Raw genomic sequence first — 56,625 nt, forward strand, 5'->3', positions numbered from 1 at the left:
AAACCATCGGCCGCTCCCGGGGCGGACCAGATGGTAAGGGCCGGAAAGCCAGGATGGACCTTACAATCGCAAGGACGGGAATCCCGGGCAGGTTCTGCAGGTCGCGCCCTCGTCAACACCGTAGGCAATGCGCGGATGGGAAAGTGTTAGCGGTCGTCCTACGCGGACCTGGACCCAGGCCAGGTCCTGGAAGGTCAAGGAACAGCTGCGGATACTGCTCCGCACGAACTCCCTTGCGTTGACGCCGCCACCACCGGCAAGGTGGATGGTAGTGGAGCCCGGCACCTCAAGAATCCGTTATCAGGCAGGGCTTAGTTCTTTGAGTTGCAGCACGAGCCATGGACTGAAAGCCCAAGGTGCCGACTCTGCTGCCGTAACCAGGCTTGACATGGACACCCACCGATGCTCGCACACCTCTGACTGCCTGGGAACCACGCTGTCCATGGTTGCAGCTGTAAAAACAGGGCATAACTCATTTTCGACAAAGCCATTCGGATCAACAGCCCTATACCTGAACTCCGGCAGTCGCTGCTCCACATCGGAGAGCTCGATTCCGAGTTCCCACTGACCTCTTCGTCGAATAGCGTCCACCATGTCTTCGCCCGGAGCAGGGTGCCCGCAGAAGGAATTCGTCCACACTCCAGGCCAAGTAACCTTGCTGAGGGCGCGCCGGGTTACGAGCACCCGCCCCATTCGATCAAATACGTAGCAGGAAAAGGCCAAGTGCAAGGGAGTGTCAAAATCATGGATTTCCTGCTTAGACGCTGTTCCACAGGGCTGGCCGTTTGCGTCTAGGAGTACTACTAACTCTTTATCTGTCATGAAACGTACTCAACCTGGCTCCGACGATGGTGTCCAACAAAAGATGTGACTATTACGCATTTGGCATTACCGGATCAAGCGCCACAGACCATCTCCTCAGATGCCCACAGCGGCATCAAAGGCCACTAGCTCTGTTTCTCATGCTGTCAGCGGCGCCCAAGTGCATGCCGCAACGACGGCATCGGTAATGCCCGGATCGCCGCTCCCGCACCCTGAACGGTACGAGAGCGGCTCCCCGGCCAGGTGCTACCGCTGAACCACGAAGCTCCAGCTGAGGGTGGAGGAGTTCCCGGTCCTGTCGGTCGCGAGGACCCGGACCGTGTGCTCACCGAAGCTCAGTCGCTTGGACGGGACGTGGCTCAGCCGACCGGTGGACGGGTCGTAGGTGAACTCGCCGGTCTGCACGCCGTCGATGTACAGCACGAGGTCGCCTGTACCAAGCTGCGAACGGTCGTCGCGGGCGGTCGCACTGATCGTCGGCTGACGGTTGGTGGTGGTGGACCCGTCCGCCGGGGTGGGATCGGTGACCTTGGGTGCGGTGGTGTCGGCGGCCTGCTCCACGACGACCTGGACTGTGGCTGTCGCGATCCCGCCGTGGCCGTCGGACACTGTCACGGTGGCGTTGTAAGTCCCCGGGGCGGTGTAGGTGTAGCCGGGGTCCTTCGCCGTCGAAGTGTCGCTGGTCGTCCCCTGGACCCCGAAGTCCCAGGCGTAGGCCAGCGTGTCGCCGTCGGCGTCGGCACCCGCGGCGGTGAACCGGGTGGCGAGTGGGGCGCTGCCGGACGCAGGGTCGGCGGCGGCGGTCATGGTCGGTGCCGAGTTGACCCCGCGGCCGACGAACTGCAGGAAGTTGACGCTCATGATGTTCCCCGGCAACAGCGGGTTCTGCGGCACAAGCGTGTTGTCGAAGACCAGGAACAGCTCGTGCGAGCCGCCCGGGTCGGACACGGGCATCCGGACGGTAGACCAGGGCTGGTTCGTGCCGGTCCCGGTGACGCTGGCCGAGCCCACCACCGGGCCAGTCGCCGAGTCCAGGCGGGCCTGGACCGTCCCGCCGAACGGGCCGGCGGCCACGCGCAGGTCCAGCGCGGTGATGCCCGCAAGGTTAAGCGGCCCGTAAGAGGCGTAGTCGCCGTGTTCGGTCTGGGCGATGGCGCGGCCGCCACCGCCAGCCGAGTCGGTGACGTCCCCTACCGTGACGCCGCTGCTGTTGGTGAAGTGCTCGGCCTGCCGGACGCGGGTCTGCAGGACCGCCTCGGCGCTGGCGGTCAGCGGCGAGGAGGCGCCCACACCCCCGCCGTCGGTGTAGGAGACGTTGAGCACGTAGAAGATCAGCTGGTTCTCGGCCTCCCAGGCCTGCGGCGCCACGACCGTACCCTCGCACCCGGTGGTGCTCTGGTCGCCGTGCGCGTGCTCGTTGTGCCCCAGTGCGGTTTGCACCACGACCCGGGCGCAGTCGACGGGTCCATCCTCGGGGTCGGTCACGGTGACTTTGTACTGGATCCGGTCACCGCCGTCGTAGACCAGGCCTGTGGCGGGGTACTCCAGCGTAACGGTCGGCCGGGTGTTGCCGACCGTTACCGTGCGGGTGGCGGTCGCGGTCTTGCCGCTGAGGTCGGTGACGGTCAGGCGCGCCTGCTGGTCGCCGTTCTCCTGGTAGACGTGCGTCGGATTCGCCTCCGTGGAGTCGGTCGTGCCGTTCCCGTCGAAATCCCATGCGTAGCTCAGGGGCTCACCGTCGGGGTCCATCGAGCCCGCACTGGATAGGGACACCGTCAGCGGCGCCGGGCCGTTGTCCGGTGTGGCGCTGACCGTGGCGACCGGGGCGCGGGAGCCCGAGACGGAGTTGATCTTGTACAGCGCGGAGTCCGGCGCTGCGCCGGTGTAGGAGCCACTGCCGTAGTCCAGGACGTACAGGGAGCCGTCCGGCCCGAACTGCATGTCCATCGGCGCGGCGATTGTCGCGGTGTCGAAGAACGGGCTGATCGCAGTGGGCTCGCCCTCCGAGCCGACGTCGACGGTCTTGATCCAGCCGCGCGCCCAGTCCCCGACGAACACGTCTCCGTCGAGGCTCTCGGGGAACTTCACATCCGAGTCCAGCTCGGGGTTGTAGTCGTAGACGGGGCCGCCCATGGGCGCCTCGCCGCCGGTGCCGAACTCGTCTGTGGCGTTGCCGTTGTAGTGCACGGTCCCGCCGTCGTACCAGATCCACGGCTCCTGCGCCGGCGGCAGCTCGCGCAGGCCGGTGTTGCGCGGGGATTCGTTAACCGGGGCCTGGCAGTCGAACGTCGCGCCTGACTCGCCCGTCGCGAAATTGTAGTCCACGTACGGCTTGTTCGGCCCCGAGCAGTACGGCCAACCGTAATTGCCGGCCGTACGGATCTGGTTGAACTCCACGATCCCTTCGGGCCCGCGGTTCCCGTCCGCCGCTGCGGCGTCGGGACCGTACTCACCCAGGTACAGCCAGCCCGTCCGCGGGTCCACGCCCATGCGGAACGGGTTGCGGAAGCCCATCGCGTAGATCTCCGGACGCGCCTTGGCGGAGTCCACGCCGGTGTACGTCCCGCCGGGTCCGAACAGGTTGCCCTCGGGGATCGTGTAGGAGCCGTCGGCCTGCGCGTGGATGCGCAGGACCTTCCCGCGCAGGTCGTTGGTGTTGCTGGCCGTGCGCTGTGCGTCGTAGGACGGGTTGCGGGTTGGCCGCTCGTCGATCGGCGTGTAGTTGTCCGAGGAGAACGGGTTGGTGTCATCACCCGTCGACAGGAAGAGGTTGTTGTCGGCGTCAAAGGCGATGTCCCCGCCGACGTGGCAGCACAAGCCACGGTCGGACGGCACCTGGAGGATGACTTGCTCGCTGGCCAGGTCGATCGTCGTGCCCTCGAGCTTGAACCGGGACAGGTACTGCCAGCTCTGGTACGGCTCGAAGTCCGCCTCGGTGCCGTCCGTGGGCGCGTCGCCCTCGTTTATACCAGGCGTCGCCGGGTCGTCCGCGGGGGTGTCCAAGCGCGGTGCGTAGTACAGGTAGACCCAGCGGTTGGTCTCAAAGTTCGGGTCGACGGCCACGGCCTGCATGCCGTCCTCGTCGTGGGTGTACACCGGGACCCGTGCGGCCACCGAGGTGTCACCGGTCTTCGTGGTGTAGAACACCCGGCCGTCGCGCGAGGTGTGCAGCGCATCGCCGTTGGGCAGGACGGCCAGGCCGATCGGCTCGCCCGCGTCCTCGCTGCCCATGGCCAGCGTCACCTGCTCGAACTGCCCAAGCGGCAGGGGCGGCACCGTCGCCTCCGCCGTTGACGGCGCCGCCCACAGCGGGCTAGACACCACCGCGAGCAGCGCGGCAAGCGTACCGCCCAGTCGTAGAGATCTTTTCATAGTGCAGTTCCTCCTGAAATTGTTACCGACCAGTCCCGCGTGCCGCGGGTTGGTGACGTGCCGTGGCACAAGGTCTTTCGGTGGTGGCGCTGGGCGTGGGGGTCAGCCCACCCGCACCTGCGTGGTGACAGACGGGGCGAACCGGTCGTAGGCCACGTAGAGGCCGGGACGGGTGAAGGTGAGGCGCAGCTCCGTGCGGCCGACGCCGGTTGACAAGATTCCGGACTGGACCCGGCCCTCACCGTCCCACCGCCCGTCGGCAGGCACGATCGGGACTGTGTCGGCCGGGGCCGTGTGGGTCAGGTGCGGGGCCTCGTTGATCCCGAGCTCCACGGTGTGTGGCGCTCGGCTCGGGTTGCGCCACACTACCGTTCCGCCGACGGCGACATGGACCTCGGCGGGTACGGCCTGCAGCACCTCTGCCGGGGGGTTCTCCGGCTGGGGTGCGAGCAGCACAACGGTCTCGTCGACGGCTCGGTGCTCCGCGTGCGCTGCTGCTAGTCCCCTAGCCTGGCCCTTGGCCTCCGCCGCCTCCAGGGGCGGTCGGGGCGACGCGGGAGCGGGGTCCTCGACGACCTCAACGTCGACGTGCAGATGGGGGTGCACCGCACAGGTGAAGCGGTACGTCCCCGGCTCGAGGTCCTCGGAGAGCGGCAACTCGCGCTGTTCGCCCGGCAGCAGAGCGCCGAGCGAGAAGTAGCTGCGACCGTCGTAGTGCCTCGGGCCCTCGATGGGCGGCACCGGGCACCCGCTCGTGGCGTTGGCCGCTTCGCCGCCCCGGCACACGCCCCACACCCCGGGGTTCGGCGCCAGACCCCCGCCTGCCGGGATGAACAGCGGTGGGGGCGTGCCCTCGGGCGCACTGGTGAACAGGTGGTGGACCGGAGACTCGTCGTCGGGGCCGCGGCCGGGGTTGCCGCTGCGCAGGACGACTACGTCCCCCGGTGCCGCCTGCACCGTGACCGGGCGCAGGTCCACAACGTCGGCGGCGCCGAGATCAAGTACCACCTCCCGGTGGCCGTCGGGCGTCGGTGCGCCGGCATCCGTCTCACCCGGCGCCGGGGTGCACGCGGTGGTCACGGCCAGGACCGCGACCACCGCGAGCGTGAGGACTTGAGAAGTGCGAAGGTGCGCGGCCCGGCTATACGGCGTCGGCCCGGTCAGGACAACCGCCGGGGGTCGGGGCTCACCGTGATGCCCGCGACCGTGCCGGACATCGACGGCGCCAGCATGTTGTCGCCCGCGACCTGCAAGACGGCGCAGTGCGGCACGTCCTTGAGGACGACGACCTCTCGCGTTGACCCGGTCGGATTGTCCGAGCCGTAGTACCCCCACCCGGTGGTGATGCTCAGGTCGTAGTCGTCGGTGGGCAGGGTCCAGGTGAGGTCGACGGTGACGGTGGCGGTCTTGGCCCGGCTCGCGCTCAGGTCGACCACCCAGGTCTGTCCGCCCCAGCCGAGGTTGCCCGGCAGCCCGCCGGCGAGCGCCTGCGAGTCGGTGGTGCTCACGGTCCGGGGGTCAGCAGTCGCGTTGGTCTCCCGCGTGGCGGGGACGGGGCACGGCTTGCCGATGGTGTTCGGGACAGGTGCGGGTGGCTGCGGTCCGGCCGGCAGCGGCAGGTCTGCGTCGAGGCAGGCGCGGTCCGGACGAACGTCGCTCAGCCAGTCGATCGCGCTCACGATTGAGCCTTGGTAGGCCGGATCGGACCAGGTGCTGTCGTTGTGGCCCATGTTGTTGTAGAAGACGCGACCCTCGCCGTAGGTCCGCTTCCAGGCGATCGGCTGATCGTCCTCGTAGGGCTGCGACCCCGTCTGGATCCCCTCGCGCACGGATGTCTCGTCCAGCGAGAGCAGGACATCGGTCCCTGGAAGGTTGCGCGGCAGGGAGATGCCGGGGACACCACGGGCGCCGCGCCAGCGGTAGTACTCGTCGGACAGCTCGAAGGAGTCGGACCCGGCCCAGCCGGCGACTGTGGGGTCGGAGTGGTTCTCCACCTGGATTCGTGCCGGAGCGTCGCCCGCGCCGTGCGGGTGGGAGTCGAACTGCGCACCGAAGAGCTGGCTGTGTTCGGCCCACCCGTACTCGCTGTCCAGGGCGGCGTGGATGCCGAGGTTCCCGCCGCCACAGCTCGACCAGCGCATGACCTCCTCGCGCTGCTGCTCAGTCATCGGAGCCTTGCCCGTTGTGCTGACCCACATGAGCACGTCGTAGTTGCGCAGGTTCGCCATGGACAGGTCCGCGGGGTTCTCGGTGACCGTCGCGGAGAATTTCCCCTCCTTCTGGGCGAGCTCGAGCATGGTCTTCTCGCCTGTGGTGATGCTCGGGTGGCGGAAGCCGTAGGCGCCGCCCCAGACGAGCACTCGGGGCGAGTCGTCGGCGGGCTCTACCGCCGCTGCGGCCGGGCTTAGGGCCCCCACCGCCAGCACGACCGGCAACAGGGCGGTCGCGACACGTAGGGTCCTCGCGCGGTGCTGCGCACGGCGGGGAGGCTGATTGGCTGGCGTAGGGGCGTCATTGTCCATTCGCGAGACACTACCGGCATTTAGGTCGGCACACAAGCAAAAGTTGCACGTGCTGCGACAGAGCTTCAGTGGACTGGCCGAGTGGCAGTCGGCCCTAGGGAAATCCAGTGCGTGGGCCCGGCGGCAGTGGAACAGGCAAGGCCTTGACGGGGAGCTAGGTGCGGGTTCGAGCCCTGCTGGAGGATATCCGCCGCACTCCACTACGTCCCTATTCAGTGCAGGGGGAGGGGATGACGAGCGCTTTCCGCCATACAACATAATCGATACGTCGCCCTCCTGACGTGACGTTGTCATCTTTTGATTGACTATCGACAAAAGCATTTGCTTTAGTTGATTGGTGACACATAGCTGAACAGCATGATCTCCATCTCGGAGTCCACGGAATCCGGAACTTTCGTGGACGCCGACAGTTCCGCTCCGGCTCCCCGGCCCTCCCCGAGGACCGGGCGCCGGAAGCCGCCACCTCTAGGAAGACCCACCATGCCACCACACGAACCACCCCAGAACCGCCCCCACCCGGAAACCAATACCCTGGGCGTGGCGATGATCGGCTACGCCTTCATGGGCAAAGCCCACTCCAACGCCTGGCGGAACGTCGCGTCCTACTTCGATGTCCCGGCCTTCGAGCAGAAAGTCCTCGTGGGCCGTGACGCCGCCGCCGTCGCCGAAGCCGCCGCGAAATACGGCTGGGGTGAAACGGCCACTGACTGGCGAGCCGTCATAGAACGCGATGACATCGACATCGTGGACATCTGCGCCCCGGGCTGGCTGCACGCCGAGATCGCCACCGCCGCCCTCGAGGCCGGCAAGCACGTGCTGCTCGAGAAGCCGCTGGCCAACACCCTCGCCGAGGCCGAAGCCATGACGGCCGCCGCCCAAAAGGCACGGGCCAAGGGCGTCCAGTCGATGGTGGGATTCAACTACCGCCGCGTCCCGGCCCTGGCCCTGGCGAAGGAACTGATCGCCGAAGGCCGGCTGGGGACCATCCGACAGGTCCGCGCTGCCTACCTGCAGGACTGGCTGGCCGACGAAACAGCCCCCATGACCTGGCGCCTGAAAAAGGAAACCGCAGGCTCCGGGGCGCTCGGGGACATCGCCTCCCACACGATCGACCAGGTCCTGTTCCTGCTCGGGGACCAGGTCACCGAAGTCTCCGGCCGCACACACACGTTCGTGGATCGCCGCCCCGGCGCGGCGGGCCTGGAGGAAGTAACGGTCGACGACGCCGCCTGGGCCACGCTGTCCCTCGCCTCCGGAGCGGTCGCCTCCGTCGAGGTCTCGCGGGTGGCCACCGGCCGGAAGAACTCGCTGAAGCTGGAGATCTACGGAGACAAGGGCGCCATCCTCTTCGACCTGGAGAACCTGAATGAACTCCGCTTCCTCGATGCCACCGCACCCGCCCGCGAGCAGGGCTTCCGCCGGATCCTGGTCAACGAACCCGAGCACCCGTATCTTGAAGCGTGGTGGCCCCAAGGCCACATCATCGGCTGGGAGCACACCTTCACCCACGAGGTCCGCGACTTCCTGCTGGCGATCGACGACGGAACCCCGCCATCGCCGTCGTTCGAGGACGGCCTCGAAGTCCAGCGGATCCTGAACGCCGTCGAAGAATCCGCCGCCGCGAAAAGCTCCACCATCCAACTGACCCGCGCCCCTGCCGGCCCGCAGACGGCACAGACCGCAACTTCTGAAGGAGCCTGATATGCCCCGCCCCTACACCCTGTTCACCGGCCAGTGGGCCGACCTCCCATTCGAGGAAGTCGCCAAGCTTGCCTCCGGCTGGGGCTACGACGGCCTCGAAATAGCCGTCTCCGGAGACCACCTGGACGCCTGGCGCTGGGACGAACCCGGCTATGTCGAGGCCAAGCTCGCCGTCCTGGACAAATACAACCTCAAGGTCTGGGCCATCTCCAACCACCTCAAGGGCCAGGCCGTGTGCGATGACCCCATCGACTTCCGCCACGAAGCCATCGTCGGGTCCAAGGTCTGGGGCGACGGCGACCCCGAAGGCGTCCGCCAACGCGCCGCGGAGGAAATGAAGCACACCGCCCGGCTCGCCAAGGCACTCGGCGTGGAGACCGTCGTCGGCTTCACCGGCTCCTCCATCTGGCAGTACGTGGCCATGTTCCCGCCCGTCCCGGAGAAGGTGATCGACGCCGGCTACCAGGACTTCGCCGACCGCTGGAACCCCATCCTTGACGTCTTCGACGAATGCGGCGTCCGCTTCGCGCACGAAGTTCATCCGTCAGAAATCGCCTACGACTACTGGACCACCGTCCGCACCCTCGAAGCGATCGGCCACCGGCCGGCGTTCGGGCTGAACTGGGATCCGTCACACTTCATGTGGCAAAGCATTGACCCGGTTTCGTTCATCTGGGACTTCAAGGACCGGATCTACCACGTCGACTGCAAGGACACCAAGCTGCGCCCCACCGGCCGGAACACCGTCCTGGGCTCGCACCTGCCCTGGGGCGACCCGCGCCGCGGCTGGGACTTCGTCTCCGCAGGCCGCGGCGACGTGCCCTGGGAATCGTCCTTCCGCGCCCTGGCCGCGATCGGCTACACCGGCCCCATCTCCGTCGAGTGGGAAGACGCCGGCATGGACCGACTGCACGGCGCCCCGGAAGCCCTCGCCGCCCTCAAAAAGTTCGACTTCCCCGCATCGAACACCTCCTTCGACGCCGCGTTCAGCGCCAAGGACCGGGCCGAAAAGCGGGAATCGTGATGGTTCGCATTCCTTGACCGGACAGAACCGGCCCTGTAACAGTTAGCTCGTGGAGGAGGCATCAATGGAGAACCACAAAGCAACTGATGCTATGTCTGCTTCCGAAGCGCTCCATGTCGGCTCGCCGGCGCCGCCTCCCATCCTGGAAGTCCGTGGCCTGACCAAGAGTTTCTTCGGGATCCCCGTACTGGAAGACGCCCACCTCAGCCTTCACCGCGGCCAGGTGCACGGTCTCGTGGGGGAAAACGGCGCCGGAAAGTCGACCCTGATGAAGGTGCTGGCCGGGGTGTACCAGCCCGACGCCGGGACCGTCCTCCTGGAGGGCCGGGAGGTTCATTTCAGCCACCCCACCAAGGCCCACGAAGCCGGGCTCTCATCGGTGTTCCAGGAGTTCAACCTCCTGCCCGACCGGACGGTGGCCGAAAACATCTACCTTGGCCGGGAGCCGCGCCGCGGGCCCCTCGTGAACAAGGCCCTGATGAATGCGAAAACGGCGGAGTTGCTCGATTCGCTGGGGATCACCGCGATCCGGCCCACCATGCAGGTGCGGAGCCTGACGGTCGCTGAGCAGCAGGTAGTGGAGATTGCGAAGGCGGTCAGCTATGACGCCCGGATCATCTCCATGGACGAGCCCACCGCCGCCCTGGCTGGTGCCGAAGTTGAACTTCTTTACCAGATCGTGGCCCGCCTCCGTGAACGTGGCACGGCGATCCTCTACGTCTCGCACCGTCTCCGCGAAGTCTTCGACCTCTGCGACGTCATCACCGTCCTGAAGGACGGCAGGGTGGTCAGCACCGTACCCGCCGCGGAACTCGACGACGCTCAGCTGGTCCGCCTGATGGTGGGCCGGCCCATATCAGCCTTCTTCCCGGACAAGCTACCCCGGGAAAACCGAGGCTCTGAGGGGTCCGAGCAGCCGATCCTCGAGTTGCAGGGCGCCGGAAACGGCCAGCTGGACGGGATCAGCCTCAGCATCCGGCCCGGTGAGATCGTCGGCCTGGCAGGGCTCCAGGGGTCCGGCCGCACGGAATTGCTTCATGCCGTCTTTGGCGCCGCGCCCTTTACCCGCGGGACGATGAAGATGGCCGGCGCGGAACTGCTGCCGAAGTCGCCGCGACAGGGCGTGCGGGCACGGATGGCCCTGATTACAGAGGACCGCAAGGCTGAGGGTTTGAGCCTGAACCAGTCCATCCTGGACAACGCGCTCAGCGTGATCAGATCCGTTTTTCCGCGCCGCACAGGAGCTGTCAGGACAGAAATCCCGGGCGTATTTTCCTCCCTCGAGGTCATAGCCCGTGACCTCGACCAGGAGGTCCAGTACCTCTCCGGCGGCAACCAGCAAAAAGTGGTCCTCGCCAAGTGGCTGGCCATCAGCCCCCGCCTCGTCCTGCTGGATGAACCAACCCGCGGAATTGATGTGGGGGCCAAGGTCGCGGTGTACCGGCTGATGCGCCAGCTCGCGGCAGAGGGCAAGGCCATCCTGATGGTGTCCAGTGAGCTCCCGGAAGTCATCGGCATGTCGGACCGGATCCTCGTGATGCGCGATGGCCGGCTCGTCGGTGAATTGCCGGCCGGAACCTCAGAGGAAGCCATCCTCCAGCTGGGAACCGGCGCCAGGACGGCCCCCGAAAGAGAGATATGAAACAGAGCGCCGGCTTTTTCCAAAGACTGTCCTCCACCCAGATCGTCTACGTTGTGGCGCTGGTGACCCTCATCCTGGGCGCCGTGCTGGTGAACTCCATCGGGCGTAGTTTTTTCAGCCCGGGAAATATCTCCAGCATCCTGACCGGAACCAGCGTTCTGGGCTTCATCGCGATCGGTCAGACACTGGTCATCCTGGCAGGCAGCCTGGACCTCTCAGTTCCCTACGTCACCAGCCTTGCCAGCCTCATTGCCGCCGGGGTGATGGCAAACAACCCAAACAACGTCCTGTCCGGAGTCCTGCTCACGCTGGCGGCGGCGGCCCTCATCGGGCTCGCGAACGGCCTCATCGTCGCCCGCCTGAACGTGCACGGATTCATCGCCACACTCGGCGTGGGCCTGATCATCAGCGGTTACCTCGCCACCAATTTCAAGGGTAGCTTCGGCCAGACACCGCTTGCGTTCCGCCTGGTCGGAGCAACCGGCCTGGGCCCGGTTCCGATCTCCACGATCATCATGCTGGCCTGTGCGGGCCTGGCCATGCTGCTCCTGCACCGCACCCGTGTGGGGCACCATCTTTACGCGGTGGGCGGCGACCTCGCTGTGGCCCGTACGTCCGGAATCCGCGTTGATGTGCCGGTCATTACGGCCCACGTCATCTGCTCAGTACTGGCAGGGATGGCAGGGCTGCTCCTTGCCAGCAGGCTGGGCGTGGGAAGTCCTACTGTAGGCTCCCAAGGCGGCTACGATCTGCTCTCCATCGCAGCAGTTGTACTCGGCGGCACGCTCCTGTCCGGTGGCAAGGGGACGATCACCGGTACTCTCGGCGGCGTACTCATCTTCGCCATGATGGACAACATCATGTCCGTCATGCAGGTCAACCCCTTCCTGAAGGACGTGGTCAGGGGCGTAGTCATTGTCGTCGCCGTCGCCGTCTACGCCCGCCGCCGGATCGTCAGCAGGCCGGACCGGTTCGCCGCAAGGGGTTCCGCTGAATCGCCCGCTGTCCAGGTTGTGCCCGCGGAGGGATCATGAGCACGGCGCTGAACTCCGACCGCAGCGCGATTCTCAAGCAGAACCGTGCCAGCCGTTCCGAGCGGCTCCTGCGCGCAGTGCGCACCCCCGGCGGCGCCGTCTTCATCCTGTTGATCGGCCTTCTGGCGGCCATCATTGTATTGAATCCGTCCTTCGGGGAGCCGGGCTCCCTCATCCGGTTCATCGGCAGGACTGCCCCCATTGCCATTGCCGCCATCGGCCAGTACTTCGTCATTGTCGGCGGGGAATTCGACCTGTCGATGGGATCGGTCGTGACCATGCAGGTCATCGTCGCCGGCAATTTGATCGGGCAGGACGATTCAAAGGTGATCCCCGTGCTGATCCTGATGCTCGTGCTGGGTGCGTTCATCGGGCTGGTGAACGGGCTGATCACCACCCTCCTGCAAGTCCCGAGTTTCATTGTCACCCTGGGCATGATGCTGGCGCTGCTCGGACTGGTCCTCTACTGGACCGGCGGTGCAGCCCAGGGAAACCCCGCGGACAGTTTCCGCCAGATCGGACGCGGCGGCATCCAGGATGTTCCCGTCCTGGACATCATTCCCTATCCCGTCATTATCCTGACGGCGGTGGCAGTCATGGCGTTCGCCCTGATGCGCCGCCCCTTCGGCCGCATGCTTATCGCGGTTGGTGACAATCCTGCGGCGGCCGCACTTGCCGGCTCGCGCGTCTGGTGGGTGCGGACGCGGGCCTTCATGATGTCCTCGCTGTCGGCAACCGTGGCCGGCATCCTGCTCGTGGGGTACGCGGGCGTGCATCCGTCGGTGGGGCGGGGTTACGAGTTCACGGCAATCACCGCCGTCGTTCTCGGGGGCGTTGTGCTGGGAGGCGGACGCGGCTGGGTTCTCTCCGCCGCGGCCGGGGCGTTCGCCCTCGAATCGCTGTTCACCCTCCTGAATTTCATAGGAGTTCAGGCGACGTGGCGGGACACAGTCCAGGGAGTCATCATCATCATCGCTGTGGCGGCAGCTTCCAGGTCATGGCAGCGCAAGCGCAAAGGAGCCAGTCTCGCTGCCCATGACGAACAGCACAAGCTGGCCGCAGCACCCATGCCCGCCGAGGGCACCGAACAAGGAGGAGAACGAGTCTGATGCGCAATAACTCTGTCCGCGTAATCGCCCTTGCCGCAGCATTGCCGCTGGCGGCCCTGACCGCGTGCACCACCACCGACCCATCCGTCACCCAGACCACGGGGGCCGGTACCGGCGCGCCGGCGGCAACCACGCCTGCCAGCCAGGACTGGTTCAGCCAGACGCTCTACGACACACAGTTCCAGCAGCGCTCGGCAAGCTTTGAAGGGAACCCCGAGCAGCCCTACCTGCAGTACATCGCGGGCGATATGACGGACACGTCCAAGTTCGCGGCCCAGGGACCGCAAAAGGTCTGCTTCGCCAACGCCTCCATCTCCAACCCCTGGCGGCAGACCGGCTGGATCACCATGAACCAGCAGCTGAAGGTGCTGCAGGGCTCCGGGGTCATCTCCGAGATGGAAACCCGGGACGCCAAGGACAACGACAACACCCAAATCGCGGACATCGACTACTTCATTGCCGAGGGCAACTGCGGTGCGTTTGTCATCTCGCCCAACTCCACCGCCGCCCTTACGCAGGCCGTCGAACGTGCCTGCCAGACCGGCAAGCCCGTGGTCGTCTTTGACCGCGGTGTGGAGACGGATTGCGCCACCACGTTCATCCACCCGATCGGCGGTTTCGCCTGGGGCATCGACACCGCCACCTTCCTGACTGACAAGCTTCAGTCCGGCGACAAGGTGGTGGCACTGCGCATCCTCCCCGGCGTGGACGTACTGGAGCACCGCTGGGCGGCGGCCAAGAAGATCTTCGAGGAAAAGGGGATCCAGGCCAAGGACTACTTCACCGGCGCCGACCCCACCGAGATCAAGAAGATCATCTCCGATGAGCTGGCAACCGGTGACGTCAAGGGCGTCTGGATGGACGCCGGAGACGGTGCGGTGGCGGCCCTTGAGGCCTTCGAGGATGCGGGCAAGGATCTGCCCGTAATGACCGGCGAGGATGAAATGAGCTTCCTGGCCAAGTGGAAGCAGTCCGGGATCGACGCGATGGCACCGGTCTACTCCAATTTCCAGTGGCGGACCCCGCTGCTGGCGTTGGAAAAGATCTTCAAGGGCGAGCAGATTCCGGCCGAATGGGTTCTGCCGCAGAAGCCCATCCTCGTGGACGAACTGGACAGCTGGCTGCAGCGCAATCAGGGGATGCCCGGCGGGCACTACGCCAAGTTCGGCGGTGAGGACCTGCCAGGCTATCCGGACGTCTGGCAGCAACGGCAGATGCCCTGACGCGGCTGGGCGGTCCCGCGAGGTTCTCCCGCGGGACCGCGGGACCGCCCCGTTGGATAGGCGTCCAGACAAGTCATCCGGCAAGTCCGGACAAGACAGCGCCCGCACATCAGGAAGGAAGTGGACAGCTTGGAGCGCCTGACCGGGATCAGCACCTGGGTCTGGGAATCCCCCCTGACCGACGCCAACCTCCCCGGTCTGCTCGAGAAAATCGCCGCTATGGGGTTCGACGCGGTCGAACTTCCGCTGGAAAACGACGGCGACTTCACGCCCGCAACCGTGCGGGAATCCCTCGCGGGCAACGGACTCAAACCTTTCCTGGTGGGGGCCATGGCACCCGGGCGGAATCTGGTGGCGGCGGATCCGGGCGACGTGAAAAAGACCCAGGCGTACCTAATGGCCTGCATCACCATGGCCAGCAGCATCGGCTCACCCACGGTCTGCGGCCCCTTCTACGCCCAAACGGGTCGAGTCTGGCGGATGTCGCCGGAACAGCGCCGCGACGCCTACGCCGAGTTGCGCCGGAACCTTGAGCCGGTCGCGGCCCGGGCCCGGGAAGCAGGTGTGGTGCTGGGGATCGAACCATTGAACAGGTATGAAACTTCGCTGATCAACACCGTAGATCAGGCGCTGGAGGCGCTGGGGCCATTGCTCGGGAACGGCGTCGGCCTCGCCTTGGACAGTTATCACCTGCACATCGAGGAGCGCTCCGTGGCCGAGGCGGTTCGGGCCGCCGGAAAGCACCTGGTTCACGTGCAGGTCTGCGGCAACGATCGGGGTGCCCCCGGCGGAGACCAGACCGATTGGAAAGGCCTCCTGCAGGCCCTGGCCGAGGTGGGGTACAGCGGACCGTTGAACATCGAAAGTTTCACCGTCGATAATGCCGCCATCGCGGTCGCGGCCTCGACCTGGCGGCCGCTGGCCCCGACCCAGGACCTGTTGGCTGAAAGAGGCCTCGCTTTCCTGCGCAGCCTCTGAGGGCGCTGAGCGGTGCAAGGCACCACCTACTAGAGTTTTCGTACAGCTGCGCCATCGGCGTCCTCGGGGGCGTCAGCTGGACAGGAGCGCACCCACTGGCCGGGAGGTTCACCATGACGCACGTAATCAGGAAGGCCACCGCGGACGACGCCGGCAGCCTGGCCGAACTTGCCGCCATCACCTTCCCGCTCGCCTGTCCGCCCGGGTCCCCACCCGAAGACATCGCGGCGCACCTGGCCGGCACGCTCAGCGCCGACAACTTCCGCGCCTACCTCGCCGACCCCTCCGTGACGGTGCTAGTGATTGACGCGGCCGGCGAACTCCGCGGATACAGCCTGCTCGTGGCCCGTCCCGCGCTGGACCCTGACGTGGCGTCAGTCCTGACCGAGCTCCCCTGCACCGAACTCAGCAAATGCTATGTCCACCCGGACCATCACGGCCTCGGCGCTGCCACCGAACTGATGCACGCCAGCATCTGCTCAGCCGCCGCTTCCGGCGCCCGCGGACTCTGGCTGGGCGTAAACAGCCAGAACGCCCGGGCCATCCGGTTCTACCAGAAGGCAGGATTCCGCAGGGTCGGCACCAAGACCTTCAAACTCGGCAGCACCGTGGAGCACGACTTCGTGATGGAGCGGGGCCTGGTGTAATCACCTGCCCAGGTTTTTGTCCAAGGGCGGACGGGGATCATTGCTGAGTTTCAGATGGGACGGCAACCCCTCAATGCGTTCCGCACCATGGCTGGCTCGAATCGTGACCTTGGAGTGCCCAAGAACCACGTTGTCCGCCCGGAACTCGCTGATCTCCTCCGGCAGGATCGGCGCCAGGTGGACGGCATTCCTGGTGAAGTCCGGATCAAAACGCAAGAGGATCCGGGCCAGCTGGATCGGGGCGGCCGCTGCCCAGGCCTGCGGTGAGCACGCCGTGGGGTAGGGTACCGGCACGGGGAAGTCCCGGCGGTCAAACCCGCAAAACAGCTCCGGCAGTTGGCCGCCGAAGAAGCTGGCGGCATCAAAAAGTCCACTCGCAAGCCGGCTGGCCTCCTCCACGAACCCGTAGCGCATGAGTCCGGTTGCCACCAGCGCCGTGTCATGCGGCCAGACTGAGCCATTGTGATAGCTAACGGGGTTATACGCCGACATGTCCGAGGCCAGAGTGCGTATTCCCCAACCGGAGAACATTTCCGGCGACAAAAGGCGTTCCGCGACAGTTGGCGCCTTTTCCTCGTCAACCAGTCCAACCCACAGGCAGTGGCCCATGTTGGAAGCGCAGGAATCTACCGGCTGTTTGTCCTTATCCAGTGCTATGGCGAAGTACCCCTTTTCGGGAAGCCAGAAACGGTCGTTGAACGCTACCTTCAGGGCCTCAGCACGTTCTGCCCATTTCAGCTCTGAGGCGCGATCCCCCAGCGAACGGGCCAGCAAAGAGCGCCCAACGTACGCTGAATAGACGTAGCCCTGAACCTCGCACAGTGCGATAGGCGGCTCCGCCATCCTGCCATCGGCGAAATTGATGCCGTCCCACGAGTCCTTCCATCCCTGGTTCAGCAGTCCGTGGGGATTTGGCCTCAGGTACTCCACGAAGCCATCGCCGTCGCGGTCCCCGTAATGCTCGATCCATTCCAAGGCACGGTCGGCATGGGGCAGCAGGACCTCGATGGTGTCCTCAGCCAGTCCCCACCGGCTGAGTTCGCCTAGCAGGCTGACGAACAGCGGAGTAGCGTCGACCGTCCCGTAGTAAGCGCTTCCGCCGCCTAGTGCCAGACCCGCGCTGACACCAAGCCTCACTTCGTGGGCGATCCGTCCTGGTTCTTCCTCCGAATCCGGGTCCACCTTGGTTCCTTGAATGTCGGCCAGGGTTTGCAGCGTTCCGGCAGCCAGATTCGGGTCCACCATGAGGGACATATAGGAGGTAAGCAGCGAATCCCGGCCGAAGAGCGCCATGAACCAGGGTGCCCCGGCGGCAACAGCGACCCTTCCCGGGTGGTCGGAATCGAAAATGCGCAGGGACCCGAGGTCGGCCTGGCTTCGGTTCAGCACGTTTTGGACGTTGTGGTCCGAAACGGTGATGCGTGGCACGTTTTCCTGCCACTCGACATGTCTCCGAACACCCAGCCGCTGGTGCGGGGAGTCCGCCTCCGTAAAGGGTTCGTCCGGCCTCATCCCGTTGATGACTGGCACGACGATAAGACTTGTTGACCATTGCCCGCGGGGCGCGATTTCCAACCGAAAAGTCAGGGCACGCTCCTCCACCTTCGCTCCGGCGGCACGGACAGCCGTACCGCGTCGCTGCCCGCCATGCACGGCTTCGACATAAAGCTCGCCATCGCGGACGCTCCTGCTGACGGCCGCCCCGTTTCCTACCCGGCCGGCTTTTACATCGAACAGGTCCGCCTGGTCAGCGTCCACGCTGAGTTCGACGTCGCACACGGCACTGTCGGAAGAGTAGTTGCGGATGGTGATGTCATCTCGAAGCCCAGGCCCAATATGCCGCTGGTGCCGGACCACGAGAGGACTGTCAAACCTGCCGTCCACCCACCGCGCCCGGCCGACAAACGTTGCATGGAACGCCGCGGGTTTCCGGGCCAGCAGGGGTTCCCGGACAGCTCCGTTGATGCGGAGAATCCAGCGGGACACAATGCGGGTGTCCTGGTAGAACACGCCCTGCGAACCACCGTCGTGAATGTCCCCGGAGTCTGACGAGATGCAGAACGAGGATCCTTCGACCACAGTCACGGCGTCAGCCGCGGATGCACCGGCTGTCGTATCGGCGTTCCAGGCAGTCATGGGGGTTCCTTTCGACGGGCGGACGCTGCTCATGCCCGTTCAGGCACCGCGCGTCAGCGGATCCTGTATCTGATTTTCGTGCAAGGCAAGCCGGTCCAGAACCCTGGTGGGCAGCTGCCCTTCCAGGATTCCGACAAAGAGCTTCAGATGTTCGGCAACCATGCGGTCAGAACTGAACCGTGTCTCAACAGTTGCACGGCACGCCGCCCGGCTGAGCGCGGCGGCCTGCGGCAGCAGTGCCGGCAGTTCGTTCACCGGGGCAAGGAATCCAGTGGTGCCGTGGTCTACAATTTCCGGGGCCGAGCCAACAGGGGTGCCCACCACCGGTGTGCCGGTCGCCATAGCCTCTATCATGACAAGGCCAAATGGCTCAGCCCACTGGATCGGGTTAAGGAAGGCCAGGGCTTCGCCCATCAGCACGTACTTTTCGGCATCCCCCAGCTCCCCTATGAACTCCTCATTCGCTCCCAGAATCGGTTTCACCACTTCCCGGTAATAGCACACTTCCTCGGGCTCGCGGATTTTTGCCGCGATACGCAGGGGGACCCCGGCCTCGCGTGCAATCGCGATCGCCTCCGTGACACCCTTGTCCGGGCACATCCGCCCCACGAAACACGCGTAGCCGCCCTGTCCCTTGCCTACGGGCACGGTGGATAGCTCGAGTCCGTGGTAGATCACCTGGGTGACGGGCACGGTAGGAGCGTGGCTGACCTGATCACGCGAAATTGCGATGATGCTGGCGTTCCCGCCGATGGCCCGGTAGATGTCGACTGCCGAAGGGTTCAGGGGGCCATGAATAGTAGTGACCACGGGGACCGACGAGGGTCGGTGCAGGTACAGCGGACCGGCCAGTGTGTGGTCGTGGACGATATCCACTTTCCCCAACCCGCCATACGCCCGGATAATGTGGCTGAGCTCCGCAAACGAGGTCCCCATTGCGGCGGCTTCCGACACCCTCATTCCCGGGACACGGCCAACGGGGCACGTGCTATCGGACGGGGCAGCCAACAGGACTTCATGCCCCGCGGCAACAAAACCGCGGGCGAGGACGTCAACCACCCGCTCGGTTCCGCCGTATGCCGGCGGCGGAACAGGAATCCACGGTCCCGCTACTAACCCTATTCGCATCGCAGGCTCCCCCGGTTGCCGAGCAGGCTGGTCCCGCTCGATGGGTGCAAGCATCCGTTTCGTATTTCGGCGGATTCAACAATTGCGCCCGGATGTAAGGCAACCGGGGCCGACTGGATCGCCTATTTCAAACGATATTGCCAGATGCGATTCCGGGCAAGGCTCGGACGGTCGCTGGCTCTGTGGCCTATCCAACAGCACTCAAGGGAATGGGGGAGCTCCGGGCGGGGTTGTGGCCAGCATGAAGATTGAGATCTGGTCCGACGTGGCCTGCCCCTGGTGCTACATCGGCAAGCGCCGCTTTGAAACTGCCCTGGCGGCCTTCCCGCATCGCGATTCCGTAGAGGTGATGTGGCGCAGCTACCAGTTGGATCCCACCCTCCCGGACCACTATGAGGGCACCGAGCTGGACTACCTGAGCACGCGCAAGGGGATGGCACCGGACCAGGTCTCCGGCATGTTCGAGCATGTGGCCGCCCAGGCCAAAGGTGAGGGCCTCAACTACCGCTTTGAAGATGTCGTGGTTGCCAACAGCTTCACCGCTCACCGCCTGATCCACCTCGCCGCCGCCCACAGCAAGCAGGATGCCGCGAAGGAACGGCTGCTCAGCGACCATTTCGAGCACGGCAAGGACATCGGCAACCAGGATTACCTCACATCCCTGGGGCTGGACCTCGGAATCGACGCCGGCGAAGTCGCGGAGCTGTTCAGCACCGACAAGTATGCCGCCGACGTCCGGCAGGATTTTGAGGACGGCCGGGCGCTCGGCATCAACGGGGTCCCGTTCTTCGTGATCGACCGGAAGTTCGGGCTGTCCGGCGCCCAGCCGGCCGACACCTTCACCGCGGCACTCGAACAGGCATGGCAGGCAAGCAACCCGCTGGTGCTGGTCAATGCCAGCGGCGACGGCGGCGGCGAGGCCTGCGGACCCGACGGCTGCGCTGTCTGACGTCCAGTGGCTCAGTTTTCGGCCTTCACCGCCTACTGCTCAGGGTTGTTGGGCAGAAGCGCTAACCGGCCAGTCCTGCGAGGCCGAAGATGGCTGCCGCGATGGCGAAGCCCATGGTGCCGATCAGAGTTTCCATGACGGTCCAGGTTTTCAGTGTGGTCTTGACGTCCATACCGAAGAAGCGGCCCACGAGCCAGAAGCCGGAGTCGTTGACGTGGGAGACCACGACGGAACCGGCGGCAACGGCGATGACCAGGGCGGCGATCTGCATGCCGTTCAGTCCCGCCGTCGCAACGGCCGGAGCGATGAGGCCTGCCGTGGTGGTCAGGGCCACGGTGGCGGAACCCTGGGCGATGCGCAGGATCGAGGAGATCAGGAAGCCCGCCAGGATGAGCGGGATGCCCAGGTTCCCCAGCACATCGGCCAGTGCGTCACCGATGCCTGACGCCCGCAGCACTCCACCGAACATGCCGCCGGCACCGGTGATGAGGATGACGGAGCAGACCGGACCCAGCGAGGATTCGAGCAGCTTCTCCAGTGCGCCGTTGGTGGTTCCGCGGCGGGCGCCGAGAACGAACATCGCCACCAGCACTGCGATCAGCAGCGCCACCGGGGTTTCACCCAACGTGCGGAGCACCTGGAACCACTGTTCGTCCTTGACGGACTCCGCCAGGACACCGGAGGCGGCCAAGGTGTTGAGGCCGGTGTTGATGAAGATCAGCACGAGCGGCAGGAGCAGCAGTCCGATGATGGTGCGGAAGCGCGGCGGGTGTGATTCAGCTTCGGCGCTGGCATGCCCGAGCAGTTCCGGAACCGGGAGTTGCATGCGCTTGCCGGTCCATAGGCCGTAAAGGTAGGCGGTGACGTACCAGGTGGGGATTGCGGTGAGGAGGCCCGCGATCGTGACCAGGCCGATGTTGGCTTCAAAGAAGGCCGACGCCGAGACGGGGCCCGGGTGCGGCGGCAGGAAGATGTGCATTACGGAGAACGCGCCGGCGGCGGGAAGGCCGTAGCGCAGCACGCCGCCGCCCAGCCGGTGGGCCACAGCGAAAACGACGGGGAGCATGACCACGAGGCCGGCGTCGAAGAAGATCGGGAAGCCGAAGATCAGGGAGGCGAGGCCCAGGGCAAAAGGGGCACGCTTTTCGCCGAAGATCCCGATCAGGTAGTCGGCCAGGACCTTCGCTCCGCCGCTGGTTTCCACTATCCGGCCGAGCATCGCGCCCAGGCCCACGAGCAGCGCCACGGTTCCGAGAGTTGTTCCGAAGCCGTTGATCAGCACCGGCACCACTTGGTTGGCGGGTATTCCCGTGGCGAAGGCGGTGGCGAGGCTGATCAGGATCAGTGCGAGCAGCGCGTGCATGCGCAGCCGGATGATCAGGAACAGCAGGACGCCGATCGCGGCCGCCGCGATGAGCAGCAGGGGGCCTGCGCCCATCGTTTGGGTCCATCCTTCGATGACCATGGTTCTCCTTTGAATCAAATGTTGGGGTTGGAAGATGAAAGAGTTAGTTCAGAGAGCGCAGGGCGCCGCGCCCGAGGGAATCTTCAGCGCCGCCACGATGGCCTCGATGAGCTGCCCCGGGGACTGGGAGATGTCCAGGCGGAGGCTTCCTTCCGCCAGTTCCTCCGGGCTCAGCGGCTCGAGGGTGGCGAGTTGGCTGGGCAGAAGCGTGGGCGGCATGAAGTGGCCTTCACGTCCGTGCATCCGCTCGCTGATCAGGTCCGTCTCGCCGTGAAGGTGGATGAACAGGACTCGGCCTTCTGCCTCTGACAGGAGCTGGCGGTAACTCCGCTTGAGGGCGGAACAGGTGATCACGGTGCAGTGGTCGGCCCGTGTTTGTGCCGTCATCCAATTCCGGATCTGGAGGAGCCAGGGCCAGCGGTCTTCGTCCTGCAGCGGCACACCCTGGCTCATCTTGTGGATGTTCGACTGGGGATGGAACTCATCCGCCTCCGCGCAGGACCAGCTCAGCTGGCTGGATAAAGCCGCGGCAATCGTGGACTTACCTGAACCGGCAACGCCCATCACGATCAGGTGCGTGACTGGATACGGCATTTTTACCTCCGGGGAAGACATCTTTGGCTCGTGGATGAAGCTCATCGTGCAGCCCGCTTCGGACTGCGCTGGAGAAAAGGTATCATCAATTCTCGATATAGATACTACCTATTCATGTCACAGGTCATACCTTTACCACTGATCTCCGATACGCTGTAAAGACCCTGGCGTAGACGGAAGGCAGGATCATGTCGACGGCGACAGAAGACCACGCGGATAACAGGCACAGCCGCATCGCGTCCCCCGCCATGCACGAACGCGTGCTTGACGCTATCGGCGTCGCACTCGCGTCAGGAGCGCTGCCGCCGGGAAGCCGCCTTACCTTGGAGGCGCTCCAGGGTGAGTACGGTGTGTCCCGGACGGTCGCGCGCGACGCGATGAAGGTCCTCGAGTCAATGAATCTTGTGTATTCGCGGCGCCGCGTCGGCATCGTGGTGCAGCGCCGGGAGCTGTGGAATGTTTTCGATCCCAAGTTGGTGCGGTGGCGCCTGGCTTCCGATCGCCGTGAGCAGCAGTACAGCAGCCTCACGGAGCTGCGCATCGCCGTCGAACCCATTGCCGCTGCCGGGGCTGCCCGCCGAGCCAGCGCCGCGGAGCGCAGCCGGCTGGTCTCGCTCGCAGCCGACATGCGGCGCTTGGGTGAAGCCGGGGAGCTTCAGGCTTTCCTGGAGGCCGATATCGCCTTCCACCGCCTGCTGCTGCAGAGCTGCGGCAATGAGATGTTCACGGCTCTGGAAGGGATGGTCGCCGAGGTGCTCACCAGCCGGACCCAGCAGGGACTCATGCCCTTCAAGCCCCGGCCCGAAGCCCTCGAAGCCCACGAGGAGGTAGCGGCCGCGGTGGCCGGCGGCGACGCCACGGCGGCCGAGACTGCCATGCACCACATCCTGGATGAAGTCCGGAATGCGATGGGGCTGCACTAGAGGAGCGCCGGGAGGTCTGCGGGTTGAGCCTGAGGGTTCTTGTTGCATAGTTGGCCAATGGCTGGACCCGGGCGGTGAGCGCCCGGGTCCAGCGGTTTGCTGACAGATCGCGCTAAAGTGTCCGTATGCCCAGGATCTCGGCCGCGAGCAACGCCGCCCAACGTGCCGAGACCCAACACCGCATCCTGACCGCGTTTGGGGAATTGCTCTTCACGCACGGCTTGCCCGGACTGACCATGACGGACGTCGCCCGACACGCGAGGATCGGCCGTACAGCTGTCTACAACTACTACGCGGACATCGAAGAGCTCCTGATCGCCTACGCGCTGGATGAGACCGAACGGTTCCTGGTGGACCTCCGGGAGTCGCTGGACGCGTTGGAAAACCCGGTGGAGCGGCTGGCCCTTTACGTGCGCGCGCAAGTGGAGGACCTCAGCCGCCGGCATCTTCCGCCGGGTCCGGCCATGGGCGCGGTGCTCTCGCCGGCGTCGTTCGCGAAGCTCGCCGTCCACGTGGGAGAACTGAGCGTCCTGCTGCAGGGAATCCTGCGCGAGGGGATGGCCCAGGGCTACCTGCCGGAGGCGGATATCGACCAGCTGGCGCAGCTCATCCACGGCACGCTCTCCTCCAGCGCGGCCCGGGGCAACGGCACGGGCCAGGACTCTGACGCCGAGGCGCGGATCGGGCGGACGGTCCTGTTCATCCAGCTCGGCGCCGGCGCTCGGTTCGACGACGCCGGGAGGCCCGTCCGGACCGGCGGCTAGCCCGTGGGCGACGCGGTCGGCATGACCGGCCAGACGGAGTCGTCCACGATCCGCCGGTCCTCCCGCGGGCAGCTGAGTTTGCCCGGTGTCTGGTCCACCAGGTCCGGCTGGGCCAGCTCCCTGAAGTCCCCGGTGAGGATGATGTCCACGCTCGCGTCCGTGCGTCCGTCCTGCAAGTAATCCGAGCCCGGCAGGTTCCGCTGCACAGTGAACGCGGCGGCCTGGCCGGCCGCACCGGAGACGACCAGTGCCACGCCCCGGTAGCCTGACGTGGTGTTGCTGACCGCCCCCACCACGAACTTGCGGGCGGCCAACTCGTCCGCCACGCTCCGCGCCAGCCCCGGTCGGTTGGTGGAATTGAAGACATTGAGGTTGATCTTTTCGGGCGGAACGTAGTCATACGTCGCCTCCGGGCACAGCGACGCAGCAGCGCCGCTGCGCTCCGTCGTAGGCAGCGTGATTTGGCCGTTCATGATCGCCAGGGCGACAATGATCCCCGCCGAAATGAGGCCGACGAGAACCACCAGGACGACAGCATGCAGAATGCGCCTGCGCTGCCGGACGGGATTGTCCAGCGTGTCGTCCTGTTCCTCGAAAGTGGCCCGGAGTTCGGAACCCGTGACGACGCGGTGCCCATGGAGGACGGTGACGTCCTTCGGCTTTCTAGCCATCAATCACCAGGACGCGCGCGTGAATGGCCGTGCGCTGGTGAAGGGCGGTCCGCACGGCGCGGTGCAGTCCATCCTCCAGGTACAGCACGCCTTTGAACTCAACAACGTGCGGAAACAGATCACCGAAGAAGGTGGAGTCCTCGGCCAGCAAGGCTTCGAGGTCCAGCGTCCGCTTGGTGGTCACCAGCTCATCCAGCCGGACCGGGCGCGGCGGCAGTGCGGCCCAGTCTTTGGGCGTGTTGTAACCATGGTCGGGGTACGGGCGTCCCTCGCCCACAGCTTTGAATATCACCCTGCAAGCCTAGGGAACTTGGACGGTCAAAGGAATCAAAGACTGCCGGAGGGATGAGGTTGTGGCCAAACGGTAACCAATTGTCACACCGGCCGCTGCCGACCGTCACAGGCCACACCATCGCGCCGCCTGGGCAACCGCACATGCCACGGCCCGTCGGCTGACAGAATGGGAGCATGACTGCACTCCAGACGCCCGCTGCCCCCTCGCCGTCGGCTCCCCCGCTGGCCCTACTGCTCGACGTCGACGGACCCGTGGCCAGCCCGGTGACGCGGGACGTGCAGCCCGGGATCATTGCGGACATGCTGGCGCTGGCGGCGGCGGGAATTCCCGTCATCTTCAATACGGGACGCTCGGATGCCTTCATCCGGGAGCAGGTGATGGAGCCGATGATCGCGGCCGGCATGCCGGCGGGGACCCTCATCCACGCGATCTGCGAGAAGGGCGCCGTGTGGTTCAGCTACACCGCGGAAGGCCCCGGCCCCGTACACGTCGACAGGGACCTCGCGATGCCGCCGGCGTTCGGCGATGATGTGCGCCGCCTCGTGGCTGAGGACTATGCCGCCCACATGTTCTTCGACGAGACCAAGCGGGCCATGGTCTCCGTAGAGCAGCACGTCGCCGTCGCCAACTCCGATTACCGCGCCGAACAGGAGCTTTTCGACGCTGATGCCATGGACCTGATGGGGCGGCACGGTCTCGGGGTCGTCCGGCTCGACCACCACGCCCCCAACTCGGACGACCAGATCGACTACCGCGTGGATCCCACCATCATTTCCACGGACATCGAATCCGTCCGGCTGGGCAAGGACCTGGGCGCGAGCCGGGCCGTGGAACTGCTCGCAGCCCAGGGCATCACACCCCAGGCCTGGCGCACGGTGGGCGACTCCCGCACCGACTACGCCATGGCCGACTGGCTGCACCACAACGACCATCCGGTGAAGCACGTGGATGTCCGCCCGGCCGACGGCGTTCCGGTTAAGCCCTATGAGGTGCTGACCGCAACGGACCTGGGTCTGGGCGCGGATGTCATCCACGACGACGCCGGGGCGGCCTTCCTGCGCAGCTGGCGGTCCGCCGTCGCAGGCTGAACCCCCGCGCTACGGCGCCGCGCCGGCGATAACGGCGCCGAAACGGCAGATGGCCCACGACGAGGCGACGGATGTTGCGCGCCGATTTTGGGCGTCGCGTTATCATGCAAGTAGGTACATATTCACGCACAGAAGCCCGGAGAACCGACATTACAGAAGCACTGGTCCAGGATGAGATCTACTACGGCAGCCAGGCATCCGAGGACGCCCACGAGGAGGTCACCTCCGCCGCGGCCGTCGCCAGGTTCAGGACCCGACCCGACGTAGTACGCCGGCGTGGCCGGTATGCGCTGATCAATGAAAACCGCACGCCGTACCAGGCGATGGTCGAAGATCTGCTGTTCATCCGATCCGTCCTCGCCGCCGCCGGCCTGGACTATCTCCTGGTCCGCGGCAACAACGACCGGCCGGTCATCGCCGTTGACTGGAAAAACCGCAAGGAGCTCCGCGACGCGCTGGTGGACGCCTGCCGGGACGAGCCCTTCTACTCCATGAGCGTCGACGCCAAGAAGAAGTCGTCGGTGCTCGTCGCCGACGGCGAGCTCTCCCTCAACCGCCAGTCCCGGATTTTCAGGCTGTACCGTCCCCGGCTGGAGCCTGAAGGCGGCTTCGAGTTCGGCGCCTCGGCGGGCGTCCAGCTTGAGCTCTGGAGCTTCGAAGGGGACCAGCTGATCCTCCCGATCGAAAACTCGCTGACCCGCCGGACCCTGCTTGCCCAGGACGCCGTCCGCGGCACCGTGGAGCGTTACGGGCATACCTGGCCGACCATCGAGAACATGTTCGCGGACCACGCCAGCGACATCAGTTTCGACATTGACTTGGTGTTCTCCTGGGTGGATGGCAGCTCGCCGGAGTATATCGCGGCCCGCCGCGCCCGGATGGCGGGCGTCGTCGTCGGTGAAGGCGACGATCATGAGGCTCGTTTCCGCCAAATCGACGAGCTCAAGTACGCCCTGCGCTCGATCTACATGTTCGCGCCCTGGATCCGCCGGATCTTCATTGCCACGGATTCCCCCGCGCCGTCCTGGCTGGCGGACCATCCGAGTGTCACGATCGTCCGCAGCGAGGAGTTCTTCGCCGACCCCACCGTGCTGCCCACCCACAATTCACAGGCAGTCGAGTGTCAGCTCCACCACATCGAAGGTCTCTCCGAGCACTTCCTGTACTCCAATGACGACATGTTCTTCGGACGGGCCGTCTCGCCGGACTTGTTCTTCACCCCGGGGGGCATCACCAAGTTCATCGAGGCGGAAACCAGGATCGGCCTGGGCGATAACGACGCCGAGCGCAGCGGGTTCGAGAACGCCGCCCGGGTGAACCGCAAACTGCTCTGGGACCGGTTCGGCCGGATTACCACCCGGCACCTCGAGCACGCGGCCGCTCCCCTGCGGCGCAGCCTGGTGGCCCAGATGGAACAGGAATTCCCCGCGGAGTTCGCCAAGACCGCCGCCAGCACGTTCCGCGCGGCGGACAACATTTCCGTGACCAACTCGTTCTACCACTACTACGCGCTGCTCACCGGCCGCGCCGTCACCCAGACGGCGGCCAAGGTGCGATACGTGGACACCACGGCTCGGGCGGGACTGAACTACCTGCCCAAGCTGCTGGCTAAGCGGAACATGGATTTCTTCTGCCTGAACGACGGCAGCTTCCCGGAGGTTCCGGCGGCGGAACGGGCCGAACTGGTCACGGACTTCCTCGAGAAGTACTACCCGATCAAGGCGCCCTGGGAGAAGTAGAGCGGCTTAATTGCGGGTGGTCAGCCGGCTGTGGCCCGGTGTCCTGGCTGGATCTTCGAGCTTGGCCTGCCGAGGGATCCGGATCCCGGCGGCCGATACCCGCCGCTGGACCTCATCCGCGCTGACCAGCTCGCCAACGGTCGGGGAGTCGCCCAGCAGCACCACGGAATGCACGATCGTGTGTTCATACACGTGGACCAGGTTGAAGGCCTGGCCGCCGTCGCGTCCGCGGGTCCCGCCGACGCGCACGTTCAGGTCCTGGGTGTAGCAGGTAGCGGACGCCACGGATACGGGGATGCCCGCGAAGGTCGCCGTCGTCGAATAGTGCAGGTGGCCGCCGAGGATCGTGCGCACATCGGAGTTCCGCAGCACTCCGGCGAGAGCCGCCTGGCCGCGCAGTTCGACGAGCACGGCGAGATCCAGTACGGACGGCACCGGAGGGTGGTGCAGGGCAAGGATGGTCCCGTCGGGGGCCGGGGTGTCCAGTTCCGCAGCGAGCCATTCCAGCTGCGCGGGACTGATTTCGCCGTGATGGAACCCCGGGACGGACGTGTCCAGGGTGATGATCCGCAGCCCGTCGATGAAGTAGCTGTGGTCCACTGGGGAGTCATCGGCCGGCTGGTCCAGGAGACCGGTGCGGAAGTTGGCACGGTTGTCGTGGTTCCCCATCGCCCAGATGACTTTAGCGCCCATGGCCCGGCAAGCGCGGGTTCGACGATCGCGCGCAGCTTGACGTAGGCCTCGGGCTCGCCACGGTCCGCAAGGTCGCCAGTGAAGACGACGGCTTCGGGCCGCGCGCCGGAAGCGCGGACTTCGTCGAAGAGCTGTTGGAGCATTGAGTCGCTGTCGACTACGCCGTGCAGGCGCTCCGAACCTCCCAACAGGTGGGGGTCGCTCAGGTGGAGTAGGAAATGACGTGGCCGGGGGTGTTCGGCCTCGATGAGCTCCATTGCTACCTTCTTGGTTGGGTGGAAGCGGTGCCTCCAGTGTCCCTCTCAGTAACTTCTATCCAACCAGACATTGGGCAAACAATGTGCAAACGACGGCAGGCATGTTTGAAAAATCGACGTTAAGGCTGCTCAGACTCGTGCCTTGGGTGGCACGGTATCTCGTGGGCGCCCGGGCGGGAACAAGGGAAATGCCGGGCACCGTCCGGACGTCGCGAAGGCGGAGACCGGACGGTGCCCGGCAAGGCGGCGTCTCCTAGCTCAGGTAGCCGTTGGGATTCAGGACGTACTTGGTAGCTGCGCCGGCGTCGAATTCGGCGTAGCCCTTGGGCGCCTCCTCCAGCGTGATTGCCTTAGCGTTCACGTTCTTGGCGATGTGCACCTTGTCGTGCAGGATCGCCATCATCAGCTGGCGGTTGTACTTCATCACCGGACACTGGCCGGTGGTGAAGCTCAGCGATTTGGCCCAGCCGGTGCCGAGACTGAGCGAGAGTGCACCCTTCTTGGCCGCTTCGTCCACACCGCCCGGATCGCCGGTGACGTAGAGTCCCGGGATGCCCAGGGCGCCACCGGCGGCTGTGATCTCCATGAGCGAATTGAGCACCGTCGCCGGAGCTTCCTTGGCATCGTGGCCGTGCCCCCTGGCTTCGAAACCGACCGCATCGACACCGCAATCCACTTCCGGAACGCCCAGTATCTGTTCGATCTGCTCAGCGGGCCCGCCTTCGCTCAGATCCACGGTTTCACAGCCGAAGCTGCGCGCTTGCGCCAGGCGGTCAGCGTTCAGGTCCCCAACAATCACGACGCCGGCACCGAGCAGATGGGCGCTGGTGGCCGCGGCGAGTCCAACAGGACCGGCTCCTGCGATGTAGACCGTCGAGCCAACACCCACACCCGATGTGACGGCACCGTGGAAACCAGTCGGGAAGATGTCTGACAGCATTGCCAGGTCCAAGATCTTCTCGAGGGCCTGGTCCTTGTCCGGGAACTTCAGCAGGTTCCAGTCGGCGTACGGCACCAGGACGTAGTTCGCCTGGCCCCCGACCCAGCCACCCATGTCGACATAGCCGTAGGCGCTGCCCGGGCGATCCGGGTTGACGTTGAGGCAGATGCCGGTCTTGCGTTCCTTGCAGTTGCGGCACCGTCCGCAGGCAATGTTGAACGGCACCGAGCAGATATCGCCCACTTTAATGAACTCGACGTCGGGTCCAACCTCCACCACTTCGCCGGTGATCTCGTGGCCGAGCACCAGGTCCGAGGGGGCTGTAGTGCGGCCGCGGACCATGTGCTGGTCGGAACCGCATATGTTCGTGGCAACGGTTTTGAGGATTACCCCGTGGCGCACCTGGCGCCCCACGTTGGCGGGGTTGACGCCTGGACCGTCCTTGAGTTCGAAGGTGGGGTAGTCAATGTCGATGAGTTCGACCTTTCCTGGCCCTTTATAGGCAACGGCTTTGTTCCCTGTCATCACTTTCCTCCTGGTTTCACGGACCCCACATTGAGTGTCCAGTTGTGATTCACGAAGCGGTATCTGATGCACCCTCCACCGGCATACCTCGGCCACATTGCCGACAGACAGGCAAGACTGCACTGACGGGTTGCCCGGATTCTTGGACGGTGTGGCCAGTCTAGGCGGTCAGAATTCGGAGGGATAGGGGCCCTTATCCCCTGTTATGAGGAGCGGTCGGGCCGACAAACTTTGCCGACGGCCCCGCCGTCCGTCAGGAACCGACAGACTGGACCGCCTCGACAACTCCGGTGAGTCGGGCTCCACGGTCGGCGCAAGGCGGGCCACCACTTCGCCGTCGCGGTTCACGACCAGGAACTTCTCGACGTTCCATCTCACCTGCCCAGGAAGGACGCCGTTCTTGCATTTCGTCAGCTCGGCGGAGAGGGGATGCTGGTTCTTGCCGTGAACGTCGGCCTTCGTGATGGGCGGAAACGTCACGCCGAATTTACGCTCGCAGAACTCGGCGATTTCTGCCTCGGCGCCCGGTTCCTGCAGTCCGGGTTAGCCCCTCGCCGTCCGGGTGGCGGCTGCCTCCGTGGCGGCTGCCGACGGCGTTGCGGTTCGGGTCGTGGGCGACGCTGGATTGGTTGGCGCCGCCGGCGACTTCTTCGGCTGAGCCACGCTGCTGGTGGGAGCCACGGGGGTGGCCGTCGGGACCGGGGTCTTGGGCGCCACAGGGGCCGCGGGTGCACTCGGCGCAGCAGGTGTACTGGGGGACACGGTGGCCACCTTGCTGGTCGCCGGGGCCGGAGCGGTCGTCCGAACGGGCGGGGCAGCCGTTGTTGCCGGCGGGGCCGCGCTTTGAGTTGCTGTTGCGCTCGGCTGAGACGGGGCCGGGGGCTTGGTGGGGGCGGGCGCGGACGAGGTCGCAGTCGACGGCGTCGGCGTCCCCGTTGTCGGGGCGTCCGGCTTCGGCGTCCCCGTTGTCGGGGCGTCCGGCTTCGGCGTCCCCGTTGTCGGGGCGTCCGGCTTCGGCGTCCCCGTTGTCGGGGCGTCCGGCTTCGGCGTCCCGGTCGTCGGGGCGTCCGGCTTCGGCGTCCCCGTTGTCGGGGCGTCCGGCTTCGGCGTCCCCGTTGTCGGGGCGTCCGGCTTCGGCGTCCCCGTTGTCGGGGCGTCCGGCTTCGGCGTCCCCGTTGTCGGGGCGTCCGGCTTCGGCGTCCCCGTTGTCGGGGCGTCCGGCTTCGGCGTCCCCGTTGTCGGGGCGTCCGGCTTCGGCGTCCCCGTTGTCGGGGCGTCCGGCTTCGGCGTCCCCGTTGTCGGGGCGTCCGGCGTGGGGCTGTCCGGCGTGAGCGTCAGACCCGGCAGGGAGGGTATCAGCGGCGAGCTCGGAGGTGCCACAGCAACCGGTGTTTCCTGTACACCGCCAGCGACTTCATGGGCCCGGTCATCCCGGACCGGGATGGCCCACCCGATGCTGGCGTTCGAAGATTTGTTGGCCTCCGGCTCGAAGCTGATCATCTCGAAGGCGCCAAGGGGGTCCACCTGCGTGGTGGGGAGCAGGTTCCAGCGGTGCGGGTCGGCATGGGCTCCATTCAGAATTGTCTCGAAGTGCAGATGGCATCCGGTGGAGGACCCTGTGGTCCCGACCCTCGCAATGACCTCGCCCACCCGGACCGAGTCGCCCTTCTTCACGGCTATGGCTTCGAGGTGGTTGTAGGTGGTGATGAGCCCGTTGCCATGGTCAATTTCCACCCGGTTTCCACCGCCCCATGGGTGCCAGCCGACTGCCCGCACCACGCCCGCGTCGGCGGAGTAGACCCTGGTTCCGCAGGCAGCAGCGTAGTCCTGGCCCCAGTGGAATTCACCGGAGTGACCGGTAAGCGGGCTCGTGCGCAGACCGTAGGACGACGACTCCCGAAGCGATTCCAGCGGCGCCAGGAGCCAGCCCGGCGCTGGACGCTGCAGGCTGGCCGATGCAACGTTCAGCTCCCCCGGTCCGCCGAGCTCCGAGCTCGTCTCAACCATGGAGCGGGTGAAAGCGACCAGCGCCGAGGCATCCGCGGTCAAGGCACCGAGGGCTTCCCCGACGATACTGACTGCGGCCGGAGCAGCCGGAATGGCTGGAATGACGGCGCCCAGCGGCGAAGGTCCAACGGCGCCGGTAGCCGGGGCCGTGTTCGGTGCAGGCTGGGACACGCTGCCCGCCAGACCCTGAACCCCAAAGGTCAGGACGGCCAGGGACAGGCAGAAGCCGCCCGATAAGCAGCGCACGGCAATAGTCCGCGCCTTGATCGGCTTCTCACTCGCTGGGCTTCCCCGGTGTTTTCCCACGATCTGGCTCCTGCATCATGTCCGGCAGACCGCACTCTTCACGGACTCACTTTCCTATGTGACCACAGACGGGTAGGTCTGGGAACCGTAATAACCACTCAGATACGTCCCGAACCGGCTTCTCAGTGCACCCGCATCAGAACCCGAGTAGTGCCTCAGCAGCGGGCAAGTAGTGCCAGGTCCTGAAGCAGGTGTCGGAGCAGGCAGAGCCGGGTATGAACGGAGTTACCGCCACCAGAATCCCGGCCGGGACCTTCCGTTCCTTTTCGTCGGGCGGTTGACCGACGGCCGCAGGTTCGGCCTCCGGCCGGGTGCCGCAACACTGCCTTGCGGGACCTAGTGAACTGATTCCGGAGCCTCCTGCGGTCCGATCTTCTGCGGCTGTTCTGCCGGCGGGGGCGGCGGCAGAATCGGCACTTCCTGCACGGGCGGGAGCGGCGCAACCGGTTCTCCCTGCACCGGCGCGTCCACCGGCGGGTCCACTGGCTGCGGCGGCGGATCAACCGGGCACCCCTCCGGCGGCACAGCCGGCGGCACAACCACACACCTATCCACCGGAGGTTGCGGATCAACCGGGCACCCCTCCGGCGGCACAGCCGGCGGCACAACCACACACCTATCCACCGGAGGTTGCGGATCAACCGGGCACCCCTCCGGCGGCACAGCCGGCGGCACAACCACACACCTATCCACCGGAGGTTGCGGATCAACCGGGCACCCCTCCGGCGGCACAGCCGGCGGCACAACCACACACCTATCCACCGGAGGTTGCGGATCAACCGGGCACCCCTCCGGCGGCACAGCCGGCGGCACAACCACACACCTATCCACCGGAGGTTGCGGATCAACCGGGCACCCCTCCGGCGGCACAGCCGGCGGCACAACCACACACCTATCCACCGGAGGTTGCGGATCAACCGGGCACCCCTCCGGCGGCACAGCCGGCGGCACAACCACACACCTATCCACTGGAGGTTGCGGATCAACCGGGCACCCCTCCGGCGGTACAGCCGGCGGCACAACCACACACCTATCCACTGGAGGTTGCGGATCAACCGGCGGCACGACCGGCGGGGGCGGCACCACTTGCGGCGGGTCATAAACGCGTGGCTCGGCCGGAGGCTTAACCTCAGCCTCGGCGCTCCCCCCGGTGACGGAATGGGAGTTGTCTTGCCGCAGCGGGATGGCCCACGTGGGCGCACCCTTGGGGGCATTCGTGCCAGGAAGGTAGCTGGTCATCGCAATATTTCCGAGTTGATCGCGCTGCTTGATGGGCAGCAGCGTCCACTGGCTCGGATTGGTGTGGGCACCATTCCGGATGGTCTCGAAATGGAGGTGACAACCAGTGGATGAGCCGGTCGTGCCCACCCTCGCGATAACCTCGCCCACCTGGACGGACTCACCCTTATTCACGGCAGTCGCCTGCAGGTGGTTGTAGGTCGTGATGAGCCCGTTCTGATGGTCGACTTCCACCCGGTTCCCACCCCCCCAAGGGTGCCACCCAACGGCCCTGACCGCACCGCCGTCGGCCGCGTAAACCCTTGTGCCGCACGGTGATCCGTAGTCCTGGCCCCAGTGGAACTCGCCTGCGGAACCACTGAGTGGGTTTCTGCGGAGACCGAATTGCGACGTCGGGATCAGCGTCTCGAGCGGCGCCATGAGAGACCCCAACGGCGGACGCGCCATACCAAGCGACGCAACATTCATTTCGTGCGTGCCGTCCTTGGAGGTCGTCCTGACGCCAGCACGGCTGAAGGACACCAGCGCATGCACATCTGCAGTGAACATCCCGGGGGACGATCCTTGGCCTCCCGCCGTAGCCGCCGTGGCAGGATCGGCCGCCCCCTGTCCGGGCAACGCGCCATCGAGTGGTTTAAGTTGCGGGCCGTAAAACCAAAACGCCAAAAAGGTCAACGACGACACCACGCACACGGCGAGGGTCCACGCAAACTTTGACCACTGTCCGCCAGGCCGGTCTGCACGTCCGTTTCCCCATGGCATTCCCACGATGTGACTCCCGCGATATATGCCCGCCAGACCCCAATCTCGACGGCCTCCCGCTCCAATGCGAACACAGCCGGCAGGGTCTATGAATCCCCAGAATGCGATCATTCGGGCGCTGCCCGTGTGCTGTCGGGGCATCCATTGAGGCAATGCCGGTGTCTCATGGAAATCAGGAGTGGTCCAGGGCGGCGGGGCCCGGGTGGGGCAGCGGGTCGAAGGGGCATCCGGTCCTGCTGATGCAGGCACTCCATCCAGGTGCGCTCGCCGCGGTGCATGACCGCTCACGATTCCGCCGATGACCCCTTGGGCCGGCGGGCCGGGATGACCCGGTGGATCTCTACCGCCGGTGGCGCCGTCCAGCCGGTGACGCTCGCCGTCGTCCGGCTGGCGCTGGGCCGTGTGGGGCCCAGCGAACAGGCTGCCCGGGACCAGCTGCGGAGGCTGGGACATCAAGCCTGAGCCGGGATGTGTGACCGGGACTGCACGGGGCGCGGAACCCGCTGGCGGGGGCAGGCCGCGGATAGGGCGCAAAAAGGCCCCGGTCCAAGGGACCGGGGCCAACCGCGGAGAATGGGGGATTTGAACCCCCGAGGGCGTTAACCCAACACGCGTTCCAGGCGTGCGCCATAGGCCGCTAGGCGAATTCTCCAGTAGCTTCTGAATCAAAAGCAGATACTAGAATACCTGAACTTCCCCGCTTCGCCCAATTGGCCCTCCGGGCGGCCGGTCCGCAGGACACGCACCGGACATGCCCCACCCTGGCGACCGGGGATGGACATCATCCCAATATGCCCATCCCGGCCCGCAAAGAATGGGCATGTCCCACCGCGAATCGGGGCCTAATCCTGCCCGATTCGAGACAGGCTCAAACGTCGGGTAAACTTGCTGATGGCCCCTCATGTGGCGTCATCCTGTTGAACTCCCCCAGGACCGGAAGGTAGCAAGGGTAAATGGGCTCTGGCGGGTGCATGAGGGGTCTTTTATGTCTGTGCCGATTGGTAGGGTTTATCTGTGACTGTTACTACCGCGCTTTACCGTAGATACCGCCCCGATTCGTTCGCGGACGTTATCGGGCAGGAACACGTTACCGAGCCGCTGATGACGGCCCTGCGGAAGAACCGCGTCAACCACGCCTACCTCTTTTCCGGCCCGCGCGGCTGCGGAAAAACCACCTCCGCCCGGATCCTGGCCCGCTGCCTGAACTGCGCCGAGGGCCCCACGGACACCCCCTGCGGCAAGTGCGCCAGCTGCGTCGAGCTCGCCCGCGGAGGCTCCGGCTCCCTGGACGTCATCGAGATCGACGCCGCCAGCCACGGAGGCGTCGACGACGCCCGCGACCTGCGTGAGCGGGCCACCTACGCGCCCGTCCGCGACCGCTACAAGATCTTCATTATCGACGAAGCCCACATGGTCACCTCCGCCGGCTTCAACGCCCTGCTGAAGATCGTGGAAGAGCCGCCGGAACACATCAAATTCATCTTTGCCACGACGGAGCCGGACAAGGTCATTGGCACCATCCGTTCCCGCACCCACCACTACCCCTTCCGGCTAGTGCCGCCGGAGCCCCTCATGGCGTACCTCGAACTGCTCTGCAAGCAGGAGAACGTTCCGGTGGCTCCCGGCGTGCTGTCGCTCGTGATTCGCGCCGGTGCCGGCTCGGTCCGCGACTCGCTCTCGGTGCTGGACCAGCTCATGGCGGGTGCCGGTCCGGCCGGACTCGACTATGAACTGGCCGTTGCCCTCCTTGGCTACACGCACGCATCGCTGCTGGACGACGTGGTCGAGGCCGTGGCCGCATCCGACGCCGCCACCGTGTTCCGCGCGGTGGACCGGGTCATCCAGACCGGGCATGATCCCCGCCGCTTCGTGGAGGACCTGCTCGAGCGCTTCCGTGACCTCATCATCGTGCAGGCCATGCCCGAAAGCGCCCAGTCGATCCTGCGAGGCATGCCGGCGGACCAGATCGCGCGGATGCAGAACCAGGCGCACAACCTCGGGGCCGCAGAACTCTCCCGCGCTGCCGACGTCACCAACACCGCGCTGACTGACATGACCGGGGCCACGTCTCCGCGGCTGCACCTCGAACTGCTGTGTGCCCGGATCCTGCTGCCCTCCTCGGAGCAGAGCGAACGCGGCATCGCCGCCCGGATCGACCGGGTCGAGCGCCGGCTGAACTACGCCGGAAACGACGTCGGAGCTCCCGCCACTGCCCCTACGCCGGCCGCTGCCCCTGTCGCGGTCGCCGCAGCCCCTGCGGCCCCGGTCCTTGCTGTTGCTGCCGCCGCCCCTGCGCCTGTGGCCCCGGCTCCGGTTCCGGTTCAGGCCCCGGTGAACGCGGAAGCCGCAGCACCAACTTCTCCCGCGCCGACGCAGCGCGACGCCGGACCGGCCCGGGAACAGCTCACCGCACCCCGGGTCAGCACTAGCGACTGGCCGGTCGATGAAGCCGGGGCACCGACCCGGACGGCACCGAACCCTGCCGTGGCCTCCCCCGCGCCCGCGCAGCTTGCCCCATCCAGCCCAGCGCGGCCGGCCCCGCAGCAGCCGCAACAGCCGCAACAGCCGCAACAGGAAAACGACCGACAGATGGTCGCGATGGCCACCCCCGCAGCACCGCCCGCTGGCGGAACCGGTGCCGACGTCGAGGTCCTCCGCCGAGCCTGGCCTGAGATCCTGCAGACACTGACCAAGATTAAGCGCAGTACCTGGGCGCTGGTGGAACCCAACGCCCAGGTCGGCCAGTTCGAAGGCCAGGTCCTGACTCTTGCCTTCACCACTTCCGGGCTGGCGGGCGCCTTCGGCCGTGCCGACCACGCCGACAACCTGCGCCAGGCAATCCACAAGACCATCGGAATCGACTGCCAGATTCACGCCGTCGCGGCAGGCAGCAACAGCTCAGCGAGCTCTGAGCCAAACCCAAAAGCACCCGCTAGCCCGGACGTCCCGACGACGTCCGCTGATGCGGCCTGGGGGCTGGTTCCGGACTCCCGGCAGGCCGCATCGCAACCTGCCCCTTCGGCGGAGCCCAGCCCTGCCCCCTTAGCGGCGGAGCCGAGCATTGTCCCCGTGGAATCGCACACCCTGGCGCCCGCGGCATCACGCGCAGTGCACCCACCCTCTTCCCAACGACCGGATCCAATGGCCGACGCCGCCCCGCAGGTCCCGCGCGACGCCGTAGCCGCCGCTGGGCCCGAAGCCGAGCCCGAAACGCTCCGCACGGCTGATCCCTCTGGCTCCTACGCCTACCCCGACGATGACTGGGGCCCGCCCCGGGACGAAGACGCGCCGCCGATCGACGAGGAACCGCCCATGGATTGGGACCCCACAGTTTCCTCGACACCCGTAGCGGCACCGTCAGCAGTCGCATCGGCCCCGAGCGCAGTCCGCAGGAAGGCCGCTCCGGCAGTTGCCCCCGACGCCGCTCCCTCCGCGTCGGTGGATGTAACGCCCACACCGGGCAGCGGTGATGACCCATGGGCACGCGCCGTTGAGCAGTCCCCCGGCGTTTGGACCATAGGCGCGGAGTCCAATGTGGGCGGCAACGCCCGGTCGGCGGATGAACTGCCGCCCCAGCCCGCGCACCAGCCGGAACCGGAACCGGAACCGAAACCGAAACCGCCCCACTATGCACCTGCAGCAGCTCAGATTCCAGAATATGCTGCCGCTGCTTCCGCTGGATCTGACAGTGCCGCGGACAGTTGGGGGGTGCCGCAGCCGGTGCCAGTTGGTGCCGCCCTCGCCGACCGAGCCTCGATCGCCGCCGCAGATATTGCCCCGATGACCGCACCGTCGACGCCCGTAGCCGCGCCGCAGCCGGCACGCGTCGCCGGTCCCGATCCCGCAATGCCTGCAGCTCAAGACACCGCCGGCCGGCAGAGCCTCTACCAGCGGCTGTCCAACAGCCCGGAAGCGGAGGCTGGACGGGCCAAGGCACCAGCCCGTGCCGCGGCAGCCACCAGCTATGTGCAGGACGTCCCCAGCGCGGACGACGAGACCATCGAGGAATCGGGCGTCTTCGGCCGCGCCGCCGTCGAGCGTATTCTGGGCGGGAAGCTGGTGGAGGAGCGGTCTTTGGACGGCAGTCCACTCGCCGCGCGCCTCTAGCCGCCCCGCACTGCCCCGGGTCCGCTGCCCACTCCCCTAACGAACGAGGACATTGTGTACGAAGGTGCAGTTCAAGAGCTGATCGACGAGCTCGGACGCCTTCCGGGGGTCGGGCCCAAGTCCGCGCAACGGCTGGCTTTCCACATCCTGGAGGCCGACCCGCAGGACATGAAGCGGCTGGTTGACGCGATCACGATGGTCAAGGAACGGGTCAAGTTCTGTACCGTCTGCGGAAACGTCACCGAACAGGAACTCTGCAATATCTGCCGCGACCCGCGCCGCGACCCTTCGGTCATCTGCGTCGTCGAAGAATCCAAAGATGTGCTCGCGGTGGAGCGGACCCGTTCGTTTCGTGGCAGGTATCACGTGCTCGGCGGCGCGATCAATCCTATTGCAGGCGTCGGCCCCGAACAGCTCCGGATCCGTGAACTCCTTACCCGGCTCAACGACGGCGCCATCCAGGAAATCATCATCGCGACCGACCCCAACCTCGAAGGAGAGGCCACGGCAACGTATCTCGCCCGGATGCTCAAGTCGATCGGCATCGCGGTCACGCGGCTCGCCTCCGGGCTGCCGGTCGGCGGGGACCTCGAATATGCCGATGAAGTCACACTTGGCCGCGCTTTTGAAGGCCGCCGCAACGCGCTGAGCTGACCTCGGCGCCCTCGGCACCCATCCGCCCGTCGCCGTATCTTCCCCGGGACATGTCCAGCCCCTGCGCCGAGCGATGGACATGATGCCCATATGCCCATCCCTCGCGGCCAAGGAAGGGCATGTCCATTCGCGCCCAGCGGAGGGCATGTCCACTCCCCGCTACGAGCGGAGGGCATGTCCTGAGGGCCCGTGGACATGTCCAGCCCCCGCGCCCAGCAATGGACATGATGCCCATATGCCCATCCCTCGCGGCCAAGGGAGGGCATGTCCGGAGCAGGGACGTCTGGCATGCGGTCACAATTCAACGCTCGAGCGCTGCCAGCGATAAACTTGGCGTAGAAGTTACGCGGTCGCGCCATTTGGTTGCTTGGCCCAGAACCCCGATGATGCAGTGAGGGTGCGCGCATGAGTTTGCCCACTACCGAAGTCCAGCCCGGACCGCAGCCGCAGGAGCTGCCCGTCTCTGCCGCCGTCACCAAGCACCTTGTGGTGAAGAAGTTCGGCGGTTCCTCGGTGGCGGACGCGGAAGGCATCAAGCGCGTCGCCAGGCGCGTAGTGGACGCACAGAATGCCGGCGACGAAGTCGTTGTTGTGGTCTCGGCTATGGGCGACACCACCGACGAACTCCTCGACCTCGCCGCCCAGGTCACCGACTCCGCGCCCGCCCGCGAAATGGACATGCTCCTCTCCGCCGGCGAACGCATCTCGATGGCCCTGCTGGCGATGGCGATCAATAAGTTCGGTGCCTCCGCCCAGTCCTTCACCGGCTCGCAGGCTGGCATGATCACTGACGGCATCCACGGCAAGGCGCGGATCATCGACGTCGACCCGCACCGCATCCGCACGGCCCTCGACAAGGGCCACATCGCGATCGTGGCCGGATTCCAGGGCATGAGTCGAGCCACCAACGAAATCACCACGCTGGGCCGCGGCGGTTCGGACACGACGGCAGTGGCACTGGCAGCCGCACTCGAGGCCGACGTCTGTGAGATCTTCACAGACGTCGACGGCATCTACACCGCCGATCCGCGCGTGGTTCCGTCCGCTCGGAAGATCGACAGGATCTCCAGCGAGGAAATGCTGGAGCTGGCAGCCTCCGGAGCCAAGATTCTCCACCTGCGCTGCGTCGAATACGCCCGGCGCTTCGGCGTGCCACTGCACGTCCGTTCCTCATTCAGCCAGAACGAAGGCACCTGGGTCCTGCCCAGCGCCGACGACAAGATCACGACCCAAGAGGGAGTTGCCTTGGAGCAGCCAATCATTTCCGGCGTTGCCCACGACCGTTCCGAAGCCAAGGTCACGGTCGTCGGAGTTCCGGATATCCCTGGCAAGGCTGCGGCCATCTTCCAGGTCATCGCCGATGCGCACTCCAACATCGACATGATCGTCCAGAACGTCTCGACGCACGGCACCGGCCGGACTGACATCTCCTTCACGTTGCCGATCATCGAGGGCGCCGACGCCCTGGCCGCCCTGCGCGCCGCCGAAGCCGAAATCGGCTTCGAGAGCATCGAATACAACGAGAAGATCGGCAAGCTGTCCCTGATCGGCGCCGGCATGCGCTCCCACCCGGGCGTTTCGGCGCGCTTCTTCGCGGCGCTCTCGGCGGCCGGGATCAACATCAACATGATCTCCACCTCGGAGATCCGCATCTCGGTTGTCACCCACGCCGATCTGCTGGACGACGCCGTTCGCGCCATCCACAAAGCGTTCGACCTGGACAGTGAGGACGAGGCGACCGTCTATGGCGGCACCGGCCGCTGAGCTGAGGCCGCTGATCCGCGGCACCGGCCGTTGAGCCGCCGCGGCGACCGCGACGAAGCGACAAAAAGGGAGCGGCAGGTGCCGCTCCCTTTTGTTCGCCCCCGGCACGGGGCATTTCGCCCCCTTGCCCGGAGCACCTCAGACTTGCTCTTTCGGGAGGTCTTCCCGACGGACCGCATAGCGGTGTCCCTCGGCGTCGGTTTCAACTTCAAAACCGGCCAGGTCCACTTCAGAGGCCTGTTCGAAGTCGTCGTGCCTGTGAACGACCGGTGCGGTGTAGTCCCCACGTGAGGCCGGCCCAAAAAGGAAACGAGCCCACGATGACGGGTGCAGGTGCTGTCTCAGTACACCTAGCGCAATTGCCACAATTCCCACCCCCTTTCCACCGTTCAGGTCAGGCAGCTACGGCCCTGGCTGAAAGCTAGTGCCGCTGAGGTTATTTTACGCCCGACTCGCGGGGAAAGGCATGACAAGCAGACGGCCCAAACAAGGCGGAACCATGCCGCCGGAGCCACCTACCGCAGCGACTGATCGTTCGGGTTCCTGGGCACGACGTACGTGCTGCCATCGGGCCGGCGCAGTGTCTCCCACTGCTGGGTCTCGGCCTCGCGCTGGGCCAGCAGCTGCCGGTTCTGCTCCGTCATTTCGTGCCCGATGGAACTCCGGTTGGCCGGGCCAAAAATGGCCCGGAGTTTGCCGGCTCTACGCATGAACCTCTGGGCGGGGCTTTCTTTTTCCATTTATCCACTCCTCAGAACGAAAGACTCACTCCAGTGTACGCTAATGATTAGCACGCTAACTATCGACAGGAGGCTCCCCGTGACAAACATGACCGAGGTCTCGAAAATGAACCCGAGCGTTCAAGATGCAGCTGACGACGATCTCCTGCTGGAGCAGCAACTCTGCTTCGCTCTGACCGTAGCGTCGCGCAGTGTGGTGGGCGCCTATAAGCCCGTGCTCGACAAGCTTGGCCTGACGCACCCGCAATACCTCGTCATGCTGAGCCTGTGGGAGTCCAGCCCGCGTTCCGTCCGAAATATCAGCGAAGTCCTGGCCCAGGAGCCAGCCACCATTTCGCCGCTGCTGCGCCGCCTGGAAGCCGCGGGCTTCATCACGCGGGAGCGCATGGCAGGGAATGAACGCGCCCTGGCGGTCGGACTGACGCCCCGCGGAGCCGCCCTGCGGCAGCAGGCCACCGAGGTCCCGACCACGATGATGACCCGGCTGGGCCTCACCCGGGAGCAGGTCGGCCAACTCCACGCCTCCATGATGGACCTGATTGCCGCCACCCGCGCCGCTGCCGAAGATAGGCCGCGGCGGTAGAATGTGCGTAACAGAGGAGGACTGCTGATGTACAAGCAAGTGAGCCGCGCCGCGCTGGTCCTTATGGCGGTGGCAGGACTTGCCGCCTGCAATCCCGGGTCCACGCCTTCCCCTTCCCCCTCCCCCCCGACAAGCGCCAGCCCCTCCGCGCCCCCGGGCACCCCGTCCCCGGACACCGAGACGACGGAGCCGGCGCCTTCGCCGTCGGCGGCGCCGCTGACTGCCGGCCCGGGACAGGGCAACGCTGAACTCGCCATCATGGTCAAACCCTCCGAAACCGGCACGCCTGCCAACTTCACGCTCGTCTGCCAGAACGGGACCCCTGCCGCCGAAAGCCAGCACCCCAATGCCGGCGCGGCCTGCACTGCCCTCAAGGGCAACGTCGCGATCCTTAGCCCCGCCACCAGGGCTGCGGACCAGATCTGCACGCAACAGTATGGCGGTCCGCAGCAGGCAACCGTTTCCGGCGTCGTCGACGGCCAGCCCGTCGAAGCGAACTTCAGCCTGCGCGACGGCTGCGAGATTGCCGCCTGGAATGCCGCCAAGGACGTCCTGGGTTCGAGTGCAGGGGCTGTCTAAGCTGGTGCACCTCCCGCGGGAAGACTGGTTGCCGCGCCAGGCAGCCCACCAGCAGCGTGTCCGGCGCTACTCCGACCCCTACTTGTCCCGGCGGTCCGCCGGCCGGAAGCACCCGGTCGAGGACTTCCTCTTCACTTACTACACCCAAAAACCAGGGCAACTGCTGCGCTGGCATCCCGGCACCGGCGTCGTGCTCTCCGGCCCCGAGGCGGCAGAGCGCACCGGCTGGAAGTACTACCGCGCCGCCGACGACGGCGAACTCGCCGCCGCCGGCCTCCCGGCGGGCACCGCCGCCGTGACGGTCGACGTCGAATCCTTCCTCCGGGACCGCCGGGACGCGCTCGAGTTCGCGGCCATCATCTTGGCCGGCACGGTAGCGAGACCTGCACAGTTCGGTTGTTTCGGGCTGCACGAATGGGCCATGGTCTACCGTCAGGACAAGTTCGAGCTGCGGCACGAATATCTGCAGCTAAGGCTCGGCCCGGAGCACACCGACCAGGTCGTGGAGCAGAACCGGATCCGCTGCAGTCACTTCGACGCCTTCCGCTTCTACACTCCGGACGCCGTGCCGCTGAACAGCCTCGAGCCGAGCCGCGAGAACCAGCGGACCATGGAGCAACCCGGCTGTCTGCACGCGAACATGGATCTCTATAAATGGGCTTACAAGCTCGCCCCCCTGCTTCCCAGCGAACTGGTGATGGACTGCTTCGAGTTGTCCTGGCGGATCCGGGCGATGGACATGCAGGCGTCCCCCTACGATCTGGGCGAATGGGGCTATCCGGCCATTCGAATCGAAACACCCGAGGGCAAGGCCGAGTACGTGGAACAGCAGCGGTCCTTCGCCGCCGAATCGCAGGAGCTGCGGAAGCGGCTGCTGCAGGAGCTCGCCCCGACGCTCCGGACAGTGACCGCCATCAGTGCGCCCCAGACCAGTCCGGAAGGACCGCGTTGACCGAACCACATGAGGTACCCGGCCGGCTCGACGTCGACCTGACCATCCGGCTCACCGAGTCACCGGGCGCTCCGCAGTACACCTTCCGGCTGGAGGCCCGTGAAGGCACTCCAGGCCCCGGATCCACGCTACCGGATCCGGCCGCAGCCCTTGAGGCCGTGCAGCGCTTCGGCGAGGACATCTTCTTTCCCAAGCCCGGTCCGCCGAAGATGTGCACGCAGCAGTACGGCGGCCCCCAGGTGGCCGTGGTGACGGGTTGGTTCTTGGCGCGCAAGGTGCACAGCGAATTCAGCCGCACGGATGGTTGCGAGATCGCACGCTGGCGGGCCATGGCCCCGCTGCTCGGCGGTGTTGCCGGTTCCACCGGCGCTATTTAGTCCGCCGGTTCCAGCGCCGCGATCCAGGCCACCGGCAGGATCCACGCCGCCGGCCCTGCCGGAACGGCGAACGGCAATGGCCGGCGGTGGAGACCGCCGGCCATTGCCGTTGCTGACGTGCTGGATGCCGCTTAGATGGCGTTGTTGGGAGCGGGGTTAGGATCCTCGTTCTGGATCTTGCCCTTCTCCTTCTTCACCTTCTTGTCCTTGTCCTTGCCGTCGTTTTTACTGCCGTCGCCGCTGTCACCGGGACCGTCATTGCTGTCCTGGTCCTCGTAAGTCGGCGGGACCACCACGGTGCCCGCCGGCGTCACCAGCACGCTGACGAACGTCGGATCACTTGCTCCGGCGAAGGTAACGCGGCCGACGTAGGAACCGACCTCCAGGCCCTGCCAATTCAACGTAACCGAGCCCGACTTCCCGCTCGCCAGCCGCAGCGGGTTCGGGGTCAGCGTCGCGTTGCCCACATTCGGAACCATCACGGACGCATCGACGCTGCCCTTGGTGGCCTGCCCACCCGGGCTGGCGTACAGGTTCGCATAGATCGTGTAGGTGCCGGGTGCCGGGTTCGGGATGGAGACAGACTCGCTCGCGGACGGCGTCGCAGCCGCGATCGTACCGGTCGGAGTCACCAGATACATGTCGAAGTCGGCGTCCGGGTCCGAGGAAAAGACGGAGAACTTGGCCAGCGGGCTGCCGGCCGGGACCTCCACGTCCTTGACGACGTTCGAATCGTCCGGGCTCCCGGTGAAGGGTCCCGGTACCAGTTCCACCGGGGTGGAATCCGCCTTGGACAGCCCGTCGAGGGTCATGTTGATTGGGCCGTTGGTGCCGGAGACGACGTTGATGGCGCGGGAACCGGTACCGGGCCCGGACGTGAATGCGACATCCGTCGCGGCTACAGCGGACTGCGGGCGGACCGCGATCGGGGACGCCACGTTCTTGTTGGCCCCCTGCCAGGTCAGCGAGCCCATGGCGAACTTGCCGAGAGGCGCGCCCTGGTTCTCAAAGGAGACCTTGAAGTTCTTCTTCTCGCCGGCCGCGCTGAAGTTCAGCACAGCGGGGCTCACGCTGACCTTCACGCCGGGAACGTCAGCCTTGACCTGGTAAGTGCCCGGGGTCAGGGCGGTCAGCGTACGAGTGACCTCGATCTTGCCGGTCAGGTTGCCCAGCGAGAAGGACGGAACGTTCATGTCGCGCGGCTTGGTGGTACCCAGCCCCGGCATGCCCAGATCTATCCCGGTGCCCTGGACGAAGGCCAGGTAGTCATCCAGGTCGGCGTCGTACACCAGACCGGGATCCAGCACGCGGGCCGGGTCCACCTGACCGGCGCCGGTAGCGTGGAGGTCTGTATCCTTGGCGCCGTTGGCGAGTTTGATCTCGCCCGCGGTGGTCATCATCGCGGACTTCACGACGGCGGGCGACCACGCCGGGTTCTTGGCCAGAATCAGGGCGCCGAACCCTGCGACGTGCGGCGAGGCCATGGAGGTGCCGGACAGGAAGCCATAGTCACCGCCCGTGGCGATCGGCGAAACACCAGCCAGTACCGCGACGCCCGGGGCTGCGACGTCGGGCTTGAGCAGGTCGGAGCCGGTGGCGAGGAGCGGGCCGCGGGAGGAGAATCCGGCGATCTGCGGCTGCGCCTCAAGCGACAGGCCAGTGGTGTCCTTGTTGACGAGGGACACGGTGAGGGCCGGGTTGGCGGCAACCTTGGCCTTGATCGTCTCGGTGGCCGGCGGGTTCACGTGGACCGTCGGGACGGAGTGCTTGTCCGTGTCCAGTGAGGAGTTGCTGAGGTTCACCAGGATCATTCCGGCGCCGCCGCCGCGGGCGACCTCGGCGCTCTTGGCCACCCGGTCAAAGAGACCGCGGTCACAGACCACGACCTTGCCGGCCACTTTGGCCGGATCCAAGGTGCCCGGTCCACACAGGGCTGCGTGCGCGTCATCGGTTTCGGCGGCCGCCGCGGCAGACAGCACGACGCCGGCGTTCACGACCTGGCGGTTCATGATGCTGGCGCCGCGGAACTTGCTGCCGTCGGAGAATTCGACGGTGCCCTGCAGCTCCTGGGAGAAGCTGCTGGCGGCCACCGTGGTGACCCACGGGGCACCGTGGTTGACGGTGCTGGGCGGCGTGGGGCCGGAGTTGCCGGCCGAGACGGCTACGAAAATGCCGGCCGAGGTGGCTGACAGGAACGCCAGGGACACCGGATCGGTCGTGGTCGTCCTGGAGCCGGAGATCGAGTAGTTGAGCACGTCAACGCCGTCGTGGATGGCCTGGTCGACGGCGGCAACGGCGGCTGAGCTATAGCAGCCGCCGCTGTTGGGGTCGGTGTCCTCCCAGCAGACCTTGTAGATGGAGAGTTTGGCCGCCGGGGCTACACCGCTCGTCAGGCCGAAGCTGCGGCCGTCAACAAAGGCCTCGACGTTGGCGTTGCCGGCAGCGGTGCTCGCCGTGTGGGTGCCGTGGCTGTCCACATCGACCGGGGACAGCACTTCCTGCGGTGCATGGCCCTGCGCTGGGACGTGCTTCAGGAAGTCATCGGCGAAGTAGCGGGCGCTGAGGACCTTGGAGTTGCAGGCGGACCCGTCGAAGTCTGCACCCGATTCCATGCCCGTCTGGCATGCACCGACGAAAGTGTCGCCGTCGGACTTGAGCATGGCGATCTTGCCGTCGTCGGTGCGGTAGGGCACGCCCACCACCGGGTCGCCGACAAGCGGTTGGACCTGCTCGCCTGCGAAAAATGGGTTGGACGGGGTGTAGCCGGTGTCGATGACGCCGACGACGACACCCTTGCCGGCGGCATCCTGGCCGCCGAACTTGGTGTCCCAGGTGCCGCCGGAACCGCTGAGCTTCAGGAAGTCGGAGCTGGAATAATCGGGAGCGTTTTCCGTGTCGGGAGCAACCACCAGGACAGCGGGATCCTTGGCGAGCCTGATGGCCTGTCCAGCCGTCAGCGTCGCGCTGAAACCGTTGACCGCCGCGGTGAACTGACGCTGGATCTGGACGTTCTGTTGCCCGGCGACCTCGGTCTGCTTCTTTTCGAGGTGCTCCTCGTACCGTTTGACCTCAGCCTTGTCGGCGTCTAACTTCTTGCCTGGTTCCGGTTTGGTGGCCGGCAGGCCGGGCGTGCCGCCGTCGTACGTGGCGGCCGGCTTCTCAGCGAGGACGACGATGTAGCGGCCGTCCCGGTAGCTGTTCGGGTCCAGATTTTTCTGGACGACCCCGGCCATGGACGCCCCCTGGAGAGGTGCCGCGGTGGCGGGCGCAAAGGCGACCGTTGTCAGGAGAACCGGCAAACCCAGGGTCAAAGCCGCGGCCCTCCGGAGTCCCCCGCTTCGAAGGAAGCTCTTTCCTGGTGTTTTCACGAGCGATTGGAACCTTTCATAAGGAACGGTCCCGGCGTCCTTGCCGGGTGCTGCAGGCTGGCGGAACCGCGGGAGCAAGAGTCGCGCAGCCCTGGCGGATACCAGTCGAGTCATACAGTACAGAGTGAGAGCCAGTTACGACATAGTTAACAAACCACAAATCGAAATTTGTCACACCCCTCGACATCTTGCGCCGCTGCAGCCGGGGCGCGCCGTGTCAGCTCCGGCTGCACAGTGGACAGGCGAGGGCGCCGCGGGCAGCGGGCAGGCGCGGCTTCCAGCGGGCAGGCGGGGCGCCGAACAGCCGGCCGCGAAGACGTGCTGCGGAAAGCCGGGCCCGGGCCGGCAACGCCGCCCCGTGACAGGCGGTTTCATGCGGCCGGCCGCCGGGACCGGTGTCTGCCCGGGAGTTACTGTGAGGGAACTGCTGCTGATCGAGCGGCTGGCGGCGCCCGGAAGCTACTGCCGGGGCGTCCGGACGACTTCGCTGATCCAGGCGCGCGTCTTTTCGTCGACGGGTCCGGCGACGTTGCTTGCCTTGGCTGCCCGGTCCGCCTTGATCTTCTGCAGGACCATCCGGCCCAGGCCGGCGAAGACAGCGGCGGCAATGACGGGCAACAGGACCGATTTTGATTTCTCAGACATGCGCACATCCTACTGACGGGGTCCGACCGAGACCATAGCCGCGGCGCGCTGAGCAGGCCCGTTGCCCTCTTCCGCTCACAGTCGGGCCCTGAATGCGGCCGGAAGCACTCTGGCCGGTAGAATGGGCATGCAAGCTCGCGGAGCGCCCGATCCCGTCTGTTATTGACACCGTTTTTGACACCGTCGATTGACACAGTTTGATGGACCGTCCAAGGGGATGACCCCCGCTGACACCACCGACACCGACCGGCGTGAGACGGCATCACTCCGCTGCGCCCTTACCCAATGCTCACGCACAGGAGTTACCGGATGCCCCGGATCGTTGTCGACGTCATGCCCAAGCCCGAGATTCTGGACCCGCAGGGGAAAGCCATCGTGGGTGCACTGCCCCGGCTGGGTTTCACCGCCTTTAGCTCTGTCCGCCAGGGCAAGCGTTTTGAACTGACGGTCGACGGCGAGGTGACCGAGGAGATCCTGGCCCAGGCCCGCGACGCCGCGGCGACGCTGCTGTCCAACCCCGTCATCGAGGACGTCGTCAACGTCGAGGTCGTCGAGGCCTGAAATGACTGAACTCCCCCTGATCGGTGAATCCTTCGCCGACGCCCCAGCTGGCACCCTGGCGGGCGCCCGGATCGGCGTCGTCACCTTCCCCGGCACCCTCGATGACCGCGACGCCGCGCGCGCGGTCCGTCTCGCGGGCGCCACGCCGGTGGCCCTCTGGCATGCCGACACGGCGCTGGGCGACGTTGACGCCGTCGTCATTCCCGGTGGCTTCTCCTACGGCGACTATCTCCGCGCCGGCGCGATCGCACGGTTCGCGCCCCTGATGGCCAAGGTCATCGACGCCGCCAACTCGGAGGCGAAACTGCCGGTTCTCGGTATCTGCAACGGCTTCCAGATCCTCACCGAGTCGCACCTGTTGCCCGGCTCGATGATCAAGAACGATCACCTGAAGTTCATGTGCCGCGACCAGACCCTCCGGGTGGAGAACAACACGACGGACTGGACCGGCGATTACGCCGCCGGCCAGGAAATCGTGGTGCCGCTGAAAAACCAGGACGGTCAGTACATCGCGGACGAGAAAACCCTGGATGCCCTCGAGGCTGAAGGGCGCGTCGTGTTTCGCTACGTCGGCTTCAACCCGAACGGCTCCCGCCGGGATATCGCTGGCATCTCCAACGCCGCGGGCAACGTCGTGGGCCTTATGCCGCACCCGGAACACGCGGTCGAGGCGGGTTTCGGGCCGGAATCCCTCGATGGAATCGGCGGTTCCGACACGCAGGGCCTCGGTTTCTTCACCTCCGTACTGAACAAGATTGTGGGAGGCGCCAAATGAGCATCGACACCACCAAGAAATTCAACATCGACACCGTTGCAAATGCGGCCAAGACCCCGGACACCGAGCTTCCCTGGGCCGAACTGGGCCTGAAGCCGAATGAGTTCGAGGAGGTCGTGAAGGTCCTGGGTCGCCGCCCGACCGGCGCCGAGCTCGCCATGTACTCGGTCATGTGGAGCGAGCACTGCTCCTACAAGTCCTCCAAGAACCACCTGCGCCAGTTTGGCGAGAAGGTGACCGAGGAGATGAAAAAGGACATGCTGGTGGGGATCGGCGAAAATGCCGGTGTCACCAATCTGGGCGACGGCTGGGCCGTGACGTTCAAGATCGAGTCCCACAATTCGCCGTCGTTCGTGGAGCCCTACCAGGGCGCCGCAACCGGTATCGGCGGGATTGTCCGCGACATCATCTCCATGGGCGCCCGCCCGGTGGCTGTGATGGATCCGCTGCGGTTCGGCGCCATCGACCACCCGGACACGGCCCGCGTCATGCATGGCGCCGTGGCCGGCATCGGCGGCTACGGAAACTCCCTGGGCCTGCCGAACATCGGCGGCGAAATGGTTTTCGACTCCGTGTACCAGGGGAACCCGCTGGTCAATGCGCTGGCAGTCGGCGTGATGCGCCACGAGGACATCCGCCTCGCCAACGCCTCCGGCAAGGGCAACAAGGTGGTGCTGTTCGGTGCCCGCACCGGCGGCGACGGCATCGGCGGCGCCTCCGTGCTGGCCTCGGAGTCCTTCGACGACACCAAGCCGTCCAAGCGCCCCGCCGTGCAGGTGGGCGACCCCTTCGCCGAGAAGGTCCTGATCGAGTGCTGCCTCGAGTTGTTCAAGGGCTCGCTGGTTGAAGGCATCCAGGACCTGGGCGCCGCCGGCATCTCCTGCGCCACGTCCGAGCTCGCATCCAACGGCGACGGCGGCATGGAAGTTGAACTGACTTCCGTGCTGCTGCGCGACCCCTCTCTGACCCCGGGCGAAATCCTGATGTCCGAGTCGCAGGAACGCATGATGGCCGTGGTCACCCCCGAGAACGTCGCCGCCTTTGAGGCGGTCATGGACAAGTGGGCTGTGGAGTACTCCTGGCTGGGCGACGTGACTGACACGGGCCGCCTGATCATCACCTGGGACGGCGAGGTCATCGTGGACGTGGACCCGCGGACCGTGGCACACGACGGTCCTGTCTACGACCGCCCGTATGCCCGCCCGGAGTGGCAGGACGGCGTGCAGGCCGACGTCTTCACCGGTTCCGTGCAGGACGCCGGCCGGCCTTCCACCGCCGAGGAACTGGCCGCGGCAATCAGCGAGCTCATTGCCTCGCCCAACATGTGCGACAAGTCCTGGATCACCGACCAGTACGACCGCTACGTCGGCGGCAACACCGCACTGGCGATGCCCGATGACGCCGGCGTGGTCCGGGTGGACGAGGAAACCGGCCTGGGCGTGGCCCTGGCCACCGACGCCAACGGCCGCTACACCTTCCTCGACCCCTACCATGGCGCACAGTTGGCGCTGGCCGAGGCGTACCGCAACGTGGCCACCTCCGGCGCCGTGCCGATGGCCGTCAGCGACTGCCTGAACTTCGGCTCCCCCGAGGACCCCGATGTGATGTGGCAGCTGGCGGAAGCCATTCGTGGCCTCTCCGACGCCTGCATGGTGCTTGGCATCCCGGTCACCGGCGGCAACGTCTCGCTGTACAACCAGACCGGCACAACCCCGATCCATCCCTCTCCGGTGGTCGCTGTGCTGGGCAAGTTCGACGACGTCGCCCGCCGCACGCCGTCGGGCTGGCGCGAGGACGGCCAGGCCATCTACCTGCTGGGCACGACGGCTGCAGAACTGGACGGTTCGGAATGGTCCAACCTGCGCGGTCACCTCGGCGGGCTGCCGCCCGAGGTTGACCTCGCCGCCGAACGCGCCCTGGGCGAGATCCTGATCAACGCCTCCCGCGACGGCATGGTGGACTCCGCCCACGACCTCTCCGAAGGCGGTCTCGCAGCTGCCCTCGTGGAGTCATCGCTGCGCTACGGCGTGGGGGCCCGGATCGCGCTCCAGGATGTCCTGGACCGCGACGGCGTGGACCTGTTCACGGCGCTGTTCTCCGAGACCCAGGGCCGCGCGATCGTGGCGGTGCCCCGGTCCGAGGAAATCCGCTTCAAGGACATGTGCACCGCCCGCGGCTTCGCGCACATCCGGATCGGTGTGGTGGACGCCGAGAGCGGCAAGCTGGAAATCAACGGCGTCGAAACCTTGTCCCTCGAGTCGCTCCGCGAGGCCCACGAGGCGACGCTGCCGAAGTACTTCGGCTAGTCCCCACCGCCGCCCTAGCCTCGCAAGCTCAGCCAGGGAACCCGGGCGGCGTGGGCCAAACCGCCGCCCTACTCTCCACCGGTTGCTCCGTGACTGCCCTTTTGGAACCTCAATACGGCAGTTACGGAGCAATGGATGGTCAGTCGTCGCTGCGGATTTCGCGCTGGCGGGCGCTAAGCAGCTCGAGTTCCGGGCGCACCGCCATGAAACGTTCGACGGCGGCCAGCACGTCGATGAGGTGCGCCCGGTCCGCGGCGACCAACCCGACGCCGATGACCGTGCGCCGGTACTGGTCCTGCAGCCCGGCCTCGGTGACGGAAACATCGAAGCGTCGCCTGACCTCGGCGAGCACCGGCCGCACCACCGAGCGTTTCTCCTTCAGACTGTGGACGTCCCCCAGGAGAAAGTCGAATTCAATCCATCCGATCCACATGCCGCACCCTTTCCGCTGAGCCCTTTCATTGAGTTTTGCGAAGGTTCCATTCCGGCAGCAGCTCAGCAGGCGTTGATTGCCTCCCGGACCAGCTCCTGCTGCCGCGGGGTTCCCACCCTGCCGGCCCACTGCTCGGCGAGCTGGAACTCCACCATCGCCTCGGTGCAGCGGCCGGCGTCGTGCAAGGTCCAGCCCAGGTCGCTATGCAGCGCCACCAACCATCGCTTGGTCCGTTCATCGTGCACCGTCGACGCGTACTCCAAGGCGCTGCGGGTCCAGGTCTCGGCATGGGCGGTGTCCGCGACCGCCAGCATGTGAAGGGCGTCGACGGCCAGGAACTCCTCGCCCAGATGATCAGCGAGTTCGGCGGCCTGTTCGAGGAGCGGCACGGCCATCTCTGCGTGGCCGCTGGAGTTCAGCACCCGCCCTCGTTCCAGCAGCACGCGGACGGCCACGGTGGGCTCCTCGCCGTCGATGGCGTCCAGCACCGCGTCCGCTTCCTCGAAACGGCCCTGCAAGCCGATCGCCCGGCCCAGCTGTGTTTTCAACTCGGCCCGTTCGTCGGCGTCGTACCGGTCCTCGGACATCGCGGACCGGAAGCGTGTTTCCGAAATGTCCGGGTGCTCGAAGTCCCACAGGTGGTCAAGGGTCTGTTGGGTCAGCATTGCCTGCTCCTGATCAACTTTCACCGGCGGCCAGTTGGTGTGCACTTTCAATGTAGCGGGATGTGACGCGTCTCCGCGCCCAGTTCGTCAGGGCACCGCCTGCGGCGTAGTACCAGTTGGACGGTGCGCCAAAAGCGGTGATGGCGATGGTTACGCGCCCCTTCCCGTCGATCTCGACCTCGAAAGCTTCCTCGCCGCGGACGGGATGCCCCGGCAGGGTGCCGTATCCGAATCCCGCGGACTGTGGCCCGTCCCCGGGCAGCGGCCGGTGGACCCAGACAACCTCGCACGGGGCATTGATGCGGAACGGGCCGATACCGAATCCGCTGACCACCCGGGTGCCGGGGACAACGACTTCGGATTCCGCACGCACGCGGAGGCCCGCACCCTTCTGCAGGCGCCAGGTCAGAATCCCCTGAGCCACCCGCCGATACGTGGCAGGGCCCTCACCCAGATAGGCCCGGGTGATAACGAGCTCCAGATGCGGTGGAAGCGGCCCGTGCTCGGTGGAGCCGATTCCGTCGTAGTTCAGCTCACCGGCGGCAATCCGCGGGCCGGTCACGGCCGTCCCCGCTGGCCGGACCCCTGCGCCAGTCCGGACCAGCCCAGTTGCTCCTGCTGACGCCGGCTCAAGGTGGCAACGACCAGGTCGTAGGAGTCCTCGACCATGTCGCGGACCATCGAGTCGGGCAGCGACCCGTCCAGCCGGACGCCGTTCCAGTGGGTCTTGTTAAGGTGCCAGGCTCCGGCGATCTCCGGGTGGGCGGCGCGCAACTGTTCGGCGAGTGCCGGCTCGCACTTCAGGCTCACGGAGAAGTTCGCCTCGTCCATGGAGGATAAGGCGAACATCTTGGCTTCGTGGCGGGTGCCGTCCGAGACTGCGGCGCGTACCTTGAAGACGGACGTCTCAGGTCCGAAGGGAAAATCTTCGAAGGCGCCGGGAAAGCCCAGGCAGAATTTCCGGAGCCCTGCTGCATCCATGCTTCGAGCCTACTTCCCCCGACCGATTTTCTGCAGCGACGGTACCGCAGTTACAGCCTGAAGCGCCGGGCGTCCTGCGCCGGGCAGGCGTTCATAATGACATCGAGCCCGGCCGCCTTGGCGCGAGCGGCGGCAGCATTGTCAATGACCCCCAGTTGCAGCCAGACGGCTTTGGCGCCGATGGCGATGGCCTGGTCCACAACGGCCCCCACCCGCTGGGAATTCACGAAACAGTCGACGACGTCGATGGGGCGCTTCTCCGCCGGGATGTCGGCAAGGCGGGCGTAGCCCGTTTCGTGGTGGACCGGATCCCCCGGAAGATTCACCGGGATGATCTCCATGCCCAGCCGGTCCCGGATGAACAGCGAGGTGTCATAGGCGGCCCGCCACTGATTGGTGCTAAGGCCGACGATCGCCCACCGCCCCTTGGTGCGCAGGAGCCTTTCGAGGACGGCGGGATCGTTGACGTGAGGCATGCGCACAGCCTAGCGCCCGCCGCGGCACTGTTTCCGCAGCGAGGTCTGCAGCAACGACTCGCCCCGAAGGAATTTCGAAGAACTGAACGATCGGCGCCCGCTCGAGCCGACGTGACCGAATATTACGTCGCACGAGACCGTAATTAGGGAAATCCGTCCGGCTCCGTTTTAGTAGAAAATGACCATCCCGAGCGGCCGAGAGACCTGGATCGATGAAGCCGCAGCAACCCTGGTCGCCGGAATCCCCCTTGGGCTTCGGCGATAGCAAGGAATCGAGCCACGGGAACCGTCGGATTGACCACCCGACGCAACGGCTCTTTCCGTAGGGTGCTACTGCCAGGACCGATGGAGTATTCCTATGTCTGCTGTCCTGTCCTCCGCCGCGCCTGAGGCGCCCCAGAATGCCGCGCGCGCCGCCGCGCGGACATCCGCGCTGCCGGTTTCCTTCCGCGCACTTCGCCGCACCTTCGGCAAAGGCTCCGCGGCCCACACCGTCCTCCGGGATGTCGACTTCGAGGTCCGATCAGGGGAAGTCCTGGCGATTCTCGGCACCTCCGGCTGCGGCAAATCCACCCTGCTCCGTGCCACAGCAGGGCTCGACTCCCCCAGTTCGGGGAGCGTCGACATCGACGGCACCCCGGTCCAGGGCATCGACGCCCGCTGTGCCTTTGCTTTCCAGGAACCGCGGCTGCTCCCGTGGCACACCTTGCAGGCCAACATCGCCATCGGCCTGCCCACCGGAGTCAGCGCCAGGGACGGCAAGGCCAAAGTGACCCGCCTGCTCGAACTCGTGGGCCTCAAGGATTTCGCCAAGCACCGCCCCCGCGAAATCTCCGGCGGCATGGCCCAGCGCGCCTCCCTGGCACGTGCCCTCGCCCGTAACCCGGGCGTCCTGCTGCTCGATGAGCCGTTCGGCGCTCTCGATGCCCTGACCCGGATCAAGATGCAGGACCTGTTGCTCGACATCCACCGCGCGGCGCCCACCACGGTGCTGCTGGTGACCCACGACGTCGACGAGGCCCTCCAGCTTGCCGACCGCATCATCATCCTGGGCAAGGAACCGGACGAGGACGGCGCTGCCGCGCCGGGCGCGACAATCGTTCGCACCGTCGTCGTCCCCGGCGAGCGCCCCCGGGACCGCGGTTCCGTGGAACTTGCCCGAATGCGGGCCTCGCTACTGGAAAGCCTCGGCGTCGACGGCCACTAGCCCGGACCGCACGCCGGGCTTACCCCCTCCGCGCCGGCCGGCTGCGCCGCAGCTCGCGCCAGCCTGCCGCTTACTCCACTCCGTCCTTCCTTCGCCCGCTCGCACCATTTCGATATCTGTCTCAGAGGATTCCCATGTCATTTGCCCGCAAAGCCACCCGCCACTCAGTCACTCGCCGTTCAGTGATTGGGGCCGCCGCCGTCTCCGCCGCCCTGGTGCTTAGCGGCTGCGTCGCCGGTGAGGGTTCCGGCGGCGCGCCCGCAGCGAGCGGAGCCGTCGAAGGCGGCACCCTCAACATCGACTTCGCCACGTACAACCCGCTGAGCCTGGTCATCAAGAAGAAGGGCTGGCTGGAGGCCTCGCTTAAGGACCAGGGCGTCACCGTCAACTGGGTGCAGTCCGCCGGGTCCAACAAGGCCAACGAAGCACTGCGCTCCGGGGCGGTCGACGTCGGCTCCACCGCCGGATCCGCCGCGCTGCTGGCGCGTGCCAACGGCTCACCGATCAAGACGATCGACATTTACTCCCAGCCGGAGTGGGCGGCCCTGGTGGCCGGCCCCGCCTCCGGGATCACCACCGTCGCGGACCTGAAGGGCAAGTCCGTGGCTGCGACGAAGGGCACGGACCCGTACTTCTTCCTGCTGCAGTCCCTTTCCGAAGCCGGGATCTCCGCCAAGGACGTCACGGTGCAGAACCTCCAGCACGCGGACGGGCGGACCGCGCTGGAAAACGGATCGGTGGATGCCTGGTCCGGCCTGGACCCGATCATGGCCGGCGCCGAGCAGAAAGGCGCCAAGCTGTTCTACCGGAACCTGTCGTTCAACACCTATGGCTTCCTCAACGCCACGGAGTCCTTCCTGACGAACAAGCCGAAGCAGGCGCAGGCCGTGGTCAACG

48 protein-coding genes, 1 tRNA gene, 1 other RNA gene and 2 pseudogenes (1 of these 52 running past the window's edge) are annotated in these 56,625 nt (G+C 66.1%); 27 read left to right on the top strand and 25 right to left on the bottom strand.

Going from position 1 to position 56,625, the window contains the following annotated elements; translation table 11 throughout:
• Positions 1-300 precede the first annotated feature (300 nt).
• The 4 genes from idi to QFZ69_RS18580 form a co-directional block, all read right to left on the bottom strand.
• Positions 301-822, bottom strand: a complete 522-nt coding sequence (gene idi, locus QFZ69_RS18565; protein WP_306913478.1) for an isopentenyl-diphosphate Delta-isomerase — start codon at positions 820-822, stop codon at positions 301-303.
• 246 nt (positions 823-1,068) lie between these two features.
• Positions 1,069-4,194 (bottom strand): PQQ-dependent sugar dehydrogenase, encoded by a 3,126-nt coding sequence (locus QFZ69_RS18570; protein WP_306913480.1) that lies wholly within the window; start codon positions 4,192-4,194, stop codon positions 1,069-1,071.
• Positions 4,195-4,296: 102 nt separating this feature from the next.
• The gene (locus tag QFZ69_RS18575; RefSeq protein WP_307000332.1) at positions 4,297-5,292 is read right to left on the bottom strand and encodes a hypothetical protein; all 996 of its coding nucleotides are present in this window, start codon (positions 5,290-5,292) and stop codon (positions 4,297-4,299) included.
• Positions 5,293-5,354: 62 nt separating this feature from the next.
• The gene (locus tag QFZ69_RS18580; RefSeq protein WP_306913483.1) at positions 5,355-6,716 is read right to left on the bottom strand and encodes a ThuA domain-containing protein; all 1,362 of its coding nucleotides are present in this window, start codon (positions 6,714-6,716) and stop codon (positions 5,355-5,357) included.
• Between the two features lie 480 nt (positions 6,717-7,196).
• On the opposite strand from QFZ69_RS18580, the gene QFZ69_RS18585 reads away from it, so the two are divergent.
• From QFZ69_RS18585 to QFZ69_RS18620, 8 genes are all read left to right on the top strand, one after another.
• Entirely contained in the window at positions 7,197-8,417 is a 1,221-nt protein-coding gene (locus QFZ69_RS18585) for a Gfo/Idh/MocA family protein (RefSeq protein ID WP_306913484.1), read from the top strand.
• 1 nt (position 8,418) lies between these two features.
• Complete coding sequence (locus QFZ69_RS18590) at positions 8,419-9,441, top strand: sugar phosphate isomerase/epimerase (protein ID WP_306913485.1); 1,023 nt, start codon at positions 8,419-8,421, stop codon at positions 9,439-9,441.
• Positions 9,442-9,532: 91 nt separating this feature from the next.
• Positions 9,533-11,083: a sugar ABC transporter ATP-binding protein gene (locus QFZ69_RS18595; protein WP_306913486.1), complete on the top strand. Its 1,551-nt coding sequence runs from the start codon at positions 9,533-9,535 to the stop codon at positions 11,081-11,083.
• Positions 11,080-12,117, top strand: coding sequence for an ABC transporter permease (locus QFZ69_RS18600; protein WP_306913488.1), 1,038 nt, complete (start codon positions 11,080-11,082; stop codon positions 12,115-12,117). Before QFZ69_RS18595 ends, QFZ69_RS18600 begins: the two co-directional genes overlap by 4 nt.
• Positions 12,114-13,226, top strand: a complete 1,113-nt coding sequence (locus tag QFZ69_RS18605) for an ABC transporter permease (RefSeq protein WP_306913489.1) — start codon at positions 12,114-12,116, stop codon at positions 13,224-13,226. The genes QFZ69_RS18600 and QFZ69_RS18605 overlap by 4 nt, the downstream gene beginning before the upstream one ends.
• Entirely contained in the window at positions 13,226-14,449 is a 1,224-nt protein-coding gene (locus tag QFZ69_RS18610; protein ID WP_306913492.1) for a substrate-binding domain-containing protein, read from the top strand. Before QFZ69_RS18605 ends, QFZ69_RS18610 begins: the two co-directional genes overlap by 1 nt.
• A gap of 120 nt (positions 14,450-14,569) precedes the next feature.
• The gene (locus QFZ69_RS18615) at positions 14,570-15,427 is read left to right on the top strand and encodes a sugar phosphate isomerase/epimerase (RefSeq protein ID WP_306913495.1); all 858 of its coding nucleotides are present in this window, start codon (positions 14,570-14,572) and stop codon (positions 15,425-15,427) included.
• Positions 15,428-15,540: 113 nt separating this feature from the next.
• Positions 15,541-16,074: a GNAT family N-acetyltransferase gene (locus QFZ69_RS18620; RefSeq protein WP_306913497.1), complete on the top strand. Its 534-nt coding sequence runs from the start codon at positions 15,541-15,543 to the stop codon at positions 16,072-16,074.
• On the opposite strand, the gene QFZ69_RS18625 is transcribed toward QFZ69_RS18620, so the two are convergent.
• Positions 16,075-18,210, bottom strand: coding sequence for a glycogen debranching N-terminal domain-containing protein (locus QFZ69_RS18625; protein WP_306913498.1), 2,136 nt, complete (start codon positions 18,208-18,210; stop codon positions 16,075-16,077).
• Between the two features lie 39 nt (positions 18,211-18,249).
• Positions 18,250-19,338: a glycosyltransferase family 4 protein gene (locus tag QFZ69_RS18630; protein ID WP_306913499.1), complete on the bottom strand. Its 1,089-nt coding sequence runs from the start codon at positions 19,336-19,338 to the stop codon at positions 18,250-18,252.
• 241 nt (positions 19,339-19,579) lie between these two features.
• On the opposite strand from QFZ69_RS18630, the gene QFZ69_RS18635 reads away from it, so the two are divergent.
• Positions 19,580-20,287 carry a DsbA family oxidoreductase gene (locus QFZ69_RS18635; RefSeq protein ID WP_306913500.1) on the top strand — a complete coding sequence of 236 codons (708 nt, stop codon included), beginning with the start codon at positions 19,580-19,582 and terminating at the stop codon, positions 20,285-20,287.
• 61 nt (positions 20,288-20,348) lie between these two features.
• Here the strand turns inward: QFZ69_RS18635 and QFZ69_RS18640 are convergent, their stop codons facing one another.
• Together QFZ69_RS18640 and QFZ69_RS18645 are read right to left on the bottom strand one after the other, a co-directional pair.
• Positions 20,349-21,752, bottom strand: a complete 1,404-nt coding sequence (locus QFZ69_RS18640) for a GntP family permease (RefSeq protein ID WP_306913502.1) — start codon at positions 21,750-21,752, stop codon at positions 20,349-20,351.
• A gap of 48 nt (positions 21,753-21,800) precedes the next feature.
• Positions 21,801-22,346: a gluconokinase gene (locus QFZ69_RS18645; RefSeq protein WP_306913504.1), complete on the bottom strand. Its 546-nt coding sequence runs from the start codon at positions 22,344-22,346 to the stop codon at positions 21,801-21,803.
• Positions 22,347-22,534: 188 nt separating this feature from the next.
• Here QFZ69_RS18645 and QFZ69_RS18650 point away from each other — a divergent pair, with 188 nt between their 5' ends.
• Together QFZ69_RS18650 and QFZ69_RS18655 are read left to right on the top strand one after the other, a co-directional pair.
• A complete protein-coding gene (locus QFZ69_RS18650) occupies positions 22,535-23,269 on the top strand; it encodes a FadR/GntR family transcriptional regulator (protein ID WP_306913505.1) in 735 nt (244 codons plus the stop codon).
• 125 nt (positions 23,270-23,394) lie between these two features.
• The gene (locus QFZ69_RS18655) at positions 23,395-24,033 is read left to right on the top strand and encodes a TetR/AcrR family transcriptional regulator (RefSeq protein ID WP_306913506.1); all 639 of its coding nucleotides are present in this window, start codon (positions 23,395-23,397) and stop codon (positions 24,031-24,033) included.
• On the opposite strand, the gene QFZ69_RS18660 is transcribed toward QFZ69_RS18655, so the two are convergent.
• Positions 24,030-24,704, bottom strand: a complete 675-nt coding sequence (locus QFZ69_RS18660; RefSeq protein ID WP_306913507.1) for a LytR C-terminal domain-containing protein — start codon at positions 24,702-24,704, stop codon at positions 24,030-24,032. The genes QFZ69_RS18655 and QFZ69_RS18660 overlap by 4 nt on opposite strands.
• The gene (locus QFZ69_RS18665) at positions 24,697-24,996 is read right to left on the bottom strand and encodes a type II toxin-antitoxin system VapB family antitoxin (RefSeq protein ID WP_264355918.1); all 300 of its coding nucleotides are present in this window, start codon (positions 24,994-24,996) and stop codon (positions 24,697-24,699) included. The genes QFZ69_RS18660 and QFZ69_RS18665 overlap by 8 nt, the downstream gene beginning before the upstream one ends.
• 176 nt (positions 24,997-25,172) lie before the next feature.
• Here QFZ69_RS18665 and QFZ69_RS18670 point away from each other — a divergent pair, with 176 nt between their 5' ends.
• Both QFZ69_RS18670 and QFZ69_RS18675 read left to right on the top strand, forming a co-directional pair.
• Positions 25,173-26,087 (top strand): hypothetical protein, encoded by a 915-nt coding sequence (locus tag QFZ69_RS18670; RefSeq protein ID WP_306913509.1) that lies wholly within the window; start codon positions 25,173-25,175, stop codon positions 26,085-26,087.
• A 104-nt stretch (positions 26,088-26,191) separates the two neighbouring features.
• A complete protein-coding gene (locus tag QFZ69_RS18675) occupies positions 26,192-27,826 on the top strand; it encodes a stealth family protein (protein WP_306913510.1) in 1,635 nt (544 codons plus the stop codon).
• 6 nt (positions 27,827-27,832) lie between these two features.
• Here the strand turns inward: QFZ69_RS18675 and QFZ69_RS18680 are convergent.
• From QFZ69_RS18680 to QFZ69_RS18700, 5 genes and pseudogenes are all read right to left on the bottom strand, one after another.
• Positions 27,833-28,776, bottom strand: a pseudogene (locus tag QFZ69_RS18680) (phosphodiesterase).
• 253 nt (positions 28,777-29,029) lie between these two features.
• Positions 29,030-30,241, bottom strand: a complete 1,212-nt coding sequence (fdhA, locus tag QFZ69_RS18685; protein WP_306913512.1) for a formaldehyde dehydrogenase, glutathione-independent — start codon at positions 30,239-30,241, stop codon at positions 29,030-29,032.
• A gap of 282 nt (positions 30,242-30,523) precedes the next feature.
• Positions 30,524-30,775, bottom strand: a pseudogene (locus QFZ69_RS18690) (glutathione peroxidase); the annotation flags it as partial.
• Between the two features lie 9 nt (positions 30,776-30,784).
• Positions 30,785-32,248 (bottom strand): M23 family metallopeptidase, encoded by a 1,464-nt coding sequence (locus tag QFZ69_RS18695; protein WP_307000482.1) that lies wholly within the window; start codon positions 32,246-32,248, stop codon positions 30,785-30,787.
• A gap of 642 nt (positions 32,249-32,890) precedes the next feature.
• Positions 32,891-34,696 carry a M23 family metallopeptidase gene (locus QFZ69_RS18700; RefSeq protein ID WP_306913516.1) on the bottom strand — a complete coding sequence of 602 codons (1,806 nt, stop codon included), beginning with the start codon at positions 34,694-34,696 and terminating at the stop codon, positions 32,891-32,893.
• 135 nt (positions 34,697-34,831) lie between these two features.
• Between QFZ69_RS18700 and QFZ69_RS23410 the strand changes: the two genes are divergently transcribed.
• Entirely contained in the window at positions 34,832-35,017 is a 186-nt protein-coding gene (locus QFZ69_RS23410) for a hypothetical protein (RefSeq protein WP_373461731.1), read from the top strand.
• Between the two features lie 105 nt (positions 35,018-35,122).
• Here the strand turns inward: QFZ69_RS23410 and QFZ69_RS18710 are convergent.
• A tRNA-Ser gene (locus QFZ69_RS18710) sits at positions 35,123-35,207 on the bottom strand.
• A gap of 238 nt (positions 35,208-35,445) precedes the next feature.
• On the opposite strand from QFZ69_RS18710, the gene ffs reads away from it, so the two are divergent.
• From ffs to QFZ69_RS18730, 4 genes are all read left to right on the top strand, one after another.
• Positions 35,446-35,542, top strand: an RNA gene (gene ffs, locus QFZ69_RS18715) — signal recognition particle sRNA small type.
• Between the two features lie 27 nt (positions 35,543-35,569).
• Positions 35,570-38,662 (top strand): DNA polymerase III subunit gamma and tau, encoded by a 3,093-nt coding sequence (locus tag QFZ69_RS18720; protein ID WP_306913517.1) that lies wholly within the window; start codon positions 35,570-35,572, stop codon positions 38,660-38,662.
• Between the two features lie 54 nt (positions 38,663-38,716).
• Positions 38,717-39,316 carry a recombination mediator RecR gene (gene recR / locus QFZ69_RS18725; RefSeq protein WP_306913518.1) on the top strand — a complete coding sequence of 200 codons (600 nt, stop codon included), beginning with the start codon at positions 38,717-38,719 and terminating at the stop codon, positions 39,314-39,316.
• Between the two features lie 405 nt (positions 39,317-39,721).
• Positions 39,722-41,080 (top strand): aspartate kinase, encoded by a 1,359-nt coding sequence (locus QFZ69_RS18730; protein ID WP_306913519.1) that lies wholly within the window; start codon positions 39,722-39,724, stop codon positions 41,078-41,080.
• A 138-nt stretch (positions 41,081-41,218) separates the two neighbouring features.
• On the opposite strand, the gene QFZ69_RS18735 is transcribed toward QFZ69_RS18730, so the two are convergent.
• Together QFZ69_RS18735 and QFZ69_RS18740 are read right to left on the bottom strand one after the other, a co-directional pair.
• Positions 41,219-41,425, bottom strand: a complete 207-nt coding sequence (locus tag QFZ69_RS18735) for a hypothetical protein (RefSeq protein ID WP_306919500.1) — start codon at positions 41,423-41,425, stop codon at positions 41,219-41,221.
• 170 nt (positions 41,426-41,595) lie between these two features.
• Positions 41,596-41,820, bottom strand: coding sequence for a hypothetical protein (locus QFZ69_RS18740; RefSeq protein WP_306913520.1), 225 nt, complete (start codon positions 41,818-41,820; stop codon positions 41,596-41,598).
• An 88-nt stretch (positions 41,821-41,908) separates the two neighbouring features.
• Here QFZ69_RS18740 and QFZ69_RS18745 point away from each other — a divergent pair, with 88 nt between their 5' ends.
• From QFZ69_RS18745 to QFZ69_RS18760, 4 genes are read left to right on the top strand one after another with little or no spacing between them, the layout of a single operon-like run.
• Positions 41,909-42,403, top strand: coding sequence for a MarR family winged helix-turn-helix transcriptional regulator (locus QFZ69_RS18745; protein ID WP_306919501.1), 495 nt, complete (start codon positions 41,909-41,911; stop codon positions 42,401-42,403).
• Between the two features lie 27 nt (positions 42,404-42,430).
• Positions 42,431-42,982 carry an SSI family serine proteinase inhibitor gene (locus tag QFZ69_RS18750; RefSeq protein ID WP_306913521.1) on the top strand — a complete coding sequence of 184 codons (552 nt, stop codon included), beginning with the start codon at positions 42,431-42,433 and terminating at the stop codon, positions 42,980-42,982.
• On the top strand, positions 42,939-43,934 hold the full coding sequence (locus tag QFZ69_RS18755; protein ID WP_306913522.1) for a 3-methyladenine DNA glycosylase: 996 nt from the start codon (positions 42,939-42,941) through the stop codon (positions 43,932-43,934). The genes QFZ69_RS18750 and QFZ69_RS18755 overlap by 44 nt, the downstream gene beginning before the upstream one ends.
• On the top strand, positions 43,931-44,311 hold the full coding sequence (locus QFZ69_RS18760) for a serine protease inhibitor (RefSeq protein ID WP_306913523.1): 381 nt from the start codon (positions 43,931-43,933) through the stop codon (positions 44,309-44,311). The genes QFZ69_RS18755 and QFZ69_RS18760 overlap by 4 nt, the downstream gene beginning before the upstream one ends.
• A 131-nt stretch (positions 44,312-44,442) precedes the next feature.
• Here the strand turns inward: QFZ69_RS18760 and QFZ69_RS18765 are convergent, their stop codons facing one another.
• Together QFZ69_RS18765 and QFZ69_RS18770 are read right to left on the bottom strand one after the other, a co-directional pair.
• A complete protein-coding gene (locus tag QFZ69_RS18765; RefSeq protein ID WP_306913524.1) occupies positions 44,443-47,544 on the bottom strand; it encodes a S8 family serine peptidase in 3,102 nt (1,033 codons plus the stop codon).
• A gap of 594 nt (positions 47,545-48,138) precedes the next feature.
• Positions 48,139-48,324 (bottom strand): hypothetical protein, encoded by a 186-nt coding sequence (locus tag QFZ69_RS18770; protein ID WP_306913526.1) that lies wholly within the window; start codon positions 48,322-48,324, stop codon positions 48,139-48,141.
• Between the two features lie 309 nt (positions 48,325-48,633).
• On the opposite strand from QFZ69_RS18770, the gene purS reads away from it, so the two are divergent.
• From purS to purL, 3 genes are read left to right on the top strand one after another with little or no spacing between them, the layout of a single operon-like run.
• Positions 48,634-48,885 carry a phosphoribosylformylglycinamidine synthase subunit PurS gene (purS, locus tag QFZ69_RS18775; protein ID WP_056736153.1) on the top strand — a complete coding sequence of 84 codons (252 nt, stop codon included), beginning with the start codon at positions 48,634-48,636 and terminating at the stop codon, positions 48,883-48,885.
• 1 nt (position 48,886) lies between these two features.
• On the top strand, positions 48,887-49,660 hold the full coding sequence (purQ, locus tag QFZ69_RS18780) for a phosphoribosylformylglycinamidine synthase subunit PurQ (RefSeq protein WP_306913530.1): 774 nt from the start codon (positions 48,887-48,889) through the stop codon (positions 49,658-49,660).
• Entirely contained in the window at positions 49,657-51,966 is a 2,310-nt protein-coding gene (purL, locus tag QFZ69_RS18785) for a phosphoribosylformylglycinamidine synthase subunit PurL (RefSeq protein ID WP_306913532.1), read from the top strand. Before purQ ends, purL begins: the two co-directional genes overlap by 4 nt.
• A gap of 139 nt (positions 51,967-52,105) precedes the next feature.
• Here purL and QFZ69_RS18790 read toward each other — a convergent pair whose 3' ends face one another.
• The 5 genes from QFZ69_RS18790 to QFZ69_RS18810 form a co-directional block, all read right to left on the bottom strand.
• The gene (locus tag QFZ69_RS18790) at positions 52,106-52,399 is read right to left on the bottom strand and encodes a DUF503 domain-containing protein (protein WP_306913534.1); all 294 of its coding nucleotides are present in this window, start codon (positions 52,397-52,399) and stop codon (positions 52,106-52,108) included.
• A gap of 62 nt (positions 52,400-52,461) precedes the next feature.
• On the bottom strand, positions 52,462-53,064 hold the full coding sequence (locus QFZ69_RS18795) for a hypothetical protein (protein WP_306913536.1): 603 nt from the start codon (positions 53,062-53,064) through the stop codon (positions 52,462-52,464).
• Between the two features lie 13 nt (positions 53,065-53,077).
• Positions 53,078-53,626 (bottom strand): DUF1990 family protein, encoded by a 549-nt coding sequence (locus QFZ69_RS18800; RefSeq protein WP_306913537.1) that lies wholly within the window; start codon positions 53,624-53,626, stop codon positions 53,078-53,080.
• Complete coding sequence (locus QFZ69_RS18805; protein WP_306913539.1) at positions 53,623-54,045, bottom strand: MmcQ/YjbR family DNA-binding protein; 423 nt, start codon at positions 54,043-54,045, stop codon at positions 53,623-53,625. Before QFZ69_RS18805 ends, QFZ69_RS18800 begins: the two co-directional genes overlap by 4 nt.
• Positions 54,046-54,095: 50 nt before the next feature.
• Positions 54,096-54,521 (bottom strand): CoA-binding protein, encoded by a 426-nt coding sequence (locus tag QFZ69_RS18810; RefSeq protein WP_306913540.1) that lies wholly within the window; start codon positions 54,519-54,521, stop codon positions 54,096-54,098.
• Between the two features lie 358 nt (positions 54,522-54,879).
• On the opposite strand from QFZ69_RS18810, the gene QFZ69_RS18815 reads away from it, so the two are divergent.
• Positions 54,880-55,728, top strand: coding sequence for an ABC transporter ATP-binding protein (locus QFZ69_RS18815; protein WP_306913542.1), 849 nt, complete (start codon positions 54,880-54,882; stop codon positions 55,726-55,728).
• A gap of 134 nt (positions 55,729-55,862) precedes the next feature.
• Positions 55,863-56,625, top strand: partial view of an aliphatic sulfonate ABC transporter substrate-binding protein gene (locus QFZ69_RS18820; protein ID WP_306913543.1) — the 5' portion only. Its footprint extends 296 nt past the window's final position; the window shows 763 of its 1,059 coding nt (coding positions 1-763); the start codon lies at positions 55,863-55,865; its stop codon lies beyond the right edge, outside the window.

The organism is Arthrobacter sp. V1I7 (genome assembly GCF_030817015.1).
Lineage (GTDB): Bacteria > Actinomycetota > Actinomycetes > Actinomycetales > Micrococcaceae > Arthrobacter.

What these genes read in the sequence shown, in the direction of transcription:
- QFZ69_RS18795 (WP_306913536.1), bottom strand. Translation starts at nt 53,064, where the DNA reads ATGCTGACCCAACAGACCCTTGACCACCTGTGGGACTTCGAGCACCCG.
- QFZ69_RS18815 (WP_306913542.1), top strand. Translation starts at nt 54,880, where the DNA reads ATGTCTGCTGTCCTGTCCTCCGCCGCGCCTGAGGCGCCCCAGAATGCC.
- QFZ69_RS18770 (WP_306913526.1), bottom strand. Translation starts at nt 48,324, where the DNA reads ATGTCTGAGAAATCAAAATCGGTCCTGTTGCCCGTCATTGCCGCCGCT.
- fdhA (WP_306913512.1), bottom strand. Translation starts at nt 30,241, where the DNA reads ATGACAGGGAACAAAGCCGTTGCCTATAAAGGGCCAGGAAAGGTCGAA.
- QFZ69_RS18605 (WP_306913489.1), top strand. Translation starts at nt 12,114, where the DNA reads ATGAGCACGGCGCTGAACTCCGACCGCAGCGCGATTCTCAAGCAGAAC.
- QFZ69_RS18660 (WP_306913507.1), bottom strand. Translation starts at nt 24,704, where the DNA reads ATGGCTAGAAAGCCGAAGGACGTCACCGTCCTCCATGGGCACCGCGTC.
- QFZ69_RS18600 (WP_306913488.1), top strand. Translation starts at nt 11,080, where the DNA reads ATGAAACAGAGCGCCGGCTTTTTCCAAAGACTGTCCTCCACCCAGATC.
- QFZ69_RS18645 (WP_306913504.1), bottom strand. Translation starts at nt 22,346, where the DNA reads ATGCCGTATCCAGTCACGCACCTGATCGTGATGGGCGTTGCCGGTTCA.
- QFZ69_RS18635 (WP_306913500.1), top strand. Translation starts at nt 19,580, where the DNA reads ATGAAGATTGAGATCTGGTCCGACGTGGCCTGCCCCTGGTGCTACATC.
- QFZ69_RS18590 (WP_306913485.1), top strand. Translation starts at nt 8,419, where the DNA reads ATGCCCCGCCCCTACACCCTGTTCACCGGCCAGTGGGCCGACCTCCCA.
- QFZ69_RS18570 (WP_306913480.1), bottom strand. Translation starts at nt 4,194, where the DNA reads ATGAAAAGATCTCTACGACTGGGCGGTACGCTTGCCGCGCTGCTCGCG.
- QFZ69_RS18765 (WP_306913524.1), bottom strand. Translation starts at nt 47,544, where the DNA reads ATGGCCGGGGTCGTCCAGAAAAATCTGGACCCGAACAGCTACCGGGAC.
- QFZ69_RS18580 (WP_306913483.1), bottom strand. Translation starts at nt 6,716, where the DNA reads ATGGACAATGACGCCCCTACGCCAGCCAATCAGCCTCCCCGCCGTGCG.
- idi (WP_306913478.1), bottom strand. Translation starts at nt 822, where the DNA reads ATGACAGATAAAGAGTTAGTAGTACTCCTAGACGCAAACGGCCAGCCC.
- QFZ69_RS18675 (WP_306913510.1), top strand. Translation starts at nt 26,192, where the DNA reads ATGCAAGTAGGTACATATTCACGCACAGAAGCCCGGAGAACCGACATT.
- QFZ69_RS18620 (WP_306913497.1), top strand. Translation starts at nt 15,541, where the DNA reads ATGACGCACGTAATCAGGAAGGCCACCGCGGACGACGCCGGCAGCCTG.
- QFZ69_RS18755 (WP_306913522.1), top strand. Translation starts at nt 42,939, where the DNA reads ATGCCGCCAAGGACGTCCTGGGTTCGAGTGCAGGGGCTGTCTAAGCTG.
- purL (WP_306913532.1), top strand. Translation starts at nt 49,657, where the DNA reads ATGAGCATCGACACCACCAAGAAATTCAACATCGACACCGTTGCAAAT.
- QFZ69_RS18655 (WP_306913506.1), top strand. Translation starts at nt 23,395, where the DNA reads ATGCCCAGGATCTCGGCCGCGAGCAACGCCGCCCAACGTGCCGAGACC.
- QFZ69_RS18610 (WP_306913492.1), top strand. Translation starts at nt 13,226, where the DNA reads ATGCGCAATAACTCTGTCCGCGTAATCGCCCTTGCCGCAGCATTGCCG.
- QFZ69_RS18585 (WP_306913484.1), top strand. Translation starts at nt 7,197, where the DNA reads ATGCCACCACACGAACCACCCCAGAACCGCCCCCACCCGGAAACCAAT.
- QFZ69_RS18700 (WP_306913516.1), bottom strand. Translation starts at nt 34,696, where the DNA reads ATGCCCCGACAGCACACGGGCAGCGCCCGAATGATCGCATTCTGGGGA.
- QFZ69_RS18625 (WP_306913498.1), bottom strand. Translation starts at nt 18,210, where the DNA reads ATGACTGCCTGGAACGCCGATACGACAGCCGGTGCATCCGCGGCTGAC.
- purQ (WP_306913530.1), top strand. Translation starts at nt 48,887, where the DNA reads ATGACTGAACTCCCCCTGATCGGTGAATCCTTCGCCGACGCCCCAGCT.
- QFZ69_RS18810 (WP_306913540.1), bottom strand. Translation starts at nt 54,521, where the DNA reads ATGCCTCACGTCAACGATCCCGCCGTCCTCGAAAGGCTCCTGCGCACC.
- QFZ69_RS18745 (WP_306919501.1), top strand. Translation starts at nt 41,909, where the DNA reads ATGACCGAGGTCTCGAAAATGAACCCGAGCGTTCAAGATGCAGCTGAC.
- QFZ69_RS18790 (WP_306913534.1), bottom strand. Translation starts at nt 52,399, where the DNA reads ATGTGGATCGGATGGATTGAATTCGACTTTCTCCTGGGGGACGTCCAC.
- QFZ69_RS18650 (WP_306913505.1), top strand. Translation starts at nt 22,535, where the DNA reads ATGTCGACGGCGACAGAAGACCACGCGGATAACAGGCACAGCCGCATC.
- QFZ69_RS18695 (WP_307000482.1), bottom strand. Translation starts at nt 32,248, where the DNA reads ATGGTTGAGACGAGCTCGGAGCTCGGCGGACCGGGGGAGCTGAACGTT.
- QFZ69_RS18805 (WP_306913539.1), bottom strand. Translation starts at nt 54,045, where the DNA reads ATGGATGCAGCAGGGCTCCGGAAATTCTGCCTGGGCTTTCCCGGCGCC.
- purS (WP_056736153.1), top strand. Translation starts at nt 48,634, where the DNA reads ATGCCCCGGATCGTTGTCGACGTCATGCCCAAGCCCGAGATTCTGGAC.
- QFZ69_RS18730 (WP_306913519.1), top strand. Translation starts at nt 39,722, where the DNA reads ATGAGTTTGCCCACTACCGAAGTCCAGCCCGGACCGCAGCCGCAGGAG.
- QFZ69_RS18595 (WP_306913486.1), top strand. Translation starts at nt 9,533, where the DNA reads ATGTCTGCTTCCGAAGCGCTCCATGTCGGCTCGCCGGCGCCGCCTCCC.
- QFZ69_RS23410 (WP_373461731.1), top strand. Translation starts at nt 34,832, where the DNA reads ATGACCGCTCACGATTCCGCCGATGACCCCTTGGGCCGGCGGGCCGGG.
- QFZ69_RS18640 (WP_306913502.1), bottom strand. Translation starts at nt 21,752, where the DNA reads ATGGTCATCGAAGGATGGACCCAAACGATGGGCGCAGGCCCCCTGCTG.
- QFZ69_RS18750 (WP_306913521.1), top strand. Translation starts at nt 42,431, where the DNA reads ATGTACAAGCAAGTGAGCCGCGCCGCGCTGGTCCTTATGGCGGTGGCA.
- QFZ69_RS18670 (WP_306913509.1), top strand. Translation starts at nt 25,173, where the DNA reads ATGACTGCACTCCAGACGCCCGCTGCCCCCTCGCCGTCGGCTCCCCCG.
- QFZ69_RS18740 (WP_306913520.1), bottom strand. Translation starts at nt 41,820, where the DNA reads ATGGAAAAAGAAAGCCCCGCCCAGAGGTTCATGCGTAGAGCCGGCAAA.
- QFZ69_RS18630 (WP_306913499.1), bottom strand. Translation starts at nt 19,338, where the DNA reads ATGCGAATAGGGTTAGTAGCGGGACCGTGGATTCCTGTTCCGCCGCCG.